Source organism: Campylobacter concisus (genome assembly GCF_902460715.1).
GTDB lineage: Bacteria > Campylobacterota > Campylobacteria > Campylobacterales > Campylobacteraceae > Campylobacter_A > Campylobacter_A concisus_AK.
Genome location: NZ_CABPUX010000001.1, coordinates 749,102 through 806,772, shown reverse-complemented (window position 1 = coordinate 806,772; position 57,671 = coordinate 749,102). Strand labels below are relative to the sequence as shown.

The window sequence follows — 57,671 nt, the reverse complement described above, 5'->3', positions numbered from 1 at the left end:
TTCTTAAAAAAGTTGGTTTTAAAAATATAACTTGTGGCGCGCATAAACATGGATCATATTGGATTAGGATTAAAAATGAGAAAGATTAGACTTTCGAAATCTTCAATTGGTGATATAGAAAAACAGGCCGTTTTAAAGGTGCTTGATGAAGAGTATCTTGGTATGGGCAAAAATGTTATGCAATTTGAAATTGCTATTAAAGAGTATTTAGCTACCGATATGGAAGTAGTATGTGTAAACACTGGAACCTCTGCTCTTCATTTGGCCCTTGCAGCGCTTGATTTTAACGAAAGCGATGAAATTTTAGTTCCAACTATTACTTATGTTGCGTCATTTCAGGCTGTTTCTGCCTTGGGGTTAAGACCTATTCCTTGTGATATAGATCCAGACACGATTTTTATCGATAAAGATGATATTAAAAGAAGAATTACTAAAAAAACTAGAGCCATTATGCCAGTGCATTATGCCAGCTCATCTAAGGGTATGGAAAGTATTTATGAAATTGCAAATGAGTTTGGGCTAAGGGTTATCGAAGATGCTGCTCAAGGATTTGGCTGTCTTAGGAATGGTAAGAAAGTTGGTAGCAGTGGAGATATAATTTGTTTTAGTTTTGATGGGGTAAAAAATATTACTTGCGGTGAAGGTGGAGCCATTTTATCTAGTGATTTAAAATTTATACAAAAAGTTAGAGATATGAGGCTTCTTGGGGTTGAAAAAGATAGTGAAAAAAGGTACTTAGGTCAAAGAAGCTGGGATTTTGATGTGAAGCTTCAAGGTTTTAGATATCACATGAGCAATATTATGGCTGCAATTGGAATAGCTCAACTTTCGAGAATTAATGGCTTCATATCCAAAAGAAAAGAGCTAGCCAGACTATATGTGGATTTGCTTAAAGATGTAGATGAAGTTGATTATTTAAAATTTGATTTTGATGATGTTACTCCATATGTTTTTGTTATAAAGGCAAAAAATAGAGATGGATTGCGAAATTTTTTACTAGAGAATGGCATAGAAACAGGTATTCACTATAAGCCAAATCATCTTCTAACAAAATTTAATACCAGTTATTCATTGCCAAAAAGCGAAAAAATATATAATGAAATTTTAACGCTTCCGTGTCATTTTGACTTGGAAATGGACGATATAAAATTTATTGTAAATAAGATAAGGACATTTTATGCAAGATAAACCACTAGTTTCGGTGATTATGAATTGTTTTAATAGTGATGAATTCTTAAGAGAAAGTATTGAGAGCGTAATAAACCAAACGTATAAAAATTGGGAATTAATTTTTTGGGATAATCAATCAACCGATAATAGTGCAAGTATTGCAAAATCATATAATGATAGTAGAATAAAATATTTCTATGCTCCAAAGTTTGCTCCACTTTATGGTGCTAGAAACTATGCTGTCAAAGAAGCCAAAGGTGATTTCATTGCATTTTTAGATTGTGATGACTTATGGAAAAATGATAAGTTGGAAAAGCAAATTTTATTAATGCATAATAGTGATTTTGGGCTTTGCTACACTAACTTTTATATTATGGGTCAAAATAAAAATAAGAAATTATTTGTTAAAACTCAGCCATCGGGATATATTTTTAAACACCAAATAGCTAATTATTCTATCGGAATTTTAACAGTTATGATTTCCAAGAAAGCATATGATAATATTGAAGATAAGTTTGACTCAAGCTTAAATTTTCCAGGAGATTATGATCTTTTTATTAGGCTTTTAAAAAACGAAAAGGCATGCTATATAGATGAGCCACTTGCATATTATAGGGCTTCTAATGCAAATAGTATCTCCAATACAAAACGCCTTGATAACATCAAAGAGGTGAAAGTTGTATTAAAAAAATTAAAGAATATGTATAGTGAGAAGGATATATTAAAAAGGCTAGATGAAGCAAAGGCCATAATGGATATAAAAGAAATTTTATTTTCTTTGAAGGATATGAATACAAGAGAAATTCTAAGAATTTTAAGAGATATGTCTTTTAAAGATGCTTTTTCTTTAACCGTTTTAAATAAAATTATCTCAAAAATTTTACGAACTTTGAGATGGTACTCTTAGATTTATTTTTAATATAAACGACGCACTAAATAAGCCATTTTTATATTTTGATGGGTTGTGTTCTGAGTTTTCATGCATTGTTCTAAATTTATAGCACTTAAATATTTTAGTATCCAGGCCAACCCTGTTTTGCAAGAAGTAAAGGCTGCCAGGAGACTGCTCGTCTATCTTTTTCTTTACGTAAAATTTAAGCACAAAAAGTATCACAAGAAGCAGTGAACAGCTTGCATAGTCGATCACGCGTTTTAAGGCGTATTCAAAGGCATTGTAAGGCTTGATATCGTTTAAAAAGTTTAAATTTTCGCCATTTTCTGGGATATAGCACTTTTGCAAGTAAATTTCTAAAAAGCTCTCCACATTTAGAAATTTGATCTTTTTATACTTCGTCTTAAACTGCAAAAGCGTGAGAAATCTCACCAGTTTGCTATCAACGGGCTTTTGGGTATTTAGCACGATCAGCCTTTGATCGCCTGATTTTATGAGATTTTCCAGTGCGCTTCTCAAAGCTTTAGCGTCGCTATTTTCGTGGGATAGAAAATTTACCTGGCCAAATTTCTTCCTAAGCTTCTCTAGCTCGAGTTTGGTGAAAGTATATTTTTCGCCAAGGATGATCATAGGCATATCCCTTTATCTTTATTTTAAATTTGCATTATAAAATTCGTCTAATTATACCCAAACGTGCTAATTGCATTTTTAAAAAAAGAGTTAAGGTTAAAATATGTCTCATAAATTTCTTGCTGTGCTTGTTTTGGCGCTGATCTGTGCCATTTCTTTTGCGCTCTCAAACACGGTCTTGGCTAAATTTCACACCAGCCCGCTCATCATCTCTATCATTTTAGGCGCCATTTTTGCAAATCTTTTCACCAAACAAACTCAAATTTTAAAAAGTAGTGGCGTCGTAGCGATCGCTGGGAAGCAAATTTTAAGGCTAGGCATCATACTTTTTGGCTTTAACATAAGCCTTAGCGAGATCGCAAGTGTCGGCACCATTGGCGTGATATACGCAGCTTTTATGGTCTTTGCGACCTTTTGTTTTGCGCTTTTTACCGCTAAAGCCTTGGGACTTAGCAAGGATAGCGCCGTGCTCATTGGCTCAGGGGCAAGTATATGCGGCGCAGCTGCTGTCATGGCTACTCAAAATGAGATAAAAGCAGACGCAAACAAGCTTGCTATCGCCATTTGCACGGTGGTGCTCTTTGGGACGATTGGCATGTTTATCTACCCATTTATCGCTAAATTTCTAGCTCTCACGCCACACCAAACTGGCTTTTTTATCGGCGGCTCACTTCACGAGGTAGCCCATGTAGTGGCAGCCTCAGCGGCATTTGATAGCACAGCTAGCAGCACCGCCGTCATCATAAAAATGCTTCGCGTCATCATGCTTGTGCCATTTTTGTTTTTGCTAAATTTCTTAAATTTAAGCCAAAATAGCGATGGCTCAAAACTAAAGAGCATACCATGGTTTGCGCTATTTTTCCTGGTGGCGATCTGCGTTAGGTCTTTACCATTTTTCCCTGAAAATTTGGTGCAAATTTTAAAGCTAGCCGCTAGCATTTGCCTTTGCGTTGCGATGTGTGCTTTGGGTTTTGGGATAGATAGGAGTATATTTAAAGCGACGGGCAAAAAGCCATTTTTGCTAGCATTTTTTATATTTTTATGGCTTATTTGCTCATCGCTTGTCTTTGTTAAGACTCTTTGCTAGTTTTTAGTTTTTGCAAAAACTCTTCGATGTTGTATTTTGCTCTGTAAGCTGGGCTTAAAAGGTGTATCAAAATGTCGCCAAGGTCCATCACGATCCAATCAGGCGAGCTCTCAGTGCCTATAAATTTCTCCCCAAGAGGCTTAAGCTCCTCTTTTAGATCCTCAGCCAGCGAGTAAGCGTGCCTCTCGCCAAGTGTAGTAGCGATAACTACGGCCTTTACGAAATAATCATCCCCGCTCATATCAAACACTTGTATCTCTTCAGCCTTTTTTGCGTCTAAAACCTTAACTATACTTTCGGTGCGCTCTTGCATCGATTTCTCTTGCATCTTTAATCCTTGGTAAAAATTTATAATTTCATCTTTTATCTCGCTAGGCAGCTCATCAAGCCCCTTTTGGTGCCTGATCTGCGACGAGCTAACATCCACGTGCACGTCCATTTTTTGTAAATTTCGCGGAATTTCTATGTGATTGCGCTTAGCGATCACAAACTGCACTAAATTTTTTAGCTCCTCATAGCCATGCCACTTATCAAGCGTGGCTAGGTGGTCCGCGCCTATTATGAGATAAAATTTCTCTATCTTGAATTTCTCATACAAATACTTAACCGTCTCTATGGTAGGCACTGGGCGGGCTAAATTTATCTCATAGTCTGAGATCTCGACCTTCTCTAGGCCGCCCCAAATTTCTCTTATCCACTTTAGGCGAAGCTCTGGCGGAGCTGAAAATTCGCTCTTAAAGGGACTTATAAAAGTTGGCATGATGATGAGCTTGTCGATGTCAAGGCTGCTTAGTGCCATTTTCACAATGCTATCGTGTCCTAAATGAACCGGGTCAAAGCTCCCGCCAAAAAGTGCTAACTTCATCTATTAAAGTGCCTTGTTTATATTTGTTTTAAAATTCTTTTTTGTAGAATTAGGCGTAATTATATCAAAAGGAGCTAAGATGTCAGTTAAAGTAGCAATAAACGGCTTTGGGCGTATCGGTAGGTGTGCTGCTCGTATTATTTTAGAGCGTGATGATGTTGAGCTTGTCGCTATTAACGACACCGCAACAAGGGATATGACGAGGTATTTGCTCAAATACGACAGCGTGCATGGCGAATTTAAGCAAGACGTTAAGGTGATAAGCGACGATTTTATAGAAGTAAATGGCAAAAAGATAAGAGTTTTTTCTACAAGAGATCTAAACGAGCTTAGCTACGCAGACTACGGCACAGACGTGGTTTTAGAGTGCACTGGCAAGTTTTTAACTACTGAAAAGTGTGAGCCATATCTTGCTCGTGGCGTCAGAAAAGTCGTCATGAGTGCTCCGGCAAAAGATGATACAGCGACATTTGTAGTTGGCGTAAATGACGATAAATACGCAGGCGAAGCGATCGTCTCAAACGCAAGCTGCACCACAAACGGCCTAGCTCCAGTGGCAAAGGTGCTAAATGATAAATTTGGCATTGTAAAAGGGCTCATGACTACGATCCACGCATATACAAATGGTCAGAGCCTAGTTGATGTAAAAGCTAAAGACTTCCGCCGCTCACGTGCAGCAGCGCTAAATATCGGACCTACGACCACCGGAGCTGCAAAAGCGATCGCTAAAGTGCTCCCCGAGCTAAGCGGCAAACTACACGGCCAAGCGGTCCGCGTGCCAGTGGCAAACGTATCAATGGTCGATCTAACAGCGGTTTTAAAAAGACCAGCTAGCAAAGAGGAGATAAACGAGGCATTTAGAGCGGCTGCGGAGTCAAATTTAAAGGGAATTTTATTTGTTGATGACGACTACAGAGTTAGCAGCGACTTTTGCACAAGCACCTTTAGCAGCATCGTAGCGAGCGACACTACGCAGGTCATCGCTGATGATATGGTGAAGGTTTTTGCATGGTACGACAACGAGTGGGGCTACTCAACAAGGCTTGTTGATCTTGCTAAGATCGTGGCTACAAAGTAAATTTAAAGGGTGAAAAATGAGTGATATTTTATCGATCAACGACCTTGAGCTTAATGGTGCAAAAGTCTTTATAAGGTGCGATTTTAACGTGCCTATGGATGAGTTTTTAAACATCACTGATGACCGCAGGATCCGCTCGGCGATACCAACTATCCGCTACTGCCTAGATAACGGCTGCAGCGTGGTTTTGGCTAGCCACTTAGGCCGTCCAAAAAATGGCTATGAAGAGAAATTTTCACTTCAAGGTGTTGCTAAGAGGCTATCAAGGCTGCTTGATAGAGAGGTGATATTTGCTGAAGATGTGATCGGAAATGACGCTAAGACAAAGGCTGCGGCTCTAAAGCCAGGCGAAATTTTGATGATAGAAAATTTACGCTTTGAAAAGGGCGAAACCAAAAACGATGAGACTTTGGCAAAAGAGCTTTCAGAATTTGGCGAATTTTACATCAATGATGCATTTGGCGTTTGCCACAGAGCTCACGCATCGGTTGAAGCGATCACTAAATTTTATGATGAGAAGCACAAGGCAGCTGGATTTTTACTACAAAAAGAGATAAATTTCGCTCAAAATTTGATAAAACATCCATCTCGTCCATTTGTCGCAGTCGTGGGTGGCTCAAAGGTAAGTGGCAAGCTTCAAGCCCTACATAACCTTCTGCCACGCGTCGATAAGCTCATAATTGGCGGCGGCATGGCATTTACATTTTTAAAATCACTTGGCGAAAACATCGGAAATTCGCTCCTTGAAGAAGAGCTCATCGAAGATGCAAGGCAAATTTTACAAAAAGGCAAAGAGCTAGGAGTGAAAATTTACCTGCCAGTGGATGTCGTCGCTGCTCAGACATTTTCAGCTGAAAGCGCCGTGAAATACGTCCCAGCTCAAGAGATCCCAAATGGCTGGATGGGGCTTGACATCGGACCTGCGTCGATTAGGCTATTTAAAGAGGTCATCGCTGATGCGCAAACCATCTGGTGGAACGGACCTATGGGCGTTTTTGAGATGGATAAATTTAGTAAAGGTAGCATCAAAATGAGCCACGCTATCATCGACACTCACGCAACAACCGTCGTTGGTGGTGGTGATACGGCTGACGTGGTCGAGCGCGCAGGAGACGCTGATGAGATGACATTTATCTCAACTGGCGGCGGTGCTAGCTTGGAGCTAATAGAAGGCAAAGAGTTGCCTGGCATAAAGCCGCTTAGAAAAGAGGAGTAGGTCTTGAAATTTCTAGCGAATTTAAAGTGCAACCACACGAGAGCAAGCTTTAGAGAGTACGCGAAAATTTTAGACGAAAATTTAAGCGCAAACGACGACGTGAGCGTATTTGCTCCAGCTAGTGCCTTTGATGAAAAAAGGCATATTTTTAGGCTTGGGGCGCAGAATTTCTACCCGTGCGAGAGTGGGGCATTTACTGGCGAGATCGGCAAGGCGATGCTTGATGAATTTGAGATCAAAGATGTGCTGATCGGCCACTCTGAAAGGCGTGAAATTTTAAATGAAAGCGAGGAGTTTTTGCGAGCGAAATTTGACTTTGCCGCAAAAAATGGTTGGAACGTGATCTACTGCATCGGCGAAAATTTAAGCACAAATGAAAGCGGAGCGACCAAAGAATTTTTAAGCCGCCAGCTTGAAAACATCGACCTTGGCTATAAAAATTTAGTCATCGCCTACGAGCCGATCTGGGCGATAGGAACGGGTAAAAGCGCTAGCATAGAGCAGATAGATGAGGTGCTAAGTTTTTTAAAGACAAAGGCAAACGTGCCACTACTTTACGGCGGAAGCGTCAATGCAGCAAATATCGCTGATATCGCAGGTATAAAAAGCTGTGATGGGGTTTTAGTAGGCACAGCCAGCTGGGATGCGAATAATTTTCTAGGGCTTATTAGCGCGGCATCTCGCTGATAAATTTAAACGATCTTGCAAATTTCACCCTGCGACAGGCTATTTGCCTAGTCTTGGGATGAAATTTACTGCGAAACATTTAAATTTACCTAGCGATATATCCGCTTGTTGGTTTGTGTTTAAAATTTAAATATCGCTTAAAAGTCAAACAAAATAAAAGGAGAAATGATGATTTTAAAAGGTAAAAAAGGTCTGATCGTCGGTGTTGCCAACGCCAAGTCAATAGCTTACGGCATTGCAAAAGCTTGTCACGATCAAGGTGCGCAGATGGCATTTACATACCTAAACGACGCTCTTAAAAAGCGCGTAGAGCCGATCGCTGATGAGTTTGGTAGCAAATTTGTCTACGAGCTTGACGTAAATAACCAAGCACATTTAGATGGGCTTGCTAGCCAAATCAAAAAAGACCTTGGTGAGATCGATTTTGTCGTGCATGCGGTGGCTTACGCGCCAAAAGAGGCACTTGAGGGCGAGTTTGTAAATACCACAAAAGAGGCATTTGACATAGCGATGGGCACTAGTGTTTATTCGCTGTTAAGCCTTACTCGCGCGATTTTGCCAGTGCTAAAAGAGGGTGGTTCGGTGCTAACTCTTACATACCTTGGCGGACCAAAATTTGTGCCACACTACAACGTCATGGGCGTTGCCAAAGCGGCACTTGAAAGCTCAGTTCGCTACCTAGCACACGACCTTGGCGCTAAAAATATCCGCGTAAATGCGATCAGTGCAGGCCCTATCAAGACGCTTGCCGCAAGCGGAATAGGCGACTTTAGGATGATTTTACGCTACAACGAAGTAAATAGCCCACTAAAACGCAACGTCACCACAGAAGACGTCGGCAATAGCGCTATGTACCTGCTCAGCGACCTAGCTAGCGGCGTAACAGGCGAAGTTCACTACGTAGACTGCGGCTACAACATCATGGGCATGGGCGACGTGGCTACCGATGCCGAGGGCAACACTATCCTAGCTTGGGACGCAAAATAATCTACCTATATAAATTTGGCGGGGCGACTCGCCAAATTCTTCTTTTAAATTTCACCAAATTTGATAAAAAGGACAGAAAATGAGAGCTTTAGATGAGCTTATAGACACAAATGAGCCAGGCTGGGCGCTGATCGAAGAGTGGCTAAAAGAGGCCAAAAACGACTTTGAAATTTTGCCTCGTGATGAGAGCAGGGCGCAAAGTGAGCTTTTAGGGCTTCAGGTCACCACTCGCTCGCCGATGGGAGCGCTTGTTTATGGGTGCGGCGGCATAGTGATAGATGGCGGTTGGCTGCGTCTTCTTGGCTCAGGATGTGAGCAGATGAAGCGTGGAATTTACAGCTTCAACCTTGGCAAAAGCTTTAGCGAAGCAGGGCAGATGCCTGGCTATTTGCTCGTGGCGGACGATGTTTTGGGCGGGTTTTTCGCGGTAAATGGCGGCGCTTTTGGCGGCAAAGAGGGCAATGTCTTTTACTACGCACCAGATAGCGGCAAATGGGAAGATACGCAGCTTGGCTACTCGCAGTTTTTATACTGGGCGCTAAGTGGCGATATATCTAAATTTTACGAGCTTTACCGCTGGGATGGCTGGCGCGAGGATGTTAGAAATTTTAGCCTTGATAAAGTTATGTTTGCGCTACCACCACTCCTTTGGCAAGACGCCGACGTAAAACTAAGGCTTAAAGATATGAAAAAAGATGGCGTTAATATCGATGAGTATTTTGCTTCTTTGTTTAAAGTGGAGAAATAGGATTGATTTTGTAAATTTCGGCTTTTGCAAATTTTAAAATCTTACTCACTCACCTTAGTAACTTACTAAATTTAGGCTGCACTTCGTTTAGCACTAAATTTAGAAGCGTGATATGCCAGCTCTAATTTTAAAATTTGTAAAAATCTGTGCGAAGCACAGCAACCTCTAACGTGCGAGGGGATTGGGGGATTTAAAAAGGGGAATAAGGGGACGGCCTCGTAACTCGAGTCCCCTTGTCTCTCTTTTGGATAAAAAGAAATTTACAAATTTAAATAAGCTGTCTTTGCAAATTTTGAAATTTCATTCACTCGCAAGAATTGACTACTAAAATTTGGCTTCGCTTACAGCTTAGCTCAAATTTTAGAGCCGAAATTACTCGCTCATGAAATTTTAAAATTTGCCTGATACCCACCTGATTTGACAAAATAAATTTACAAATTTTAAAATTTAAATTTCACCGAGCGGTAGGTCTGATCAAACCTAAATGTTAGTAGATTTTGCAGTATCCCAAAAAGTACCATGAAGGTGACGAAGCTGCTTCCACCGTAGCTAAAAAACGGCAGCGGCACGCCCACAACCGGCGCAAAGCCGATCGTCATCGAGACATTTACCCCCACGTAGACAAAGATGAGCGCGGCTATGCCAGTGGCGGTCACCTGCGTGAAATAATCATTCTTAAGCCCATAATTTAGGCTAAGTAAGTGCGTTATAAGCACGCCATAAAGCCCCAGCAAAAGCAGCGCACCGTAAAAGCCGAAACGCTCGATATTGTAGGCGAAGATGAAGTCACTTGTGGCGATTGGCAAAAATTTAAAGTGCGTTTGCGTAGCCTCGTCCTTTGGTTTGCCTTTTAGCCCACCACTACCTATGGCGATGATACTTTGTTTGACGTGATAGCTTGGCTCTTCGGCAATGAAGTCGTGGATCCTCTTTTTTTGATAATCATGCAAATTTTCATATAAAACCGGCGCCGAAAAACCTATGGCAAGGATGATGCAGATCCAAATTTTCTTATTTACGCCGATGACAAAAAGGATGGTGTAGCCAACTATCAAAAGTATGAGTGCGGTGCCAAGATCAGGCTCTTTCATGATGAGCGCAAATGGCAAAAGTATGTAAAAACTAAGCCTTAAAAAGTCTTTTAGCCCGTATCCATCGGCCTCTGGCGGGCGCTGCTTAATTAGATAGGCTAGCATCAGCAAAAAGGCTGGCTTCATGAGCTCTGAGGGCTGAAGCGTGAAGTGAACGAAAGGGATCTCCAGCCAGCGTTTGGCTCCTAGCTTACTAACGCCAAAGATATCGACGCTTAAAAGCAGCACGATGCAGACCCAGTAAAACATCGGAATTATCCAGTCGATGCGTCTAATGGGCAGCAAAAATGCGATGCAAAATGAGACAAATCCTATACCAAAATATACAAGCTGTTTGTTTGCCAAAATGTCGTTTGCTTCGGAGACTAGGATGTATGAGATGGCTATGATTGGGATGATCAAAAACGGCTGAATAAAATCAAAATGTGTTAAAATACGCCGATCTAGTTTTATCAAGAAGCAAACCTTAATTTTTGGGCTAGATTATATCACAAACAAGGCTTTGATTTTGGTTAAATTTAATGTTTTAAATAGCTCAAGACTCGACGTTGCAGTGGCCAAAGAGCTTCAAATTTCACGTAATCAAGCTTTAAATTTGATAAAAGACTCCCTTGTAAGCGTAAATTTAAAACCAGTTTCAAAACCAAGCTTTTTACTGAGCGAAAACGATGAAATTTGCGTAAATTTTGCCCCAAAAAAAGAGGTGCAAAACGAGTATGAAGTAAATTTTGACATCCCGATCATCTACGAGGACGACGATCTCATAGTGCTAAACAAGCCCCCGCAAATCGTCGTTCACCAAGCCCCAAGCGTCAAAGAGGCGACACTTGTTGAGTGGCTAAACAAAAAGGGCTTTATGCTCTCAAATTTAAACGGCGACGTAAGAGCTGGCATTGTCCACCGCCTAGATAAGGGCACGAGTGGCGCTATCGTCGTTGCTAAAAACAACTTCGCCCATGCAAAACTAAGCGAGCAACTAAGCGATAAGAGCATGGGACGAATTTATCTAGCGCTCATCGACCTACCGCTAAAAGAGGACGTCATCATCGACAAGCCAATCGGCAGAAATCCAAACAACCGCCTAAAAAAAGCGATCGTCGCGGACGCTAAATTTGCAAAAAGTGCCTTTGTAAATTTGCTAAGCGAGGGCGGAGTAAATTTGATAGCAGCAAAGCTTTTTACAGGTAGGACGCATCAGATAAGAGTGCATCTTGCTAGCATAAATCGCCACATTTTAGGCGATGATTTATACGGATTTAAGAGCCAAGGCGATAAAATAAGCAGGGTTATGCTTCACGCTTATATGCTCTATTTTATCCATCCACGAACTGGCAAAAGGGTAGAATTTACCGCAAAAACGTATGATGACTTTAACCAAATAATTTACAAAAAAATTCCCAAGGAGATTTTTGATGAAAAAATTTGCCCTACGCATATTGACACCATTTTTAGCAGCTTTCTTAGCGGGATGCGGCTCTAGCGTACCGACTCAGCAAAGCACGTCACTACCAACGATTACAAGCTTAAAAACTATCTCAGACATGACAGAAGTTGGCTTCGAGTGGAACCCAGTGAGCGATGAGAGCGTCGTTGGCTACTACCTTTACCGCTCAAATCCAAACGATGCAAACTCAAAAATGCAGCTAGTTGCAAACATAAAAGACCGCTTTGCTACGCACTACGTGGATCGCGACCTAGCTCCAGAGACCACCTACTCATATCAGATGAGAACCTACTCAAGCAACGCCATCTCTCAACCAGGTGCTATCGCAACTGCGACAACTAAGCCACTGCTTGACTCTGTGCCATTTGCGCAAGCTATCACCGGACTTCCAGGCCGCGTAAAAGTGATCTGGAGACCACATCCTGATAGCACAGTAGCAAGCTACATTATCCAAAGAAGCGATGCAGGAGCTAATAAATTTAGCCAGATCGCAGAGGTAAATGGCAGACTAAATGCCGAGTATATCGATACTGAGGTAAAACCTGGTAGGTCTTATGAGTATAGGATATTAGTTAAAACTTCTTCTGGCGTCATCTCAAAACCAAGCCAAAACATAAGCGCCACAACAAAGGAGTTACCCTAAATCAGTAACAAACGTCCAAGCGACCAAAAATGCGCCAAAAAAGATCATCTTAACGTGGGATTATGCGCCGGCTGAGGATTTTGCTTATTTTAAGGTTTATAGAACGACAAGTAAAATTTTGCCTTACACATACCTAGCAAAAACGACTAGCAACACCTATGAGGATCTCATAAATACAAACGCAGCGACAAGGTATTATAGAGTCACAGCTGTCGATAAAGACGGTCTTGAGAGCTTAAAGCAAGAAGAGCCGATCGTTGGTAACACACTTGGCGCACCAAAAACTCCAAGCATAAGCGCTAGCTACGATGGCAGCGGCGTAAATGTAAGCTGGAACGCAGTTGAAAGAGCTAGCTCATATACAGTTTATAGAAGCGGTGCTAGCGAGAAAGTCTTTAGCGGTATAAGTGATACTGGGCTTAGAGATGACAGCGTCCAAAAAGGAGCTAGCTACTCTTACAGCGTTGTAGCAGTCGATGAATACGGCATCGCTTCTGATAAGTCATCAAAAGCAGAAGTTAGCATAAAATAATGCCAAATTTCATCGCTTCGTCCTTAAAAGAGCTCTCGTTTCCATTTGGTAACGACAAGATCAAATTTCTTTGGCAGGCAAATGGCCGAAATGAGAGGCTCATCTACACAAAAAATGAAGATGAAGGCTTTTTTCTAGTCGTAAAGCCAGGTAAAAATGGCGTCGTCGTAAAGGGAGAAAAGCTTACAAAGCCTGCTAAAGTTGGACTTTTACAAGAGGCACTTGAGCTTTTTAAAGAGCAAAGTTGTAACGACATCATCAGTCAAGCATTTGCTGTAAAAAAGACAAATTTAACCAAAAAAGTTAGTGAAATTTTAAGCCTTGAAGAGTTTGTGCCAGCTTTTTGCGAACTAAAAGATAAATTTAAAGAGATTTTTATCGAGATCGGCTTTGGCTCTGGCAGGCACTTGCTCTATCAGGCTAAAAACAACCCAAATGCCCTAGTTATCGGCATAGAGGTCTATAAGCCAAGCATCGAGCAAGTAGCCAAGCTTGCTAAGGTAAATGCCCTAGAAAACGTGCGGCTGATAAATACCGACGCAAGGCTCTTACTCTCACTTGTTGGATCAAATTTGGTTGATAGAGTATTTTTACACTTTCCAGTGCCGTGGGACAAGGCTGAGCATAGACGCGTGGTCTCATCGGCGTTTGCGCTTGAGTGTGAGAGGATACTAAAAGTTGGCGGTAAATTTGAGCTACGGACTGATAGCAAGGAGTATTGCGACTTTAGTTTGAGTAAATTTTTAGAGCCTACAAACTCAAAGATCGAAGCTTTTAAAAATAGAAATTTAGAAGTAACTAGCAAGTATGAAGACCGCTGGAGATGCCAAGATAAGGATATTTACGATGTTATTTATACTTGTGAGGCAAAAAGCGATGAGAGCGTTTTGACTGGGGATTTTAGCTTTAAAGAAAAGACAAGCGTAAAAAATATCATTAAAAATTTTAAAAATTTCATCATAAAAAAAGAGGATCATTTTTTACATTTTGAAGAAATTTATACTATAAACGAGAGTGAAATTTTGCTAAAAGTCGCCTTTGGAGCGTTTAACAAACCAGAGCAGTGTTTCATCAAAATAAGCGATGAAAAAAGCGAATATTTTATAAAAAAACCGATCTTAATACGTGAAAATTTAGCAGCACACGAGCTTTTGAAGGAGTATTTGGCTGATGCAAGAGATAATTAGCGCAAGAAATTTAAGCCTAGCTTATGAGCGCAACGAGGTTGTGATCAATAGCGTAAATTTAGACATCTACGCAAATGACTTTGTCTTTATCACAGGCAAGAGTGGAAGCGGAAAAAGCACGCTTTTAAAGTCATTTTACGGAGAAATTTCGCCCCTTGCAGGTGAATTAAATGTCTGCATGACGCAAATGGACGACATCGATGACAAGAGACTTTGCGAGCTTAGGCAGCGAGTTGGCATTATATTTCAAAACTATCGCTTGATAAATGAGTGGAATGTCGAAAAAAACGTCATGCTACCCCTCATCATCAAAGGCGTCAATCAAAATGTGAGCAAAAAGCAGGTGGCTAAACTTTTAAAACATGTAAATATGCTTCACAAAGCCGATAAATACCCTCGCGAGCTAAGTGGCGGCGAACAGCAAAGAGTTGCCATGGCAAGAGCACTCGCGCACAATCCAAATTTGCTCTTATGCGACGAGCCAACGGGAAATTTAGACGAATACTCAAGTGACGTAATCTGGTCGCTTCTAAAATCAGCCAGAGAATTTCTAGGCACAAGCGTCGTCGTGGTGACGCATCACATCCCCTCAACGCTTCGCATCCCATACCGCCACTTCGTCATAGAAAATGGAGGCGTGCATGAGATCGCTTAAAAACCACCTTGGATTTATCTTGCCGCTAATCGCACTTTTATTTTCAGTGCAGTTTAGCCTTACAGCAGACAAGATCGTAAGAGAGTATGAGAGGCTTATGGGAAATGACTACAACATCGTGGTGGTCTCAAACAAAGAGCTAAGCGAGCCAGTGCTAAAGCCAGTGGTTAGCACGCTGGCAAGTGTCGAGCCACTAAGCCCACAAAAGATCATCGACCGCCTATCAAACGACATCTCGGCTAAAAATTTATCCATCCTTCAAAACGCCTTGCCTAAATTTTACTCGCTAAGACTAAGCGAATTTCCATCGCCAGAATATATGGAGGAGATAAAGCAAAAGCTTTTGAAATTTGATGGTATAAGCAAGGTCGAGACATTTTCAAAGACCCATGACAAGGTCTTTAAGATGCTAAATTTAGCCAAAAGCATATCTTATGCATTTATGGCGATACTTTGTGTTGTTGGGCTTATGCTTATGCTGAAACAGACTAAAATTTGGCTATTTGAACATAGAGAGCGCATCGAGATCATGACGCTTTTTGGCGCGCCATTTTGGCTAAAATCAGCCATGCTATATAAATCAGCCATGGTTGATAGCATAGTTGCGACCATTGTTGTTGGTGCTTTTTTCTTTTTCTTGCCAAATTTTGAAATATTTAGAGAAAATGCCGCAAGCATCGATGTAGTCTTGCCTAGCCTTGATCTTTCAAGAGATATATTTATCCTTTTTGGCGTGGCTGTGGTTTTAAGCATTTTTGCTGTTAGTTTAGTGATGAGTAAGGCTAGAAAAAGCACGATATGAAAAAAGGAATTTTTACACTTTTGCTAGCATTTGGCCTAGCTTTTGCATCAAATACTAAAGAGAAGATAAAAGACTCCAAAAACTCGCTAAGATCGAGCCAGGTGATGAGTGAGCAGCTTAGTAAAAAGCTTGATGACTTGGCTGGTGATATCGTAACTGGTGAGAAAAAACTTCGTGGCATAAGTGGTGATATCACAAATTTAAAGGGTCAAATTTCAGTTCTTGAGACAAATGCTTCAAAAGCGCTTCTTGAGCTTGATGATCTAACAAAGCAAAACAAAGAGCTAGAGCGCACGCAAAAAGAGCTAGAGCAAAATATGATAAGGATCATCGCAGAAGATTTATCATTTGATCTTATGATGTCAGCAAGCGATGGCAAACAAAGCGAAGAGAGCATCATCTCATCGCAAATTTTAACCAAACTAAACGCCATAGCAAAAGAGGACTTTAAAAGGCTTAGTGAGAACTACGAAGATACGATTGAGAAGATAAAAAATAAATCAAGTAAGATAAATGAGATAAACTCAAGTATAAAAAACTATAGGCGCAAGCAAAATGATCTACAAAGCCTAGAGAGCACGCAGAAAAATACAATAAACGGGCTAAAACGCGATAAAGAAATTTACAGCAAAAAGCTAGCCAAGCTTCAAGCCCAACAAGACGAGCTAAGAAAGACACTTGAGCAGCTTGCTATTATGCAAAAGCAAGAGGATGAAGCAGCGCGTGCAGCTAGAGAAAAGCAAGAAAGAGCAGCTAGCAAAGGCGGCAAAAAGGGCGAAAAGAGCCAGCCAATGGGTGGGGGCTATCAGACAAGCTCAGTTAAAAGATACTCAGGTGCAAGGACGATCGCTCCGCTTGATAGCTACTCTGTAAAGCAAAAATTTGGCAATTACGTAGATCCAATATATAACATCAAAATTTTCAACGAGTCAGTCATACTTCGCTCAAGCACGCCAGATGCGAAGGTTAAAAGCGTGCTAAATGGCAAGGTCGTCTTTGCAAAAGCTACTCCAATGCTTGAAAATGTCGTCATCATCGAAAACGAAAACGGCATCCACACGATCTACGCTCACCTAAGCCAGATCGCGCCAACTGTAAAAGTGGGCTCAGTCGTGCAAAAAGGCTACGTCATAGGCCGAGTTAGAAACGATCTAACCTTTGAGGTAACGCAAAGAAACTACCATATCGACCCGCTTGAAATGATCTCAAAATAGTCACTTTGTAAGCGTTATTAGCTAAATTTAAAGCCTTTTTGGCTAGAATGCGTGAATTTCAAGGAGCATGACAATGAGTAAGAGAAAACGCGTATTGGTCAAATTTTCAGGCGAGGCCTTGGCTGGAGAAAATGGTTTTGGTATAGACACAGCTGTGCTTAAATTTATAGCAAGCGAGATAAAAGAGCTTATAGAAAATGATATCGAAGTTGGCATCGTAATAGGCGGTGGTAATATAGTGCGCGGTGTGAGCGCTGCAAAAGATGGTATCATCAAGCGAACAAGTGGCGATCACATGGGTATGCTAGCAACTGTCATAAACTCTATCGCGATGCGTGAAGCATTGGAGCGAAGCGGGCTTGAAGTAAGAGTGCAAAGCGCGATCAAGATGGAGGCGATCTGTGAGACATTTATCGTAGGACGTGCGCAGCGCCATTTAGAAAAGGGCAGAGTTGTTATCTTTGCTGCAGGCACTGGTAATCCATTCTTCACAACAGATACAGCAGCTACGCTAAGAGCTATCGAGATCGGCTCAGATATGATCATAAAAGCGACAAAAGTTGATGGCGTTTATGACAAAGATCCTAAAAAATTCAAAGATGCAAAACTTTTAAAATCACTAAACTACGAAAAGGCGATGAGCGATGACATCAAGGTTATGGACGATACTGCCATAGCTTTAGCAAAAGACAACGCACTGCCGATCTTAGTTTGTAATATGTTTAAGGCTGGAAATTTATTAAAAATAATAAATGAAGAAGAAGCAGCCCTATACTCAGTTGTAAAATAAATTTCAAAAAGGATAAAAATGAGAACAGAACAAATCACAGCAAGAGCGCTAAAACAAGTAGGAGATGACAGATATAAGCTTTCACTTATCGTTGCAAAGCGTGCAGAAGCGCTAGCAAATGGCGCAATAGCTTTAGTTGATGCTGATACTTCAAAGATGAAATTTGCCGACATCGCACTACTTGAAGTGGCTGAGGGCAAAATAGGCTTAGAGGCAATAGTTGAAGGAAAATAGTCTTTTTTTAGAGCAGTTAATAGAGCAAATTTTAGCTTGCAAAAACGTTTCAGAAGCGATAAAACTGCTCTTTTCTCTTTGTGAGAGAAGTGAAATTTTAGACAAAGCGATAGACAGCTGCGTCACATCTCACGCTGGACAATACCGCAAAAGCGGCGAACCATACGCCATCCACCCCATCTTAGTAGCCTCTATCGTAGCAAATATGGGCGGCGATGAGAGCATGGTCATAGCTGCACTTCTTCATGACGTGGTCGAAGATACCGACGTAACGTTAGGTGAGCTTCAGGCTGAATTTGGCGATGAGGTTGCAAAGCTGGTTGAAGGGCTTACAAAGATAGTTGCCATTAGAGAAAATAAGCTCGCAAGCTCAGATAGCAACGAAAAACTAGCAAGCTCGGCGCTAACTTTTAGAAAGATGCTCTTAATCTCCATAGAAGATGTGAGAGTCCTTGTCGTAAAGCTTTGCGACAGACTTCACAACATGCTAACTCTCGAAGCGCTAAGGCCTGAAAAGCAAAAACGCATAGCCGAAGAGACGCTTATGGTCTATGCTCCGATCGCTCATAGGCTGGGAATTTCATCGATCAAAAATATGCTTGAAGATCTAAGCTTTAAGTATGCGATGCCAGAAGAGTACGCTAAAATCGATAGCTACCTAAACAAAAACAAGCAGCAACTTAGCCTAAAGCTAAATGCTTTTCACGAAAAGGTAAGTCAAATTTTACTTGAAAATGGCTTTATCGAGGGCACTTTTGAGATACAAAAACGCATAAAACACTACTACTCGATCTATCTAAAGATGCAAAGAAAGGGCATTTCTATCGAAGAGGTGCTTGACTTGCTTGCCATTAGGATCATCGTGCAAAAGCCGCTTGATTGCTACCTTGCACTTGGAAATTTGCATATAAATTTTAACCCTCTTATCTCAAGATTTAAAGACTATATCGCGCTTCCAAAGCAAAATGGCTATCAAACGATACACACAACCATTTTTGATAACAAAAGCATATTTGAGGCGCAAGTTCGCACTTATGACATGCATAAAACCGCTGAATACGGTGTTGCCGCTCACTGGAAATATAAAAACGGCGAGGGCAGCCTCTTAAATCCAAAGCTTGACTGGCTAAATGACATCAGCATGCAAAATAGCGAGAACGAGAGCAACGTTGAAGAGCTATATGAATATGCAAAAGATAGCCTTTATATCGAAGATATCGCAGTTTATTCTCCAAAGGGAGAGGTCTTTACTCTGCCACGTGGTGCGACGGCGCTTGATTATGCTTATGAGATTCACTCAGAGATCGGACTTTACGCAAAAGAGGCTTATATAAACCGCGTTAGGATGCCACTTTTAACAGAGCTAAAAAATGGCGACATCGTTAGGATAGTAACTGGCGAAGAGGCTAAATTTCGCTGTTCGTGGATAAATAGCGTGCGAACAGGCAAGGCAAAGGCGACGATAAGGTCATTTTGCAAGCAAAAGATCAAAGATATAAACTACAAAATGGCGATAGATATCTTAAAATCAGTATTTAACGTCTCAAAAGATAGAATTTTAGAGTGGGTAGAGAGCGAAAATTTAGGCAAAAAGGTATTTCGCGCGGCAACTGATAGTGAATATCTGCAAGAAGTGGCAAATATGCTTAAAAAATACATCAGAAAAGAGCGCCCTTTTATGATCTCTTTGGGCGACAAGTACCAGATCAAAAAGCAAAAATTTGAAAACATAGTGATCTACTCAAATCATAAAATTTCAAATGTCGAGTTTGATTATTGCTGCAATCCAAAAAGGGGCGATAGCATAGTTGGCTTTAAAAATGGTCACACCGTGACAGTGCATCACAAGCTTTGCGAGCGCGCTGGCAAGCTAATGGATAAAGGCGATGAGATCATCTTTGTCAAATGGACGAGAAATGCCCCGCATAGGTATAAAATTTTATTAAATTTAGAAAACAGAAAAGGTGCGTTGGCTGAATTTTTAACATATCTTGCTAGACTTGATATAAATTTAGCTACAATCTCGCTAAACGAAGCAAATGATCTTAGCGGAGATACGTTTGAAATAAGCGTAGAAATAGCAGAAAACATCGATGCAAACGAGATTAAAGAGAAGATCAAAGATAGATATAAGATTATTGATTTTGTTTCGCAAAGCGACCCATATCATAATTAGGAGAGAAAAATGGTTCAAAATATAGACGATATTTTACAAGAGATAAACCGCGGCGTTGCCGAGATGATCGATGCTGAGAGAGTTGAAAATTTAATTAAAAATTATTATGAAAAAGGCGAAAATTTCTACGTAAAAGCAGGCTTTGACCCAACAGCTCCAGACCTTCACCTAGGTCACACAGTCGTTTTAAACAAGATGGCTTTGCTTCAAAAACATGGCGCGATCGTGCAGTTTTTGATAGGTGATTTTACCGCTCAAATAGGCGATCCAACAGGCAAGTCAGCCACTAGAAAAAAGCTAGATCAAGAGACCGTTTTAAAAAATGCTAAAACCTACGAAGAGCAAGTTTTTAAAATTTTAGATCCTAAAAAAACTGTGATAATGTTTAACTCAAAATGGTCAAATGAGCTTGGCGCTGCTGGGATGATCGAGCTAACTAGCACATTTTCAGTAGCTAGAATGCTAGAGCGAGACGACTTTGAAAAGAGGATAAAAGCGGGCAACCCGATATCAATCTCTGAGTTTATGTACCCACTGCTTCAAGGCTATGATAGCGTGGCGATGAAGTGTGACATCGAAATGGGCGGCACGGATCAGAAATTTAACCTGCTAATGGGTAGAACATTGCAGCGAACATATAATATCGGCAAAGAGCAAGCCGTCATCATGATGCCACTTCTTGAGGGGCTTGATGGCGTAAATAAGATGAGCAAGAGCCTTGGCAACTACATAGGCGTTACTGAAAATGCAAATGATATGTTTGCAAAAACGCTTAGCATAAGTGACGAGCTTATGTGGCGCTGGTACGAGCTACTAAGCACAAAAACACTTGGCGAGATAGAAGAGCTGATGAATGACGTAAATAGTGGCAAATATCATCCAAAAAAGGCGAAAGAGGATCTTGCTTATGAGATAACAGCGAGGTATCATGGCGAGGAGGCTGCTAAGGCTGCTATGGCTGAATTTAACAGCGTTCACTCTCAAAATCAGCTCCCAACTGATATGAAAGAATTTAGCTTAAAAGCGCCGATTTGGATAGTTGAGGCCTTATCTCAGTGTGGGCTAAGTGAGTCAAATTCTCAAGCAAGGCGAGATATAAAAGCAAACGCAGTTAGCATCAATCAAGAAAAAATTAGTGATGAGCAGTTAAAATTAGGAGCAGGCGAGTATATCTTGCAGGTTGGTAAGCGTAAATTTGCGAAGATAAAGGTTGAATAAATGGAGTTAAAGCCATTAAAAATAGGTAAATACGAGATAAAATACCCGATATTTCAAGGCGGTATGGGGCTTGGCATCAGCTGGGACAAACTAGCTGGCAATGTGAGCTTAGAAGGCGGTCTTGGCATAATTAGTTCAGTCGGCACAGGCTACTATGAAAACCGCAAATTTATAGATAAAGAGCTAAATGCAAAGCCTTTTGGAAGCGAAAATTTTTACTCCACAAGAGGGCTTCGAGCAGTCATAGAAAATGCACGTAAAATTTGTGGTGACTTGCCACTTGGCGTAAATATAATGTATGCTGCAAATGACTACGCAAGGGTGGTTAAGGATGCTTGCGAGGCTGGTATAAATATCATCGTCTCAGGTGCAGGTCTGCCTACAAATTTACCCGAATTTACACAAAATTTTAAAGAGATAGCACTTGTGCCGATCGTCTCGAGCGCAAAAGCACTAAAGATCATCTGTAAGCGCTGGCTACAAAGATATGAGCGCTTGCCGGATGCTGTCGTGCTTGAAGGACCGCTAAGTGGCGGACATCAGGGCTTTACATACGAGCAGTGCCTTGATCCTGAGTTTTCACTATTTAACCTCATCCCGCAGGTAAAAGCTGAGATCAAAGAGTGGGGCGACTTTCCGCTCATCGCAGCTGGTGGAATTTGGGATAAAAACGACATCGAAAAGGCGATATCGCTAGGTGCAGACGGCGTTCAGATGGGCACACGCTTCATCGGCACTCACGAGTGCGACGCAGATATTGGCTTTAAAGAGGTTTTGCTAGCGGCTGAAGAGAAAGACATCGAGCTTATAAAGAGCCCAGTTGGCTATCCAGCTCGCGGAATAAGAACAAATTTGATAAATTTAGTCGATAAAAGAATGGGTCCAAAGATCCAGTGCATAAGCAACTGCGTGAGCCCTTGCCAAAGAGGCAAAGAGGCAAAGCAAGTTGGGTATTGCATCGCGGATAGGCTATTTGACGCATATAGCGGCAAAAAAGAGAGCGGGCTATTTTTCACAGGGGCAAATGGCTACAAACTAAAAGAGCTAATAAGCGTAAAAGAGCTAATGCATAAGCTGGTACATGGTGAATGAAACGGGTTTTAATATCTCTTTTTCTAGCATTTAGTTTTCTTTTTGCGGCGACAAATTCGGAGACTTTTGCCAAATTTGATAGAAATTTTATGGCTCTAAACAGAAGCGCAAAGATCAAGCTTCACAACGATATAAAAAATATCTATGTCGATGCGATCATCAAAAATGATAAAAACACGAAAAAACAAGCGCTATCAAGGCTCATAACAAGCTCAAAAGCGCTTGGTTTTGACTCAAGCGCATATATAAGAGATCTAAATTCGATAAATGGCGTAAAAGGTGCTAGCATGCCAGCAGCTTCGCCAGCTTTAACACTACTTAGTGCGACAAAGGTAAATGACACCTTGGTGCTTAAATTTAACACAAAGCTAGATACCGCAAGGCTAAAAACATCGTTTGCCAAACAGCAAAACAACTACAAAAACATAATGGATATCGAGGGCAGGCTAAATGGCAACCCTCTAACATATAAAAATTTTATCTCAGACTACATCCACATCTCGCAGTATGATAAAAACACCGTTAGGATCATCTTTTCTGACAAGGTGCAAAAGACGATAAAGGCAAATGCAACTGGGGACTTGCTAATAATAAGCGCTCAAAATTTCATCTCAAATGAAAACGTAAGAGCGCCACTTCATAAGCTTAAAAATAAAAATGAAAAGCCAGCACAAAGCGCAGTAGAGCCAAATTTAAAGTCTGAGCCAGCACAAAGTGAGCCAGTAGAAGAGCCTTTGCCTCCAGTTGCTACGGGTAAATTTTCACGCAACAAAACGATCGTCATCGATCCAGGACATGGCGGTACAGATCCTGGTGCGGTAAATGGCAGTTTAAAAGAAAAAACAGCCGTTTTAGGTGTAGCCAAAAAGCTTGGTGAGATACTAAAATCTCGTGGCTACAAGGTCTATTTCACCAGATCAACTGACGTTTTTATAAATTTAAGATCAAGAACAAAATTTGCAAATGACAAGATGGCTGACCTCTTTGTCTCCATCCACGCAAACGCCGCTCCAAACGCTACAAAAGCAAAGAGCATGCACGGCATCGAGACATTTTTCTTATCGCCTGCAAGAAGCGAGCGCAGTAAAAACGCAGCCGCGCTTGAAAATAAATCAGACATCGAAGAGATGAACTACTTTTCTCAGCAAACGTTTTTAAACGTGCTAAACCGCGAGAAGATCATCGCTTCAAACAAGCTTGGTATCGACATCCAAAAGGAAATTTTAGCAAGCGCTAGAAAGGTCTATGCAGCCAGCGACGGCAGCGTGAGAGAGGCGCCATTTTGGGTACTCGTGGGCGCTCTTATGCCAGCGGTTCTTGTAGAAATCGGCTACATCACACATCCAGTCGAGGGCGAAAAACTATTTAATGAAGCCTATCAAAAAGCCCTTGCAAACGGCATCGCAAACGGCATAGATGGATATTTCGCAAAAAATAGATGAAAAATGCAAATTTAAGTTTTAAAGGACAAATTCCATTTAACGAAGAGTTTGGCGACATTTACTTTAACACCGAAAAACCCTGGCTTGAGAGCGAATTTGTCTTTGCGAGTGCGCTTGATGAAATTTGGCAGAGCAAAGATAGCTTTATAGTCGCTGAGACCGGCTTTGGCGCTGGGCTAAATTTCTTCACACTTTGTAAGAAATTTAAAAATAGCCCCAAAAAACTTCACTTTGTTAGCATCGAAAAAAGTCCTATTAAAAAAGATGATCTTTTAAAAATTTATGAAAACTTAGGCATTTTTAAAGCTTATGCTAAAAAGCTAGTTTCGCTCTATCCACCGCTGATCTCAGGCATACACCGCATAAATTTCGCACCAAATATCACCCTTGATCTTTGCTACGGCGAGGCAGATCAAATTTTGCCCGAGCTTGAATTTAGCGCTGATATCTGGTTTTTAGACGGCTTTGCCCCAAGCAAAAATGGCTCGATCTGGAGCGAGGATGTCTTTAAACAGATCGCAAGGCTAAGCAAGGTTGGCACCATAGTTAGAACTTACTCGTGCGCAAAAATGGTAAAAGAGGGGCTAAAAAATGCTGGCTTTTTGCTGAGCCTAAAAGAGGGCTACGCTAGAAAACGCCAGATGAGTAGCGCCGTGCTAGAGAAAAAGGATGAAAATTTAAAGGACGCTTGGTTTGCTAGGTGTGAGCCAGTCGCCAGCGTAAAAGGCAAAACAGCACTTGTTATAGGAGCAGGAGTGGCTGGGCTTGCAACAGCCAGCGAGCTAGCTAAAAATGGCTTTAAAGTGGTGATCGCCGAGGCAAAGAGTGAAGTCGCGACAAATGGCTCGGGTAATCACTGCGGCGCCTTGATGCCATTAGTTACGAAGCATGGGGTAAATTTAGGTCGCATGCACATAAATGCGTTTTTGCAAGCAGTGAGATTTTACAAGGCAAATTTACCAAAAAGCCTCATCAAATTTAATGGCTGCATCGACTATGCATTTGATGATGAGCTTGTCAAGCGATACGCATCGTGGCAGGATCAAAGCGCGGAGGATGTTTTTAAATTTGATGAGAGTTTAAAGCCATACCCTGGGATATTTATAAAAGAGGCGGCTTATGCTAGACCAAGAGAAGTTTGTAAATTTCTATCAAGTAACTTTGAAATTTTATTTAACCACGAGTATGAGAGCAGGACGCACCTGCAAAATGGCAAGATAAGCGTTAAATTTAAAAATAAAAAAAGTTTGGAGGCTGATATCTTGGTCTTTTGCACAGGTAGTAAAAGTAGCGAGATATTTAAAGGTTACGACATGCAAATAAGTAGCGTCCGCGGTCAAGTCACGCACCTAAAACCAGTGCTAAAAAATGAGCTGCCACTAAGCGCAAAAGGCTACATCTGCCCAGCTGTAAAAGGTGTGCAAGTCATCGGTGCAACATACGCTAGAAATGAAATTTGTGACACGCCTAAAGACGAAGATAATGCTAAAAATTTAAGCGACGTGAGCGAGTTTTTTGACGCCACAAAAGCCACCATCATCGGCTCACGCGTGGGATATAGAAGCTACAGCGGAGATAGATTTCCGATAATTGGCACCTTACACGATGAGGAGTTTTACAAGCAAAACTACAAAGGGCTATTTTGGAGTAAAAATAAGGACAACAATCCAAAAGCAAGCTACGAAAAAAATGTCTTTGTAAATTTCGCTCACGGCTCGCGTGGCCTTGGCACGGCGATACTTGGAGCAAATTTGATAACGGATCTTGTGCTTGATCGCCCACTTTGCATAGAAAGATCGCTATTTCATGAGCTTCATCCTGCTAGATTTTTGATAAGAAAGCTAAAAAAAGGACTAAAATAGTCAAATTCCTTAACATATGTTAAGAATTGTTATCAAAACTTACATTATAATCCTTCACAAAAAAGGATAAAAAATGAGTCAAATTTATAATCTCGATAAAGACACAAAGATAGTTGAAAAAAGCGTCGTTAGCAAAAGGCTCTTTCAAAACAAAAACGCAAGCGTAGATATATACGCATTTGACGAGGGCGAAGAGCTTGATCATGAGATGCTTTTTATAGACAGTCTTGCATTCGTCATTGACGGCGAAGCGCAGCTTGAATATGGCGAAAAGCAGATGAGGCTTGGACGCGACGAAGCCTGCCTTATCGAGGCAAAAACCTGGCGAAAACTCAAATTTACAAAGAAGACAAAATATTTACTAATAGATTTTAAGGAGAATGTTATGATAGATCATTTAGACAAAGCGAGTGTCTTTAGCCTCGCAGATGCCGTTAGCTACGAGAGTGGCAAGATAGTTAGCAAGACGCTTGTCAAAAACGAAAATGGCTCGATGTCGCTACTTAGTTTTGACAAAGATCAAGAGCTCTCAACCCACGCTGCCCCTGGCGATGCGCTACTTATCGCGCTTGATGGCGAGCTTGATTTAAAGATAGCTGATGAGAGCTTTCATCTAGTAAAGGGCGATAGTATCGTGCTTCCAGGTAAGATCCCACACGGCCTAAAAGTGAAAGACAAATTCAAAATGCTTCTAATCGTCACAAAAGACAAAATGTAAAAATAAGCCCTATTTTATGGCTTTTCTCTTTTATAAATCACATTAAATTTACCCTTAATAACCCAAAAAGCAAAGTCATAATATAATCCCTTTAAAATTTAAAGAAGAGCTATGAAAAAAGAAAATTCCAAACTATTTTTACTACTATTTTTGGGCGCGCTTTCAGCATTTGGCCCATTTGTCACAGACCTTTACCTGCCAGCACTTCCAGCCATCACTGAGTGGTTTGGCACAAGCGTTTCAGCAACCCAGCTAACCCTTACGACCTCGATGGCAGGACTTGCGATCGGTCAGCTAATAGTTGGCCCAGTCAGCGATAAATTTGGGCGAAAAACGCCACTTACCATCTCGCTCATCATCTACACGATTAGCACGATTTTTATATTTTTTGCGCAAAATATCCAGTTTTTTATCTTTATGCGCATCATCCAAGGGCTTGCAAGTGCGGGTAGCTTAGTCATCTCAAGAGCCGTTGTGAGCGACCTTTATAAGGGTCACGAGATGACAAAATTTTTTAGTTTGATGATGGTTGTAAATGGTCTTGCTCCGATATTTTCGCCCATAGGCGGCAGCTTGCTACTTAAATTTACCGACTGGCGCGGCATCTTTATGGCACTAACGATCATCGGCATTTTGCTATTTATTGCAAATTTTTACTTCAAAGAGAGCCTAATCCCTGCTAACCGCCTAAAAGTGCCTTTGTTTCAGATCTACAGCGTCTTTGGCAAAATTTTAAGAAAAAAGAAATTTATGCTATTTATTGCGATCCAGACATTTACGATGGCTGCGATGTTTGCCTATATCGCGGCATCTTCTTTTATCTTGCAAGAGTTTTACCTGCTAAGCCCAGTAAGTTACAGCTTTTGCTTTGCGGCAAATGGCCTAGCCATCGTCATAGGTGCTAGGCTTGCAAGCTTGCTAAATGAACGAAAAGCGCTAAAAACTGGGCTTTTTGGCACCTTGCTTGCTAGCATTTTTATAGCGTTTGTGCTTTGCTTTAAATTTGAAGTGATCGGCGTTATCATAGCATTTTTCTTGCTTTTACTCTTTACTGGCTTTATCTTACCAACGGCCTCATCACTCGCGATGAATGAGGGCAGAGAGTACGCGGGCTCAGCCTCAGCGGTGCTTGGATTTTGCCCATTTTTCTTAGGCGGCATCATCTCGCCACTAGTTGGTCTTGGCGACATTTTTTACTCGACCTCAATAGCTATTTTAGCTTGCAGCGTGCTTGCTTTTATCTCATTTTTAGGGCTAAAAAGAGTTGCGTAAAATTTATCTTGTCTCAAACACAAAGACGGCTGATGAGAGCGTTGTAAATTTAAGCGTTAGCAAGATAGAGTTTTTGAAATTTGAGATAAATTTAAGCGAATTTGACGCGCTTGTGGCAACCTCTAAAAATGCCTTTAAGGCTTTAAAATTTAATGGTATTTTGCCTATAAATTTGCCAGTTTTTGCTATCGCAAATAGTTGCGCAGCGGCTGCAAGAGAGTTTGGTTTTAGTGAAATTTACACTGGACAAAATGCTCATGGAGATGACTTTGCGAGAGAAATTTTGCCACTTTTAAAGGGCAAAAAGGTTCTTTATCTAAAGGGCAAAGATAGCGCTTCAAATTTCTTAGAAATTTTGCGAGATAGTGGCGTAAATATAAAAGCGATCGTTGCTTACGAAAACGTCTTAAATCCTTGCAAAATGGAGCTAAAACCACCAAAAAATAGCATTTTGATATTTGCATCTCCGATAAATGTGAGAAATTTTCTAACTAATTTTGGCTGGGACGAGAGCTATCAGACGATAAGCATCGGAAAGGTCACTGCAAAAGAGCTAAATTTTACAAAGCCACTTGTTAGTCAAAATCAAGATATAAACGCTTGTATCGCACTTGCCAAAACGTTACTTTAAGCAAAGAATTTATATAATTTTATTGCCTGAGTGAAGCGAGTCAGCATTTTACGGGGTCCAACACTTTTTTGTTAGCGAAAAGGTATGGGTGCCTTGCGATGTGGCTTCGTTTGAGCCTTAAACAGCGAGAAGTTGCAACCTTTTGGTATCCATCTATTTGCAAGATTGGCTTTGTTTATGGGCCACTCTTCTATGCGACGCCCACTTGGGTTTTTAAATTTACGGAGATAATATGAACATTCTCATAATAGGAAGTGGCGGCCGCGAATACGCCATTGCTCTAAAACTAAAAAGCGAAAAAAATATAAATTTATACTTTGCGCCCGGGAATGGTGCGACCTCACGCCTTGGTGAGAATTTAAGCATAAAAGACTTTCATGAGCTAGCAAATTTTGCCAAAAAAAATAGTATCGAGCTAACTATCGTGGGACCTGAAGCGCCTCTTAGTGAAGGCGTAGTGGATATATTTAAAAAAGAGGGTTTGCTCATCTTTGGACCAAGCAAAGCAGCTGCTAGACTTGAGGCTAGCAAGGCCTATATGAAGGACTTTTTAGCTAGAAATGATATAAAAACTGCAAAATATTTAAACACAGACGACAAAGAAAAAGCATTTAAATTTATCGATACCCTAAGCGCTCCGATGGTCGTAAAAGCTGATGGACTTTGTGCTGGAAAAGGCGTGATCATCGCAAATTCCAAAGAAGAAGCCAAAGAGGCAGTTGGCGACATGCTAAGTGGAGCTAGCTTTGGTGATGCTGGTAAATTTGTAGTGGTTGAAGAGTTTTTGGACGGCTTTGAGCTAAGCTTTTTTGCCATTTGTGACGGCGAAAATTTCGTAAGCTTGCCAGTGGCGCAAGACCACAAACGCCTACTTGATAACGACGAGGGTCCAAATACTGGCGGTATGGGCGCTTATGCTCCAAGTCCGCTTGCTTCAAAAGAGCTAGTAAAAAGGGTCGAAGAAGAGGTTGTAAAACCTACGCTAAAAGGGATGAAAAACGAGGGCAATCCATTTTGTGGAGTGCTTTTCGTGGGGCTGATGATCGTGAAAGATGAGCCTTATGTGCTTGAGTTTAACGTGAGATTTGGCGATCCTGAGTGCGAGGTCTTGATGCCATTGATCGATGGAAATTTGAGTGAAATTTTACTAAACGCTGCAAAAGGCGAGCTAAAGCCTATCAGCTTAAAAGATGAATTTGCAGTAGGTGTCGTTATGTCTAGCAGGGACTATCCGTATAAAAGCAGCCCAAAGGCTAAAATTTCAGTTTTAAATGATGTAAAAGACGCCCATATAGCTTACGCAGGCGTGAGCAAAGAGGGTGATGAAATTTACGCAGATGGCGGTAGAGTGCTAGTCTGCGTGGCGACCGCAAAGAGTATAAAAGAGGCACGTGATAAGGCCTATGAGCTTTGCGAAAATGTCAAATTTGACGGAGCGCACTTTAGAAAAGATATCGCGTGGCAGGCTCTAAAATGAGTATGCAGATAGAAGAGAAGCTTCAAAACGAAGAAATTTCACTTGCTCCTTTTGCTAAGAGGATCATGGCGTTTTCTATCGATGAGACCATAGCTGCATTTCTTTTTATGATCATCTATTGGGAGTCACTTTCTACTAGCACTAACTTTGATGATGCTAGAAATTTAGTATTAAATTTATTTTGGCAGGTGGTCGCTTTAAAAGTCATCTATCACACATTTTTCGTTTGGTATTACGGCGCAAGCCTCGGGCAGATGATAACAAAGACGATGTGCATAAATGTAGAAATTTTAGACAAGCCAAATTTAACTCAAAGTCTTGTTAGGGCGATCTTTAGGATAGTTAGTGAAGCTTGTTTTTATCTTGGTTTTGCGTGGGCACTTTCAAACCCTGCAAGGCAGACGTGGCAAGACAAAATAGCAAAAACAGTGGTGATAAATGCGTAAAATTTTATTTTTAATTCCGGTTTGTGTTTTTAGTTTAAGTGCAGCAGTGCAAGATGTGCAGCTATTAGCTGATGATGTGAAGCAAGATAAGGGCATCGTAACGGCAAACAAAAACGTCGTTGTATATTCGCAAGAGTATCTTGTGACGGCTGATTGTGCTGTTTATGATCAAAACAACTCAGTCATTGAGCTCTTTGGCAATGTCAATATGATGAAGGGCAAAGATGAGGTCTCTCGCTCAAACTACGCTAAGCTAAATTTGAAAAACAACAACGCTGCCTTTGAGTCGCTCTTTATGATGAATAAAGACATGGAAGTGTGGATGAGAAGCGATGAGAGCAGCTCTGATAGCGAGTACTACAGAGTAAGAAAGGCGATGGTTTCAAGCTGCAACGTCCAAGATCCTGACTGGAGCATCACCTCAAGCTCAGCCATGCTAAACAAACAGAGTAAATTTCTACATCTTTTTAACCCAGTCTTTCGCATAGCAAACGTGCCAGTCTTTTACCTGCCATACTTTGGCTTCTCAACTGATACTACAAGAAGGACAGGCCTTTTGCCACCAGAGCTAGGATACGGCAAGTCAGAGGGCTTTTACTACAAACAACCAGTCTATTTTGCTCCTTATAACCAGTGGGATCTGGAGTTTGATCCGCAGATAAGGACAAACAGGGGCGCTGGAATTTACGGTGCTTTTAGATTTACTGATTCGCCTGATTCAAGGGGTGAGATCAGCTTTGGTTCATTTACTGATAAAAACAGCTACAGAGCCAAGCAAAAAAGCGAGACTTCAAACAGAGCTGAGCTAAAAAACAAAACTCACAAAGGTGTCGGGCTAAAATATGAAAGAGATAAGCTTATAAAATACCTTAGCGAGGCCGATCTGCAAGAGGGTATGTGGATAGATGCAACCAAGCTAAATGATATAGACTATCTAAATTTAAAGGGCAGAGACGATGACTACGACTCGCTTGTCACCTCTAAATTTAACTACTTCATAGCAAATGACGATCACTACTTTGGTGCCTATGCAAAATACTACATAGATACTGAAAAGATCGGTTCAAAAAATGAAAACAAAGATACGCTTCAAGAGCTTCCATCGCTTCAGTATCATAAATTTACAGACGATATAGTCTTGCCAAATATCTTATATTCAATCGATCTTCAATCACACAGATATGATAGAAAGATAGGCGTTAGAGCAACTCAGTATGAATTTACTCTACCAGCTTCAGTTCATGTGCCGCTATTTGATGATAGCCTAACGTTTTCATTTTATGAGTACCTTTACGCTTCAAGGATAAACTACGAAAACAAGATAAATTCATTTGATGACAAAAGAGAAGATAAGCACGCAAATTTTGTAAATAACTACCATAAATTTGCTCTTCACACAGACCTTGCAAAGGCGTATGAGAGCTTTTACCACACTTTAAATTTTGGTGCTGAGTATTTGCTACCAGGCTACAGAAAAGGAAATTTAGACGACGAGTTTATCTATGACAAAGATCTAAATGAATATGAAAATTTCTTAGCTCAAGATCAGAGCAAAGAAGAGGTTTCTGGCTATTTGACGCAGTATTTCTTTAACGGCAGTGGCAGAAAAGTCGTCAAACACAGCATCTCACAAGGTTACTACACAAAAGATGATGAGTATTCGAATTTAAAAAATGCCATCTATCTATATCCGTTTGAGAATTTTAGCCTTTATAACAAGCTAGAGTACTCACACAAAGATAGAGAGCTTAAAAAGGTGCAAAACGGACTTTACTATACGCACGATCTATTTTGGATAAATATGCTCCATACGATGCAAAAGAGCGATAGCAAGGCTAAAAATAGCGCAACAAAAGATAGCTACTTTACAAGTAGTGCAGGTGTAAAACTCCCGCATCAATATAGCTTAATTGGCGGCTGGCAATACGACCTTGAGAGAAGCTATACAAAGAGCTGGAGAGTTGGTGTGCTTCATCAAAGAAAGTGCTGGAACTACGGGCTAATTTATCAACACGATGTCGAGCCTACAACAACTACAAATGGCTCAGCCTCAACTAAGAAAAGCGGCATCTACTTTACTATAAATTTCTATCCGATGGGCGGCTTGCACTATGACTTTTCACAAAGCAGCACCACTTCATCAAGTAGCAAATAAGATGGCTAGATAAATGGCAAGCGTTAAATTTAAAGATCAACTAGATGCAGCTAACAAGCTCATCGAGATCTTGCCAAAAAAAGAGCTAAATGACGCTAAGACGATAGTTCTTTGCATGTCGCTTGAGTCAGTTATCCTGACTGATGTGGTTTGCAGGGGGCTAAATTTAAGCTATGAGATGCTCTTTAGCGAGCCAATCCCTGCGCCAAACAACAGCGAATGCGACGTAGCGATAGTTAGCGAGACCGAGGATATCGTGCTAAACGATCCTCTCATAAAAGCTTTTAACATAAGCTATGACTACATCTACGGCGAAGCGCATAGAAAATATGAAGAGAAAATTTTAAAAAATGTCTATAAATATAGAAAAGGAAATTTGATAGGAGAGCTAAAGGGCAAGAATATTTTACTGATCGATGAGGGGTGTGAGACTGGCATGACGGCACTCATCTGCATAAAGACGCTGCTTGATGTGAAGGTAAAATCCATCTCATATGCAACGCCGATGATAGCCACTGATGTCTTTGCAAATTTAAATGATATGGTCGATGAAATTTACACGATAAACAAGATCGTTGATTTTATCGATGTGGATTCGTATTACGAGAAAAAGATCGAGGCTACGAGCGAGCGCATCATGTCGATATTAGAAGAGAGCCCTCACTATTTACCGTTACAAAAACAACAAGGAGATAAAAATAATGCAATATAGTATAGAAGTCAATAATCAGGTCGAAATTTTTGACCTTAATAAAGTAGCTAAACAAGCTAGTGGGGCAGTGCTTTTAAGGGTGAAAAACACCGTAGTTTTAGCAACTGTGGCAAGAGAAGATGTGCAAGTTGAAGAGGACTTTTTGCCTCTAACCGTGCAATACATCGAAAAAGCTTACGCAGCTGGCAAAATACCAGGTGGTTACGTCAAGCGCGAGACCAAGCCAGGCGACTTTGAGACACTAACGGCTCGCATCATTGATAGATCACTTCGCCCACTTTTCCCAAAAGGCTACGCATACCCAACACAGATCGTTGTCATGGTACTTTCAGCTGATCCTGAAGTTGATTTGCAAGTTGTGAGCCTAAATGCGGCTTCAGTTGCACTTTACCTTAGTGACATCCCTGTAAATCGCCCAGTTTGTGGTGTAAGAGTTGGCTATATAGATGATAAATTTGTTATCAATCCAAGCAACTCTGAGCTAAAACAAAGCGCGATCGACCTATATGTTGCTGGTACAAAAGATGAACTTTTGATGATCGAGATGAGAAGCTTGCCTCAGCAAACTACGCAGCTCATACCGATGGTAGCGATCGAGCCGATGATAGATCCTAGCCTAAGCGATAGCATGGCGCAAAAACAAGTGATGAATGAATTTAGTGAAGATAAGATGGTTGAGGCGATCGACTTTGCTGGCAAAGCTATACTAAGAGCTAGCAGCGCTTATGAAGAGGCATTTAAAGAGCATAAAAAAGAGGATGCTGCACTTGAGCTAAAACCAGAGATAGAAAACGAAAATATCGCTATTTACATCGATAAATTTTATAAAGCAGAGGTTAAAAACGCGATCAATCAAATGGCAAAGAGTGAGCGTGCAAGCGAGCTTGGCAAGATCGCTAAACAAATTTCAAGCGATGAGGTAGCTCAAAAAGAGGGCTGGGACGAGGCTGTCATCTCAAATGTCCTTGGTAAATATAAAAAGAAAATAGTAAGAGAGCAGATCATAAACGAGGGCGTTAGAGCCGACGGACGCGGGCTTGAAGAGGTTAGGCCTATTAGCATCGAGACAAATGTCCTTCCAAACGCTCACGGCTCATGCCTCTTTACAAGAGGTCAAACTCAGGCGCTAGTTGTCGCTACTCTTGGCACAGATAGTGATGCTCAGATGTATGACATCCTAACTGAAAAAGCTCCTTTGGTTGAGAAATTTATGTTTAACTATAACTTCCCAGGCTTTAGCGTCGGCGAAGCAAGCCCGCTTAAAGCTCCAGGCAGACGTGAGCTTGGACATGGCAATTTAGCCAAACGTGCCCTTGCACCAAGCATCGATCTAGCTTCTCCATATACGATAAGGGTCGTTTCAGAAATTTTAGAGAGCAACGGCTCAAGCTCTATGGCTAGCGTTTGCGGTGGTTCGCTCGCACTTAGAGCTGCTGGGGTCAATACCCAAAAACTAGTCGCTGGTGTTGCTATGGGGCTTATATTTGAAGGCGATAAACACGCTGTTTTAACCGACATCATGGGGCTTGAAGACCACGACGGCGATATGGACTTTAAAGTTGCTGGCACAAGTGATGGCATCACAGCGCTTCAGATGGACATCAAGCTTGGAGGCATCAGCCTAGAAGTGCTAAAAGAGGCACTTTATCAGGCAAAACGCGGCAGAGAGCACATCCTTGCTCTAATGACACAAGCTGATAAAAACATAGAGATAAACGAATATGTATTGCCAAAACTTGAGCTATTTAACGTTGATCCAAGCAAGATCGTAGATATCATCGGTCAAGCTGGCAAGACTATAAAAGAGATCATCGAGAAATTTGAAGTTTCGATCGACCTTGATAGAGAAAAAGGCGAGGTCAAAATCGCAGGCGGCGCTAAGAAAAACGTCGATGCAGCAAAAGACTACATCATCTCTATCACTTCAAAAGAGAACTCTCGCTCATTTGGCAAAAAGCCGTTTAAACACGACAAAGAGCGTGTAAAACCGACATTTAATATCGGAGATGAGTTTGTTGGAAGCGTAAAAAGCGTGGTTGATTTTGGAGTATTTATCGAGCTAAAAGACGGTGTAGATGGTCTGCTTCATATCTCAAAGATAAAGAGCCCATTAAACGTAGGCGATCAGGTAAAAGTGTGTGTGAGCGAGCAAAAAGGAAACAAAATTTCGCTCTCTTTGGTTGAATAAATTTTTAAAGGATAGATGATGAAATACAAAAAGTTGCTTTTCCCAATAGGAGCAGGGGACGATATCGAGCCAAGAATTTACGGTGCTTTAAAGGTTGCACAATGGTTTAAAGCTCACATGGAGATCCTCACTTGCCAACTAGATCCAAGCGTGGTTTATAATATGAAAATGACGCTTCGTGGTGGAGTGCTTTTTGAGGAATTTTTAAAATCAGCCAAGTCAGAGCTTGCGGTTGAACACGAAGAGAACGAGAAGCTTTTTAATAAAATTTGTGCAGATCTTGGCATAAAGGTGAGCGATGAGATCATCGAAGATGTTTGCACTGCAAATTTCACGATCCACAGCGGAAAAAGAAGCGCTATAGTTGAGCAAGAGAGTAAATTTTGCGATCTAGTCGTAGCTGCAGTGCCACTTGATGGTAAGATCACAGGTACATTTGAGTCAGCTGTTTTAAAAAGCGGCAAAAATGCTATCGTTATCCCTAGAAAGATGCGTGAATTTAAGGCTGATAACATCCTTGTAAGCTGGACAGGAACGACTCAAAGCTCAAGAGCCCTAACTGGCGCGATCGATCTTTTAAAGAGCGCTAAAAAGGTTCAGTGCATCACTTCAAAAGCAAGCCTTGGCGATAACGCCGAGCTAAATCTTAAAAAGCTTGAAGAGTATTTTAAAATTCATGGTATCAGCGCGTCTTTTGAGATCATAGCAACTACAACGATACCTGGCGAGGCACTTTTAAAAGCTGCAAATGATAGAAATGCAGATCTCATCGTAGCCAGCAGATACGGCGAAAACGGACTAATGGAGATGGTCCTTGGCGGAACATCAAGATTTTTCTTAGAACATACAAATATCCCAGTTTATCTATAATGGATTGCGGCTTAGCCCGCGATCTAATTTAATAAATTCATCTTTTCGTTTTGCAAATTTTAAAATCTTACTCGCTCGCCTTAGCAGCTTACTAAATTTAGGTTTCGTAAAACTCGCCACTAAATTTAGAAGCGTGATATGCTCGCTCATAAATTTTTAAAATTTGCCTACACTTGCCTGACGATAAAACGCATGCAGTGCGTCAGCGCTATTGCATGCCACCTCTAACGTGCGAGGGGTTTGGGGGATTTAAAAAGGGAGATAAGGGGACGGCTTCGTAATTCAAGTCCCCCTTGTCTCCCTTTTTGATAAAAAGAAATTTACAAATTTAATCAAACTGTCTTTGCAAATTTTAAAACTCCATTCACTCGCAAGAATTGACTACTAAAATTTGGCTTCGTTTAGTGCTTAGCTCAAATTTTAGAGCCGAAATTACTCGCTCATGAAATTTTAAAATTTGCTCGAGTTTTTTAACTGCATGCGATTGTGCTAGCGTAGCGCATGCCGTTTAAAATTTTATAGAGGTTAAATTTGACAATGTGATTTGCCAGCTCTAATTTTAAAATTTCTCAAACGCTAAATAGGCAGCGTGACAGCTTAACCAAGCGCTTTGCTCTTGTCACAGACTGAAAAATCCCTAAATTTTAAAGCTCCCATTAAGCTTTCATCAAGCGCCTTATTAGCCAAAATTTTGTAAAATCCGCTCATTAAAAAGGATAAAAAATGAGTGAAAATTCTGGCTTTACACACCTACATTTACACACCGAATACTCCCTACTAGACGGAGCTAACAAGATAGAAGAGCTAGCTCACACGCTCCATGACAGAGGCGACACGGCAGCAGCGATCACGGATCACGGCAATATGTTTGGCGCGATTGATTTTTACAAAAAGATGAAAAAAAATGGGATAAAACCGCTAATTGGTATTGAAGCATACGTGCATAACGGCGAGCAGCTCGATGACAAGAGCACCAAACAGCGCTTTCACCTCATCCTAATCGCCAAAAACGAGACTGGCTACAAAAATTTGATGTATCTTAGCTCCATGAGCTACATCGAGGGCTTTTACTACTATCCTCGTATCAATAAAAAAATCTTAAAAGAGCATAGCGAGGGCCTAGTTTGCAGCTCTGCTTGCTTGCAGGGCGAGGTGAGCTGGCATCTAAATTTAAGCGAGCGTAACGTTAAATTTGGCGCTAAAGGCTACGAGCGGGCAAAAGAGGTCGCGCTTGAGTATAAAGAAATTTTTGGTGATGACTTTTACCTTGAGATCATGCGCCACGGCATCGGCGATCAAAGGCGTATAGACGACGACATCTTGCGCATCGCAAAAGAGACTGGCATCAAGGTCATCGCCACAAACGACACCCACTACACTTTTAAAGAAAGAGCCGCTGCGCACGAGGTTTTCATGTGCATCGCGATGAACAAAACCTTAGATGATCCAAACCGACTTCGTCACAGCGTCCATGAGTTTTTTGTCAAAAGCAAAGAGCAGATGAATGAGCTGTTTTTAGATATCCCCGAAGTGATAGAAAATACCCAGGAGATCGTGGATAAGTGCAACCTTGAGATCAAGCTTGGCAACCCAACTCCGCCAAATTTTAAATTTACTCTTGAGTGCGCTAAGGAGAGAAATTTGACCCTCCCAGAGCCAGAAAACAGATATAGCTTCAAAAATGACGCTGTATTTTTCGAGCATGAGTGCAGAAAGGGCCTTGAAGAGAGGCTGAAATTTGTACCTGAAAATTTACACGAAGAGTATAGAAAGCGCCTAGAAATAGAGATCGGCATCATCAATAAGATGAATTTCCCAGGATATATGATGATCGTTTGGGACTTCATCAACGAAGCCAAGCGCAGAGGCGTGCCAGTTGGCCCAGGACGTGGCTCTGCGGCTGGTAGTTTGGTCGCTTACTCGCTAAAGATTACCGACCTTGATCCTATCCCATACAACCTGCTTTTTGAGAGATTTCTAAACCCAGAGCGCGTTAGCATGCCAGATATCGACGTGGATTTTTGCCAAAGCAGACGTGGCGAGATCATCGACTACGTCACGCAAAAATACGGCAAATTTAACGTTGCTGGCGTTATTACATTTGGTAAATTGCTCGCAAAAGGTGTCATCAGAGATGTCGCTAGAGTCTGCGACATGCCTTATGCGGAGGCTGATGCGATGGCAAAACTAATACCAGATGAGCTAAACATCACGCTAAAAGACGCCTACGAGAAAGAGCCAAAGATAGCTGAGCTAATAAGCCAAAATCCAAAGGCGGCTAAAATTTGGAAATTCGCCCTTGATCTTGAGGGGCTAAACAGAAACGCCGGCCAGCACGCAGCAGGTGTCGTCATCTCAAACGAAGAGCTTTGGAACAAAACCCCGCTATTTCGCCAGCCAAACAGCCCAGAAGATCGCTTTGTGACGCAGTATAGCCTGAAGTACCTAGAAGACGTTGATTTAATAAAATTTGACTTTCTTGGCCTTAAGACGCTAACGGTTATCGATAATGCGATCAAGCTCGTTAAACAGCGCACTGACAAGGACATCATCTGGGAGCAGATCGATAAAAACGACTCTGGCGTTTATAAGATGATACAAAGTGGCCAAGCCATCGGCATCTTTCAGATAGAGGGCGAGGGCATGAGAAAGCTAGGAACTAGCCTGCGTCCAGACTGCTTTGAGGATATCGTCGCGATGCTAGCACTTTATCGCCCAGGACCGATGGAGAGTGGCATGCTTGATGACTTCGTCAAGAGAAAACATGGCGAGGCGGAGATAACATACGCGTTTAAGGAGCTTGAGCCGATCCTCGCGCCAACATACGGCGTCATCGTCTATCAAGAGCAAGTCATGCAGATCGTGCAAGCCATAGGTGGCTTTAGCTTAGGCGGTGCAGACCTTGTGCGCCGTGCGATGGGTAAAAAGATCAAAGAAGAGATGGACAGGCTAAAGGGTGAGTTTGTAAAAGGTGCTGAGGCTAAGGGGCTAAATGGACAAAAAGCGGACGATCTTTTCGAGTTGATCGTTAAATTTGCAGGATATGGCTTTAACAAGTCTCACTCCGCAGCCTACGCTTATGTCACATTTCAGACGGCTTATCTGAAGGCTTACTATCCGGCTGAATTTATGGCGGCACTTCTAACAAGCGAGGAGAGCAATGTCGATAAGATCGTTCGCTACATCGATGAGATAAAACGCATAAACATCGATACTTTGCCGCCATCTATCAACAAATCAACCAAAGAATTTAGCGTCGTTAAAAATGGCGAGCACGATGGCATTATCTTTGGGCTTGGAGCGATTAAAGGCGTTGGGGGAGCGGCAATTGAGAACATTATCGCTGAGCGTGACGCAAAGGGCGAGTTTAAGAGCATGGATGACTTTGTCTCAAGGATCGATCCATTTAAGGTCAATAAAAAGGTCTTTGAAAGCCTTATAAAAGCTGGCTGCTTCGATGAATTTGGCTTTAGCCGCAAGATGCTTTTACAAAATGTAGAAAATATCGTAGAAGCTTGCAAAAATGCAGCTCAGATACGTAAAAATGCGGCCGAGAGCCTATTTGGCGAAGATGATAGTATGAATGATGTGAAGATAAATTTCGTCACTATAGATGATGAATTTGACATCAAGCAGATCTTGAAATTTGAGCAAGAGAGCGTTGGCATCTACCTCTCAGGTCACCCGCTTGATGACTATAAGGACGAGATAAATAAGATCAAATACACGCTAAGCTCGGAGTTTGAAACCTTGCCACAAAGTGCTGAAATTTTGGTGGTTGGCAAGATCGAGGACTTTAGCACAAGGATCACAAAAAGTGGCAAAAAAATGGGCACTATAAATGTGCTGGACTTTCACGGCAACATCGAGATCGCCGTCTTTGAAAGGGAGCTTGGTAACATCGAAGATATCGTAAAAGACGAGGCAAAACGCGATCTGCCTTATGCATTTAGGATAAATATCTCGCGCGACGATCAGTTTGTTAGGACAAATTTAAATGAGGTTTATAGCCTAGAAGATGCGCAAAATTTAGACTTTAAGACAAGAAAGTTAAAACAAAACTCTAAATTTAGTAAAAATGAAGAGGCGAGCGCCCCTCAAAAAGCAAGAGAGTATGCCGAACTGGAGGTGCTTTTAAGCCTTAGCGAGCTTAGCAGGCAAAAGCTGGAGCAAATTTACTCGCTAGTTTTTAGCAAAAATGCTCCAAATAATCAAAAACGGCTAATCTTGAAGATAAAAAATGAAGCAACTGGCGAAATTTTCATCTATAAGACTGAGTTTATCATAAGCGACGATGTGGGCGAAGAGATAGAAAAGCTCGCTGCTTCAGCGTAAATTTAAGGACAAGAAATGTTTGATATTTTTAGAAAAAAGAGCCATTTTTTAGACGAGCTTGGCATAGATAAAAGTAACTGGAGCGAGTTTTTTAGCGCTTGTCTTGGCAGAGCGATGCTGCTTCAAAAACGGCTTTTTAAGCAAGTGGTTGAGGCTAGCAAGTGGCAGGCTGACTTTGAAAGTGGCAAAATTTGCTTTGACAAGCAGGAGTTTGATATGCAGTTTATCGGCTCTGAGAGCTTTTCGTCTAACACTTGGCTTTGGGGATATGAAAATATAAATGGTTTTGACGAGTGCTTACTTGGCCTTGCAAATAGAGCGCGTGAGTTTGGCGAGAAATTTGGGCTTGAAGCGTTTAGCACGGCGCAGTTTGAGCTAGATGAAAATGTAAACGGTCATACGCTCAGCATGGTTGCTTGCGTGGCGCTTGGCGAGGAGCTAAGCTACTATAAGATTGATTACGACGGAGGTGCTGCGTACGTGGCATTTAGGGCTGAGACTATCTTTAAAGAGCCAGTTTTAGCAAACGAAGTAGTAAGCGTAGTAAATGAGTGCATAAGCGCCTATGAGCTTGATCACAAGCTTTTTATAAAAGGGCTTTTGCTAGGTTGCGAGATAAAATTTAGCGAAAACAAAGATGAGATAGTAGCTAAGTTTAAAGATGAACTTAGCTTTAAATTTGATGATCTTAATAGGCTCGTAAATATTTCAGGTGCGATTTAGCAATAATTCAGCCATATTTTTAAGCCTAAATTCATAAAGCAAGTTTGAAATTTTATCTGCTGAGTTTAAATTTAGCCCAAGATCACTTGCTAACATTTTGTAATAAATTTGAGGATTTTGGCTTAGATCAATAGGCGGCGACTTGGAGCTTTTAGAAAGCTTTTTGGCTCCGTCTAAAAGTAGCTTGTGGTGGATAAATTTAGCATTTAAAAAGCCAAAATTTAGCCTTTTTGCAAGGTATTTTTGAGCTAGCGTGCAAGGCAGCAGGTCCTCGCCTCTAACGACCAAATTTACCCCCATATCTTCATCGTCTATGACGCTTGCAAAGTTATAAGCTGGGGTAAAATCCTTTTTATAAATGACAAAATCACCCATCTGCGCTGCCACTTGCCTGTCAAGCTCGTCATTTTCATCCACGCTTAGCCTGATAGCGGTTTTATCTTTTATAAATTTTAACTTTTTGTCTTTGCAAATTTTAGTGTAAATGCCGTTTTCATAGGCATCTTTGGTAGCTCTTGTGCACTCACAATTGTAAATTTCATCTAGCTTTTCAAGTGCGTTTTCATATCTTTTGGCTCTTGTTTTGAAGCTAAAATTTTGCTCAAAGTCATCTATACTTTTAGCACCTTTGTCATAGCAAAGCCCCAGAAATTCTAAAATGTCAAAGATATTTTGAACAAATTCGCGCCGGTATCTGCCAAGGTCATAATCATCAATCCTTAAGTGCAAAACGCCGCCCAGTGAGCGCGTCAAAAGGTAAGTTAAGATGAAGTTGTAGGCGTTGCCAGCGTGCAAGTAGCCGCTTGGCGTCGGAGCTATGCGCGAGACTATGCCACCAGATGGTGGCAAATAGTCATTAATCCCTTGGTCTAGCCTCATTTACTCTTAAAGTGCGTCCGCCAAGTTCTTTTTCATTTAGTGCGTCGATCGCCTTTTGGCCCTCGTTCGCGTCATCCATTTCAACAAAGCCAAAGCCCTTTGAGCGGTCTGTTTCTCTATCTTTTACGATCTTTGCGCGCCTTACTTCACCAAATTGTGCAAAAGCTTCCTTCAACTCTGCCTCTGTCGTTCTATACGACAAATTTCCTACATAAATGTTCACAGGATTATTCCTTAAAAAAATTATCGATCTGATCGATTAGAGAAATAATAGCTTATTTCCGTCAAAAAGATGTAAAAACCAAGAAAAATATTACAAATTTTTAAAAAATATCCTTAAATGCAACAAATCGCAACAATACGGCATTATAATATCTATCACTAAACAAAATTTATCCTTAAGTTTAAGTAGAATAATTAAATAAAAAATTACAATTTTTTTATAAACTATTTATAAAGTAAATTATTTTTTACTTTATAGTAAGCCTCTTCGCCAAGCAAATTTTTCACTATAAAAAGCGCAAATTCCATAGAAAAAGCTGGCCCCTTGCCAGTGATGATGTTTTGATCTTTTAGCACGTTTTTATCGCTCACGTAGCCTCTTTTGTCGCTTCTTACATTCTCTTCAAAGCCAGGATAGCAGACAAAATGCTCTTTAAGCACACGAGCTCGCTCAAGCACCATAGGAGCGGCACAAATGGCACAAATTAGCTTACCTTTTTTGTCAAATTCTTGCAAAATTTCTCTTAGCTTGGCGTCATTTGCAAGATTTTCTGCACCAGGCAGACCTCCTGGAAGCACGATCGCATCATAACCTAGCTCCTCCACCTCACGAAGTGTGACATCAGCTTTTACATTTATATTGTGAGCACCCCTGATCTGCGCGTCCTTCAAGCTAGCGATAGATGCTATAGCTCCAGCTCTACGCAAAACATCGACGGAGGTTAGCGCCTCGATCTCCTCAAAACCATCAGCTAGGATTACGGCTACCTTTTTCATAAAATCGTCCTTTCTCGTGTTATCTGTTTGTTAGGATAAATTTTATATAATCGAAGCTTATTTCACAAGAAAGGACAGAGCATGCAAGTAAAAATTATTTACTGCAACTCTTGAAACTATCGTCCGGTAGCTTCTCGTGTAGAAGATGAAATAAAAGCGAACTTTAGTGATGCAAGAGTCGAGTTGGTTGTAGGAGATGGTGGAAATTTCATCGTCGAGGTTGATGGAAACGTTATCTTTTCTAAAAAGGATCGCATCGGAAACGATGAGTCAAGGTTCCCACACGGCGAAGAGATCACAACTCTTATAAACAAATATCTCAAAGAAAAGTCGGCTTAATGCTAACTAGCGGGGCAGGCAACTGCCTCGTTTTTATTTTTTGCCTAAATTCCACTCTCTTTTCTTAGTAAATTTATCTCATCTATCACCATTTGTGGCTTTAGATCTTTCATGCAAGCATGCGTTTTTAGCGGGCAAACTCGCTTCATACAGGGCATGCACTCTAAGTTTAGATGTACTATTTTTGCAAATTCATTGCCCCATGGCGAGGTTTCGCTAAATTTTGTCGGTCCAAAAAGAGCGATCGTTGGCACATGAAAGGCGGCAGCTATGTGCATAGGGCCGCTATCGTTTGTGATGAAAACGCCATTTTTACTAAGCCCAGCTATGCGCTCACAAAGCTCTTTGATGCTTGTTTTGCCAGCTAAATTCTGGCAAGCTACGCCATTTTCTTTTAAAATTTGCTCTATTTTTTCGCAAATTTCTTGCTCGCCTTTGCCACCAAAGATAACGATCTCAAACTCATCTTTAAAATTTAAAGCCACCTGTGCAAAATACTCTGGATACCATCTTTTGGCACTTCCATAGCTCGCACCTGGATTTAGAGCTAGTGTTTTTTTAGCTGAAATTTGAGGTGTAAAATGTAGCTTTAGCTGAGTAGAAATTTCACCCAAATTAAGGGCATTTTTTACAAAATTTGCATATTTTAGCACCTGATGAAGGGTGGTTTTACTCTTTTTAAAGATGGCTTTTTTCTTAGCGTTTATAAAAAATAGCAAAAATTTACTAGCAAACGAGCTTCTAAAGCTAAGCGCTAGATCAAATTTACCAAGACTTTTTGCACTTTTAGCAAGGGATAAAAATCTAAATTTAGCCTTTTTGCTCTCATCAACGACCACTTTTTCGCAGTTTGGATGACTTTTATAAAGCTCGCAGGCTACAAATGAGCCAAAAAAAACGATTTGTAAATTCTTCTCATTTTGCACCAAATTTTCGATCGCAGCGCTTGCCATCACGCTATCACCAAGCCAGGTTGGAAGCTCGATAAAAACTCTCATTTTAAGACGTCTTTTATCACTTCAAGCGTAAGAGCAGCATTTTTTTCGATGCTAAAATTTAAAGAAAGCTCGTAAGACTTCTCTTGTAGGCTCGCTAAAAGCTCATGGTTTGTGAGAATTTCATCTATAAACTCTAGTGCACTCTCGTCGCTTGGACTTTGAAGTACAAATTTATCTTCTAAAATCTCGCTAGCTCCATTTTGAGCCGTTGTAAAGACCACGTTTTTAAAGCTAAGCGCCTCTAGCACGACATTTGAAAAAGGTTCATAGTGCGTTGGAAAGATAAAAATATCACTCGCCTCGTAAAATTTCGCTGTGCTCTTTTGCTCGCCAACAAAGTAGGCGTTTAGCCCAAGTTTTTTAGCTAGGCGTTTGTAGCTTGAGATGTTTTTGTCTTTGCCGACAATGAGCGTATTTACTGGCGTTTTTAGCTTTGAAGCAAGGAGTAAAAACTCTTTTAGCCCCTTTCTTTTAAAGCCATTTCCCACAAAAAGCAGAGTTGCTAGCTCAAATTTAAGTCCAAATTCCTCACAAAGTGCTAGCTTTGCCTCAGCTTTTTGCACCCTTTGGGGTAAATTTACGCCGTTATAAATGGTCGTGATCTTTTCAGACTCTATGCCGTAAGTCGCGATGATCTGCTCTTTGATGAAATTTGAGTTTGTGATGATCTTTTGGGAGTTTTTAAAGCATCTTTTCTCTAAGTATGGATAGACGAAATTTAGGGGGTTTAGCCACCAAAAGCTCTTTGTCGCCCTATAAACCTTGTGCACGCCGTCTCCTGCCCTGTAAATATCGGCGCAGCTTACTCGCTCTAGGCTAAAGTAAAACTCGTCCTCTTTTTTTTGGCGTTTTACTTGGCGGTTAAAATTTAGAGCTTTTTTCCAAGAAGAGACACCGGTGTCTCCAAGATATGAGCGAATTTCTGTTTGGATACCAAGCTCATTTAGGGCCTTAACAAGCCTTCTTAAGTATCTTTCAGCACCTCCAACTGCGTTTGGATTAGTTCTTAAAAATACTATTTTTTTCATCTATAACTCCTAAAGCCAGTGCCCAAAACAAGAGCATCAAAAGTGCGTTTTCATGGTGAAATGTCGTGTTTACAAGTGAAATTACGTTTTGAAAAACAAGCATCAAAAGCGCTAGAAAAACTATACTGTTTTGCCTGAAATTTTTAATAAATTTAATAAAAAGTGATAGTTGAAATACTAAATATGCAAGCAGAGCGATGATACCTTTTTCGGTTAAGAATGTTAAAAAGGTGTTGTGCGCGTGAGATACATGTGCTTTTGCACTTTGTGGAAAAAAGTGCGTCAAATCTATACTCTTAAAATTTCCACTACCTATGCCAAAAAAGATATTGTCTTGCCATGTTTTAAATGCACTTTCAAATATGAGAAATCTAAATTCACCGCCTTGCACCCCTTTTGACATTTGATCATATATTCTTTCATCTGCAGTAAAGGCTACGGTTATATATAAGTATGTAAAAAATACTACGCAAAATAAAATGTATAGTGTTAGTGAGAGCTTAAAACTAACCTCTTTTTTATATATCAAATATGAAAAAATTAAAACACTAACCAATGGAATCATATAAGCAGTCGATCTTGAACCAGCGATAGCAAGAGCTAAAATACAAATTATAGATATGGAAATATTTATTGATCTGTTTTTATTTTTATTTGATATAAATAATAGTGCTGTTAGAAAAATTAAAAATATGTAAATAGCACTATGATTTACATGTCCAATTGATTTTAATATTAAAAAAGCCTCTGGATCTGGATCACTAAATTTTTCTATGCAAGCTGGTATAAAAGCGACAATAAAACCAGCAAATAGTGCATAAAACATAAATTTAAAATTTATTTTTTCTGTTCCAACAGTTCTAGCTACAAAGAAAAACAACATGCATCTTAATGGATCAAGCACTCTTGAAGGCGAAACCCCATTTACAAGGCAGCTTATAAAAGTGGCCAAAAAAAAGATAAAGAAGGAGACATTTGTAACATCAAATTTAAATTGCCTTTTTTCTTTAACACAGATATAAATTCCAACCAAGACAAAAAGCGTTAATGAAATTTGTTTTAATCCTTCGGTAACTGGTAGTGTAAACAGCATCACAAGCAAAAAAAAGTTGTAGAGTTTTGACGCTATCTCATTTTTCATGCATATCCTTTAAAATTTAAGTTTGCATTTTATCATTGATGAACTAAAAATAATATACAATTAAACAAAAAGTTAAAAGGAAGTATTGTGTCTGGCGTGAAAATAAGCTTTATAGTGCCTGTTTTTAACAAAGAGGAGCATGTTAGAAATTGTTTAAATTCGCTAATATCCCAAGATTTTACTGACATTGAGATAATAGTTGTAGACGATGGAAGTAGTGATAATACACCACAAATTTTAAAAGAGTATGAAGATAAAATAATATTAAAAACAAAGATCAATGCAGGCGTAAGTGCTGCCAGAAATGACGGTATATTGCTAGCTAAGGGAAAATACACTATTTGTATTGATGCTGATGATTACGTAGAAAAGGATTACGCTTCAAGCGTATATGATGTTGCAGAGAGGTTTGAGGCAGATATAGTAATAACAGATGCATTTAAAATTTATGGTAATAAAAAAGTATATTTAAAAGACTTTGAGACAAAAGATGAATGCACTATAGATAAAGATGAGTATTTAAGGAGATTGCTTGCTTCAAGACATAATAAAGTCTTGCATAATACATGGAATAAAGCTATTAAAACAGAAATTTTAAAAGAAAATTTGTTTCCAGTTGGGATTACACAGGCTGAAGATTTTCATGCCTTAGTAAGAAATGTTATCGCTTCAAAGACTCTTGTGAAGCTAAATAGAGCGTTTTATAACTACAATATCGGAGAAAATAACACTAGTGGCTTTGAAAAACTAAAAGCTGTGGTGGATCATAAATTTGTCTATGAGGATATAATCTCAATTTTAAAAAATAAAAATTTAGCTCTTGAGATGGTGTCAGATCTAGAGTTTAGAAAGATCAAAAGTGTCTATATGCCAGCTATCTCATCAAGGCCAAATTTAAAAAATAGCAGCTACTTAAAGGCGCTTGATCTTTTTTATGATGATATTGATAGCATTATAAGTTCAGCTGGTTTTTCAAAGCTTAGACTAAAACATAGAATTTTGATAAAAATGCTAAAAAATGTAAAATCATACGAAAATGTATCAAAAATTTTAAAAATATTTAATACAATAAATGGCTTTTTATCAAATAAAAAAATGAAAGAATTTAAAGAGTAAAAAATGATAAATATACTTGAGCTTGAAAGCTCTCTTGGATTTGGCGGGCAAGAGCACCGCACGCAGCGTGTGATAAACGGACTAGATAAGAGCAAATTTAAGGTTTTTTATGGGTTAAATCCTGGCTCAAAGAGCTTTGAAAAGCAAATAGAGTGCGAATTTGTCGAGTTTAACCTTAAAAAATCTTTTAATATCTTTGAAATTTTAAAAATTTGCAAATTTGTAAAGCAAAATAATATAAAAATCATCTCAACTCACTCAGGCAAAGACGGCACCATAGGCGCAATCGTAGGCAAAATTTGTGGAGTTAGCGTGGTTCGCACTAGACATTTGCAGCTGCCTATAAGCTCTCCCATACCTTACAACCTAAGCACAAAAGTGGTTGGCGTTTGCAACTCGGTTTGCGCTGATCTTATCAAAAGAGGTGTGAAAAAAGAGAAGGTGCTAAAAATCTACACAGGCATCGACACGCAAAAATACACGCCAGAATTTAAGATAAATATGAAAAAAGAATTTGACCTAAGTGAGGATGTGGTGGGCGTTTGCATCGTTGCAGTGCTAAGAGCTGCTAAAAATCACAAGCTCTTAATCGATGCATTTAGCGAATTAAATTTAGAAAAATCAGCCCTTTTTATCGTGGGCGACGGTCCTCAAAATAAAAATTTACACGAGTATATAAAAGATAAAAAAAATATCTTCATGCTTGGCAACAGAACCGACGTGAGCGACTTTTTGGGCTCGCTTGATATCTGCGTGCTACCTTCAGACATGGAGGCAATCGGCGGAGCGCTACTTGAGGCATCTTCATGCAAGCTAGCTACCATCGGAAGTGATGTGGGCGGTCTTGGCGAGGCAGTGAGTAATGGCAAAAGCGGATTTTTATTTGAAAATGGCAACAAAGAGGAGCTAAAAAAGGTGCTTGAAAGGCTCATTTTGGATGAAAATTTAAGAAAGCAGATGGGCGAGTTTGGTAGAGAGTACGTCAAAGAGACATTTAGCATCGAAAAAATGATAGAAAACACACAAAATTTATATATGGAGCTTGTAAAATGAGCGTACCAGTTTTGATGTATCACCACGTGCTTGAAAAGAGCGGATTTATCGCTAGTAGCGTGGATGAGTTTAGATCGCATATGAAATTTCTGGCTGAAAATGGCTATAAAACGCTAAGTATAAATGAATTTATCGCGTACAAAAAGGGTGAGCTTGAAGTGCCTAAAAAGAGTGTTTGCATAACATTTGACGATGGCTGGATGGACAACTACATCTATGCCTATCCTATCGTGAAAGAATTTGGACTAAAAGCAAATATATTTATAATAACTGGCTGGATAGAGGCAGCGCAAAAGGCCCATGAGTTGAGGCCTGCTAGCTTTTTAAACGTTGATCACAACGAGTGCAAGAGACTTGCTCCAAGTAGGCCGCAAGATGTGATCTTAAATTTAGAGCAGATTGAGAAGATGAAGGACTGCTTTTATTTCCACTCGCATACGCACGGGCATTTTGACGGATATTTTGGACAGCTTAGCTTGGATGAGGAATTTGGTCTTTGCCGTGAGTTTATGAAGAAAAATTTTGGCTTTGAGGATGACGCACTTTGCTGGCCAAGAGGCAAATATAATGACGAGTATCTAAGTGCTGCTAAAAAGCATGGCTACAAGGCGTTTTTCACGACAAAGCGTGGCATAAACAAGGCCGATGGCAACTTAGAGGAGATAAAACGCATAGTGACAAAGCGCGATGAAAAATGGCTTAAAAAGACTATGTTTATCTACCAAAATGACTTTCTAGGATCGATCTACGCAGCGATAAGGTCCTAGCGGGCTAAACTATTTAGTAAAAATTTTCTCATTCTTTGTTAGATGCTTTTCGTAAGATCTAGGGAATTACTTGTGTTTAAATATTTCGTTTTATTTGTGATTTAAATTCTAATTTAAATTTATATTCAAGGCCTACTAGATCAAGCTCTTTTTTATCTATATGCTTTTGAGTGTTGCCTGGGTCTTCACTGGAGTTTCTCTTGTAAATTCCAGCAATTCTATCCTCTTCATTCATGCTTAAAATACATAGTATATCGCATTTGCTGATGCGCGAAAGAGGATTGGCGCTTGCGTAGATCACAACCTTTACAAATGGCATGATAAATTTAAAAAATGGCCTTAGCTCGTCTCTTTGATCGCTCTTGATTTTTACCCTTGGGCGGATAAAAAAGAGATTTATGCTCATCACACCATCGTCTATGACAGCGATCTGATATGGTTTAAAGTCGCCAAAGCCTTTGCGTCTTAGCTCTTTACCAAGTGTGCTTTTGCCACTACCATGAAGTCCAGTAAGAGCGATAAGCACTCGTTTTTTTACTTTTAATATCTCTTTGCAAGCTGAATTTAGCGCTTCTAGCATTATTTATAGCCTCTATTCCTAAAATTTGAATATAAATTTCCTATTATTGGCATCGAATAGATAAAAAGCTTCTTTTTAACCCTAAAAACGTAGTCATCATCGTTTTTTGAGCTACTAGAGATATCTATACGTCTTATCTTAAATTTATCATCCCCAACGCAAAATCCACCATCTATCACGCTAAAAGCAAAGTCATAATACTCTTTAACTATCCTTTGCGAAAGCTCATTAAAATGCCCTTTTGGAAAGCAAAAGCCAAATTCTTTTTTTTCTGGAAATAGCTCTTTTATCTTGGCAAGTGAGCTAGAAAACTCCTCTCTTAACCTTGTCTCATCGTCACTTCTGCAAGAAAAGTGGCTCACTGTGTGACTATCAAACTCAAAAATACCGCTCTCTTGCATCTGCCTGATCTCATCTAAATTTAAAAAATACTCTATATCTTTATCGTAGTCGATATCTTTGTGTTTTTTAAACGTAAAATCGTAATCCTGCCTTTTAAAATCCTTGATCTTATCTGTTATCAAAAAGCAAACGGCTGGGATATTTAGCTCTTTTAAGATAGGAAATGCAAATTTATAATTGTCAAAATATCCATCATCAAAAGTTAGCAAAATGCTCTTTTTGCGAGCCTTTGCTCTGCCAGCCACGATATCTTTAAACTGGCCATAATTTATAAATTTATAACCCTCGTCAAGTGCCATAAGAAGCGCTTTTTTTAAAAGCTCTGGGCTTATAGCAAAGTCGTTTTTGTTATTGTTGCAGTGGTGAACTGTTAGTATGCAGACTGGACTATTCATAGGCTCTCCAATAATCTCTTGATATATCTTTTTAGAATTTGTGTGTCGTAATTCTCTTTGACAAAGATGCTGGCGTTTTCTGCGCATTGTTTGGCTAGATCGTCATCTTGTATGTACGCATTTATTTTCTTCGCCATATCTTGCGCGTCTAAAAATTTAGCACATTGACCCCTGTTATTTGCAAGCAAGTTATTCATAGGTGCAATATCAAAAGCGACTATTGGGCGAGATAGAGCCATAGCTTCTAGTAAAGCGGTAGGAAGGCCCTCTGTGTGAGAAGGAAACGCGTAATAATCTATACCTTTTACCACGTTTGCTATATCACTTCTAAAGTCAGTAAAGACTAATTTTTCTCGCATATCATCATCAAATATGCTTAAAATTTGTTCTTTTGTGTTTTTGTTGATATTTCCACCAAAAATGCCATATATATCGCTATTTTCTTGTATGAGAATTTTTAGTGCATTTGCAAATTCAAAGACCCCTTTTTGGCGGCTTAGCGAGGAAAACATACCTACTGTTATAGCTTGTTTTGGGATGCTAAATTCTTCTTTAAATGTTGATCGCGCCGCATTTAGAGCATCATAATCCACAAAGGTAGGCATGAAAAATATTTTTTCATCTTTTACGCCTATTTTTTGTAAAACTTTTGTTACGTTAGGACTTACGCTTATGATCTTATCAAATAGCATGGTGTGTAAAAATTTACTCAAAAAGCCTTTTATTGGGAATTCATTGTGCCTTTCTCGTATAAATTTAACACCTTTTTTCCTAGTAAAAATTTTTGATATAGCAGCTACCCAGCTGTCTGTGGAGCCATTTGATATGACCACATCTATATTTTCTTGCCATAAAATTTTACAAAGTATCGGCACAGTTTTGTGAAAATTTTTTTTGTTCATCTCACATTCAATAACCTTAAAATTTTCTTCTCGAGCACGTTTTAAAATTTCAGAATTTGGGTTGCAAAATAATATTACATTGTGACCCAGCTCTTGCGCTGATTGCATTTCGTTTATCACTTTATTTTGTTGTCCGCCCCAGTTATAAAGCGTCTCTGTATAAAGTATATTCATTATTGTGATCCTAACTTTTCTTTTATCTTTTCTTTTATCTTTGGCATTTCGTCGCTAAAATCCATCAGCGTTTTTTCTACATTATACTTCGTGATACCTTCTTTATCGCAAGGCACAAAGTCCCAGTCCTTTTGATAGACAATGTGCTTGCCCATACTTTGGATGCCATTTTGCGCTGTGTAGCCGTTTTGCATCAAGCCATTGTCCCACGGCCCCCATTCAAAAGCATTGCTTGGGCCAAAAAAGGCGATCACTGGCACGTCATTTGCAGCGGCTATATGCATGATAGCAGTATCGACGCCGATAAAGAGACTTGAGCGCTTTGAGAGGGCGATCGTTTGTTTTAAACTTAGCTTGCCACCTAAATTTATAGGCTCGCTTTTGCAAATTTTTAGCACGCTTGCAAGCTTATTTAGCTCATTTTCTTTGTTGTCGCTTGTTAGCACGACTTTTACGCCAAGCTCATTTTCGCAGTAGTCGATGAGCTCCGCCATACTCTCGTCGTTTGCGCATTTAAACATCCAGCGGCTTGTTAGATGCACATGCACAAAGCGTTTTGGTAAATTTAGATACTCCACGCTCTCGTCTGAAAAAACGCTCACTTTTTTACTAACCGGCTCAAATCCTAACGCTCTTAGTGCGTTTAAATTTAGATCAACCGTGTGAGAGAAATTTTCGTAGTATTTTGCCTTTACGCTTAAAAGCTTGTTTATCGCCTTATGCTTGCCTAAAAAGCCAACTATCTTTTTGATCTTGGCGTATTTTGAGATGATGACACCGCGGTCTCCAGTGGTCGTTTGCACCGCCATATCGTACTTCTCTTTTTTGATCGCTCTTATAAATTTTAGCTCGGTAATTAGCTTTTTAAAAAAGCCAGAATTTGCACTTTGCCTATCGTAAATGTGGATTTTGTTTATATAAGGATTGCCTTCTATCATCGCTTCTGTGCCTTTATTTAGGGCAAAGTCGATGGTTGCATCTGGATAGTAGTGGTGCAAATTTTCAATGAGCGGCGTTGTCAAAAGCACGTCGCCGATATTTCTAAATTTAATCACAAGTATTTTCATTTTATGTATTTCCAAAATGTGTACTGGGCGTAAAGTCTAGCGATAACGTAGCCAGCAAAGCCCTCTTTGAAGCCACCTTTTAGCACATAAAGCTTAAAAAATGTCCAAGTTGGGCTTGTAAGCGCCTTTAGCAAATTTCTTTTTGCGCCCATGCTTGAGTAACGATTTTGCTTGGCGATAAACTGCTCGATGCTCTCATACGCGTAGTGCAAGAAGTGATTTTTAAGCGCGCCAAGCCTTTGTGAGCCGTCATTTAAAACGACCTTTTCATGCACAGCTCTGCCATCAAATTTGGCAAAATTTTTGTTAAAAAGCCTCACCGTGTAGTCTGGATATAGCCCCATATTTTTTATCGCTTTGCCAAAGAAAAAATTTAACCTAGCAACATTGTAAGCCATAAATTTAGGCTCTTTTAGCGTGCTAATGATCTCATTTTTAAGCTCGTCTGTTATCACCTCGTCGCTATCAAGCACAAAGACCCACTCGTTTTTGGCTAGATCCACGCCCTTTTGCTTTTGCGCGCCAAATCCAAGCCAAGCTTGCTCGTGAAATTTCACGTTGCTAAAGCCATCACAAATTTGCCTTGTGTCATCTTTTGAGCCGCTATCAACCACGATGATCTCATCAGCAAATTTAGCGCTCTCTAGCACCTCTTTTAGGTATTTTTCGCTGTTAAAAGTCAAAATGACAACGCTTAGCATTTGTACTCATTTTCGTAAAATCTCTTAAACCTTTGGTGAAACCAAAAGTACTCTTCTGGTCTTGCTCTAACCATCTCTTCGCACGCACTGCACTGCATCTGCGTCGCTTTTTGCACGGCATATTCTTTATCAAACGTGCTTATGTCTATTGGCTGCTCAAAGCAAATTTCATTTAAATTTTCACCTTTTTGGTAGATAAATGCATTTATGATAATGGCATTTGTCTTTTGAGCTAGCACGCTTGCAGCTGGCGTATGAAGCACATCTTTGCCAAAAAACTGCACCTTTATGCCATCTTTTGGCGCTGTATTTTGATCGACTAAAATTCCTACTATTCGCCTAGCTTTTAGTGCTTTTAAGATATCTTTTGCGCCGCCATCTTTGTCGATGAGCTCCACGTCAAACTGCGCTCTGTTTGCTCTTAAAATTTTATCCATGACGCTGCTATCAAGCTTTCTGCCAAGCGCTGAAGAAGCTCCAAAGCGAGCTGCAACTGCTAGGCCAAATATCTCCCACTGCCCAAAATGCGCCGTTGTGACGATGATAGGCCTGCCAGACTTCATCGCATCAAGCAAAAAGTGCTCATTTTTAAAGACGACCTTTTCAAGTATCTTTTGCTTTGTCGTGTTTTGATTGAGGATGAAATTTATACCAAGATATTTTGCAAAGTTGTAGTAGCATTTTTTGGCGATCTCTAGCTTCTCTTCTTTAGTTTTTGTCTCGCCAAATGCAAGGTCTAAATTTGTCATTACTATGTGAAATCTCTTTTTTTTAAGCTTCATAAACGCAAATGCTAAAAATTTAGCAAGCAGGTTTTGAAGCGAGCTTGGCAATATAAATATAAGAAATTTCAAGGTATAAAAGCCAGCTAGATAGAGCCTATCCATTTAGCAGCCTTTTTGCGAAATTTGCAACCGTTTCAGGGTAAATTTCTCTTATGCAAAAGTCGTTTTTATCGATACTTCTAGCATCTATCTCCTTGCCCATATCAACAACTAAGTTTTTGTCTGTGATGTAAGCATTGCGGTGGCTTGGTCGGTTGCCAAAAAGCGTGATAGAAGGCCTATTTACAGCCCATGCAAGGTGCGTTAGACCGCTATCATTGCCAATTACTAGATCGCAGCTTGCGATGTAATCTATCATATCTTTTATGCTTAGTTTTTCAAGCAGTTTTGCAGATGTGCCCGAAATGATCGCCTCAGCCCTTGTTTTTTCGCTCTCACTCCCGTAGCAAAGGTAAATTTCACAATCATTAAGAAGTCTGATCACATCTTTAAATTTGTCATAAATTTTGCTCTCTTCGCTTGCAAAAGCAGCAATCAATACGCGTTTTTTGCCGCTTTCATTTTTAAATTTTTTGCAAATTTCAAAGCAGGGCGATTTTTTTAAAATTTCATCTCTGTTAAAGCCAAAATTTAGAGCATATCCAACAAGGCTTAGGTTTCTAACTATGATATTTTCGTTGTAGTCGATCTTAAATTTATGCCTATAAAGCCTGGCTGCAATCTTTTCTTTGACACTTTCTCTGCTAAAGCCGTAAATTTCTTTGCCAAGTAGTTTTGCGACGACGGCTGATTTAAAAAGCCCTTGCAAGTCGATGATTTTGTCAAATTTACCAAGCGTTTTTATGATCTTGTAGCTCTTTTTAAAGCTCTCTTTAAGCGGCAAAACGACTAGCTCGTTGATTAGGGGATGATCTTTTAAAAGGCTTGCAAAACGGGCATCAACGAGCCATGTGATGTGAGCATTTGGGCAGTGCTTTTTGATAAACTGAAGCACAATGGCTGCGTGCACGATGTCCCCAAGAGCGGAGAGCTTGACGATGGCTATTTTTAGCTGATTTTTATCTTGCATTGGCTACTTTAAATATAAATTTTTGGTATGATTTTAAAAAAAAATGCTTAAAAAAGGGCTAAAATGGCGAAAAGTTACATCTGCGTCTTTGACTGCGAGACGATACCTGATGCAAATTTGATAAGAAAAATTTACGGCATTGACGGAAGCGACGAAGATGTGAGCGTGCAGGCGATGGCATTGCAAAAAGAGGCCAGTGGTAGTGACTTTTTGCCTGTGATGTTTCATAGAGTGGTCGCGATCTCTGCGGTGATGGCCGATGAATATGGCAAATTTTTAAAAGTCAGCACGATGGAGGGCAAGGACGAGCGCGAGATCATCGCTAAATTTTTAAAATTTATAAATGATTACAACCCAAGGCTTGTTAGCTTTAATGGCCGCGGCTTTGACCTGCCGATGCTAATGGTACGTGCGATGCGCTACAACCTAAATGCAGCGGCTTATTACGAGAGCGAAAACAAAGAGCTAAACAAAAATAAATGGGAAAATTATAGAGCTAGATATTCGCCTAAATTTCACCTTGATCTGCTTGATTTTATAAGCGATTTTGGAAGTGTTAGAGGGCTAAAACTCGATACTCTTTGTGCTAGCTTAAATTTACCTGGCAAATACGACGTGCACGGCGATCAGGTGCTTGAGCTATACTATGCTGGCGAGCTTGATAAGATAAACGAATACTGCGAAAGTGACGTGCTTAACACCTACTGGCTATTTTTGAAATTTGAGCTTTTGCAGGCAAATATCTTGCAAGATGACTACATAAATCACCTAAATGTGATGAGTGAATTTCTAGCCAAAAACTGCGCTCACAGGGGATACACTGAGGTCTTTTGCTCTGCGATAAGCGACGAGCTAGAAAGAATTTCTGGCAAGCTAGACTACGAGATAAAGGTAGATAAAGAGGCTTTGGAATTTAGTGAATTTGATGAGGTAAGGCCGATTAGTAAAGAGGAGCTAAACCGCGATATGCTGGGCGGTCTACTTAAAAAAGCAAGCGATCTAAAGCCAAAAGAGCCAAAGAGCAAGACACTTTTTGAAGAGAAAGTGCCTGAGATAAATTTAGACGACGAATAAGCCAAAATGAAAGGAAAAATATGAAAATTTTAGTAACTGGAACAGCTGGATTTATAGGATTTCACCTTGCAAATGCCCTTGTGGCACGCGGAGATGAGGTTGTTGGATATGACGTGATAAATGACTATTACGACGTAAATTTAAAGCTTGCACGCCTAAAAACGGCTGGTTTTGACGTGAGCGAGATAGACTACGGCAAACTTATCACCTCAAAAACGCATCCAAATTTAAAATTTATAAAAGCAGACCTTGCTGATGAAAAGACGATGAAAGAGCTTTTTACTAAAGAGAAATTTGACGTAGTGGTAAATTTAGCCGCACAAGCTGGCGTTCGCTACTCGCTCATAAACCCAAAAGCCTACATCGATAGCAACATCATAGGCTTTATGAATATCCTCGAGTGCTGCCGCCACAATGAGATCAAAAACCTAGTCTATGCAAGCTCTAGCTCGGTTTATGGCTTAAATGAAAACATGCCATTTTCTACGCACGAAGCGGTCAATCACCCTATAAGCCTCTACGCAGCGACCAAAAAGAGCAACGAGATGATGGCGCACACTTATAGCCACCTATTTAACGTGCCAACGACTGGACTTCGCTTTTTTACGGTTTATGGACCGTGGGGACGCCCTGATATGGCGCTATTTTTGTTTGTTGATGCCGCGCTTAAAGATAAAACCATTGACGTCTTTAACTATGGCAAGATGAAGCGCGACTTTACATACGTGGACGACATCGTAAAGGGCATCATTAAATGCATAGATAACCCTGCTAAGTCAAATCCAAACTGGGACGCAAAGCACCCAGACCCTGCCACTTCAAAAGCGCCGTTTAAGGTCTATAATATCGGTAACAACAGCCCAGTTGAGCTCATGGACTACATCAAGGCAGTTGAGATAAAGATCGGCCGCGAGATCAAGAAAAATTTTCTCC

General features: G+C 40.3%; 56 protein-coding genes (2 of these 56 running past the window's edge). 40 read left to right on the top strand and 16 right to left on the bottom strand.

Going from position 1 to position 57,671, the window contains the following annotated elements; all coding sequences use genetic code 11:
* The 3 genes in view from F3G91_RS03965 to F3G91_RS03955 are tightly spaced (each overlapping or abutting the next) and all read left to right on the top strand, a layout consistent with a single transcriptional unit that may run on beyond the window.
* On the top strand, positions 1-89 hold the 3' end of the coding sequence (locus F3G91_RS03965; RefSeq protein ID WP_149700768.1) for a hypothetical protein. Its footprint begins 628 nt before the window's first position; the window shows 89 of its 717 coding nt (coding positions 629-717); its start codon lies beyond the left edge, outside the window; its stop codon occupies positions 87-89.
* Positions 76-1,188: a DegT/DnrJ/EryC1/StrS family aminotransferase gene (locus F3G91_RS03960; protein WP_149700767.1), complete on the top strand. Its 1,113-nt coding sequence runs from the start codon at positions 76-78 to the stop codon at positions 1,186-1,188. The genes F3G91_RS03965 and F3G91_RS03960 overlap by 14 nt, the downstream gene beginning before the upstream one ends.
* Entirely contained in the window at positions 1,178-2,077 is a 900-nt protein-coding gene (locus tag F3G91_RS03955) for a glycosyltransferase family 2 protein (protein ID WP_149700766.1), read from the top strand. The genes F3G91_RS03960 and F3G91_RS03955 overlap by 11 nt, the downstream gene beginning before the upstream one ends.
* Here the strand turns inward: F3G91_RS03955 and F3G91_RS03950 are convergent.
* The gene (locus tag F3G91_RS03950) at positions 2,051-2,698 is read right to left on the bottom strand and encodes a sugar transferase (RefSeq protein WP_223227809.1); all 648 of its coding nucleotides are present in this window, start codon (positions 2,696-2,698) and stop codon (positions 2,051-2,053) included. The two genes, F3G91_RS03955 and F3G91_RS03950, sit on opposite strands and share 27 nt — an antisense overlap.
* 97 nt (positions 2,699-2,795) lie before the next feature.
* Between F3G91_RS03950 and F3G91_RS03945 the strand changes: the two genes are divergently transcribed.
* Positions 2,796-3,779, top strand: a complete 984-nt coding sequence (locus F3G91_RS03945) for a YeiH family protein (RefSeq protein WP_149700765.1) — start codon at positions 2,796-2,798, stop codon at positions 3,777-3,779.
* On the opposite strand, the gene nadD is transcribed toward F3G91_RS03945, so the two are convergent.
* Positions 3,763-4,644: a nicotinate (nicotinamide) nucleotide adenylyltransferase gene (gene nadD / locus F3G91_RS03940; RefSeq protein WP_149700764.1), complete on the bottom strand. Its 882-nt coding sequence runs from the start codon at positions 4,642-4,644 to the stop codon at positions 3,763-3,765. The genes F3G91_RS03945 and nadD overlap by 17 nt on opposite strands.
* A 79-nt stretch (positions 4,645-4,723) precedes the next feature.
* Here nadD and gap point away from each other — a divergent pair, with 79 nt between their 5' ends.
* From gap to F3G91_RS03915, 5 genes are all read left to right on the top strand, one after another.
* On the top strand, positions 4,724-5,722 hold the full coding sequence (gene gap / locus F3G91_RS03935; protein WP_149700763.1) for a type I glyceraldehyde-3-phosphate dehydrogenase: 999 nt from the start codon (positions 4,724-4,726) through the stop codon (positions 5,720-5,722).
* Between the two features lie 16 nt (positions 5,723-5,738).
* The gene (locus F3G91_RS03930) at positions 5,739-6,938 is read left to right on the top strand and encodes a phosphoglycerate kinase (RefSeq protein ID WP_149700762.1); all 1,200 of its coding nucleotides are present in this window, start codon (positions 5,739-5,741) and stop codon (positions 6,936-6,938) included.
* Positions 6,939-6,941: 3 nt separating this feature from the next.
* Positions 6,942-7,625 carry a triose-phosphate isomerase gene (locus F3G91_RS03925; protein ID WP_149700761.1) on the top strand — a complete coding sequence of 228 codons (684 nt, stop codon included), beginning with the start codon at positions 6,942-6,944 and terminating at the stop codon, positions 7,623-7,625.
* Between the two features lie 168 nt (positions 7,626-7,793).
* Complete coding sequence (gene fabI, locus F3G91_RS03920) at positions 7,794-8,612, top strand: enoyl-ACP reductase FabI (RefSeq protein WP_149700991.1); 819 nt, start codon at positions 7,794-7,796, stop codon at positions 8,610-8,612.
* 79 nt (positions 8,613-8,691) lie between these two features.
* Positions 8,692-9,360, top strand: coding sequence for a DUF2625 family protein (locus F3G91_RS03915; protein WP_149700760.1), 669 nt, complete (start codon positions 8,692-8,694; stop codon positions 9,358-9,360).
* A gap of 440 nt (positions 9,361-9,800) precedes the next feature.
* Here the strand turns inward: F3G91_RS03915 and F3G91_RS03910 are convergent, their stop codons facing one another.
* Entirely contained in the window at positions 9,801-10,907 is a 1,107-nt protein-coding gene (locus F3G91_RS03910; RefSeq protein ID WP_149700759.1) for an FtsW/RodA/SpoVE family cell cycle protein, read from the bottom strand.
* 52 nt (positions 10,908-10,959) lie between these two features.
* On the opposite strand from F3G91_RS03910, the gene F3G91_RS03905 reads away from it, so the two are divergent.
* The 25 genes from F3G91_RS03905 to F3G91_RS03780 all read left to right on the top strand — a co-directional run bounded on the left by F3G91_RS03905 (position 10,960) and on the right by F3G91_RS03780 (position 41,269).
* Positions 10,960-11,931 carry an RluA family pseudouridine synthase gene (locus F3G91_RS03905; RefSeq protein WP_149700758.1) on the top strand — a complete coding sequence of 324 codons (972 nt, stop codon included), beginning with the start codon at positions 10,960-10,962 and terminating at the stop codon, positions 11,929-11,931.
* A complete protein-coding gene (locus F3G91_RS03900; RefSeq protein WP_188116791.1) occupies positions 11,864-12,538 on the top strand; it encodes a fibronectin type III domain-containing protein in 675 nt (224 codons plus the stop codon). Before F3G91_RS03905 ends, F3G91_RS03900 begins: the two co-directional genes overlap by 68 nt.
* Positions 12,539-12,656: 118 nt before the next feature.
* A complete protein-coding gene (locus F3G91_RS03895; protein WP_149700757.1) occupies positions 12,657-13,070 on the top strand; it encodes a fibronectin type III domain-containing protein in 414 nt (137 codons plus the stop codon).
* Positions 13,070-14,257 (top strand): tRNA (guanosine(46)-N7)-methyltransferase TrmB, encoded by a 1,188-nt coding sequence (gene trmB, locus F3G91_RS03890; RefSeq protein ID WP_149700756.1) that lies wholly within the window; start codon positions 13,070-13,072, stop codon positions 14,255-14,257. The genes F3G91_RS03895 and trmB overlap by 1 nt, the downstream gene beginning before the upstream one ends.
* Positions 14,241-14,912, top strand: a complete 672-nt coding sequence (locus F3G91_RS03885; RefSeq protein ID WP_004317228.1) for a cell division ATP-binding protein FtsE — start codon at positions 14,241-14,243, stop codon at positions 14,910-14,912. The genes trmB and F3G91_RS03885 overlap by 17 nt, the downstream gene beginning before the upstream one ends.
* Entirely contained in the window at positions 14,899-15,714 is an 816-nt protein-coding gene (locus F3G91_RS03880; RefSeq protein ID WP_103611093.1) for a cell division protein FtsX, read from the top strand. Before F3G91_RS03885 ends, F3G91_RS03880 begins: the two co-directional genes overlap by 14 nt.
* Positions 15,711-16,928, top strand: a complete 1,218-nt coding sequence (locus F3G91_RS03875; protein WP_149700755.1) for a murein hydrolase activator EnvC family protein — start codon at positions 15,711-15,713, stop codon at positions 16,926-16,928. Before F3G91_RS03880 ends, F3G91_RS03875 begins: the two co-directional genes overlap by 4 nt.
* A gap of 73 nt (positions 16,929-17,001) precedes the next feature.
* Positions 17,002-17,718: a UMP kinase gene (pyrH, locus tag F3G91_RS03870; protein WP_009294284.1), complete on the top strand. Its 717-nt coding sequence runs from the start codon at positions 17,002-17,004 to the stop codon at positions 17,716-17,718.
* An 18-nt stretch (positions 17,719-17,736) separates the two neighbouring features.
* Positions 17,737-17,952, top strand: coding sequence for a DNA-directed RNA polymerase subunit omega (locus tag F3G91_RS03865; protein WP_004317259.1), 216 nt, complete (start codon positions 17,737-17,739; stop codon positions 17,950-17,952).
* A complete protein-coding gene (locus F3G91_RS03860) occupies positions 17,939-20,128 on the top strand; it encodes a RelA/SpoT family protein (protein ID WP_149700754.1) in 2,190 nt (729 codons plus the stop codon). The genes F3G91_RS03865 and F3G91_RS03860 overlap by 14 nt, the downstream gene beginning before the upstream one ends.
* Before the next feature lie 9 nt (positions 20,129-20,137).
* Entirely contained in the window at positions 20,138-21,346 is a 1,209-nt protein-coding gene (tyrS, locus tag F3G91_RS03855; RefSeq protein WP_149700753.1) for a tyrosine--tRNA ligase, read from the top strand.
* Complete coding sequence (locus F3G91_RS03850) at positions 21,347-22,438, top strand: nitronate monooxygenase (protein WP_021092139.1); 1,092 nt, start codon at positions 21,347-21,349, stop codon at positions 22,436-22,438.
* Entirely contained in the window at positions 22,435-23,880 is a 1,446-nt protein-coding gene (locus tag F3G91_RS03845) for an N-acetylmuramoyl-L-alanine amidase family protein (protein ID WP_149700752.1), read from the top strand. Before F3G91_RS03850 ends, F3G91_RS03845 begins: the two co-directional genes overlap by 4 nt.
* Positions 23,877-25,742 (top strand): bifunctional tRNA (5-methylaminomethyl-2-thiouridine)(34)-methyltransferase MnmC2/FAD-dependent 5-carboxymethylaminomethyl-2-thiouridine(34) oxidoreductase MnmC1, encoded by a 1,866-nt coding sequence (gene mnmC / locus F3G91_RS03840; RefSeq protein WP_149700751.1) that lies wholly within the window; start codon positions 23,877-23,879, stop codon positions 25,740-25,742. Before F3G91_RS03845 ends, mnmC begins: the two co-directional genes overlap by 4 nt.
* Positions 25,743-25,815: 73 nt before the next feature.
* A complete protein-coding gene (locus F3G91_RS03835) occupies positions 25,816-26,460 on the top strand; it encodes a cupin domain-containing protein (protein WP_103567674.1) in 645 nt (214 codons plus the stop codon).
* 111 nt (positions 26,461-26,571) lie between these two features.
* Positions 26,572-27,732 (top strand): multidrug effflux MFS transporter, encoded by a 1,161-nt coding sequence (locus F3G91_RS03830; RefSeq protein ID WP_149700750.1) that lies wholly within the window; start codon positions 26,572-26,574, stop codon positions 27,730-27,732.
* The gene (locus tag F3G91_RS03825) at positions 27,725-28,363 is read left to right on the top strand and encodes a uroporphyrinogen-III synthase (protein WP_149700749.1); all 639 of its coding nucleotides are present in this window, start codon (positions 27,725-27,727) and stop codon (positions 28,361-28,363) included. Before F3G91_RS03830 ends, F3G91_RS03825 begins: the two co-directional genes overlap by 8 nt.
* A 232-nt stretch (positions 28,364-28,595) precedes the next feature.
* Positions 28,596-29,840, top strand: a complete 1,245-nt coding sequence (purD, locus tag F3G91_RS03820; protein WP_149700748.1) for a phosphoribosylamine--glycine ligase — start codon at positions 28,596-28,598, stop codon at positions 29,838-29,840.
* Complete coding sequence (locus F3G91_RS03815) at positions 29,822-30,286, top strand: RDD family protein (protein WP_223227808.1); 465 nt, start codon at positions 29,822-29,824, stop codon at positions 30,284-30,286. The genes purD and F3G91_RS03815 overlap by 19 nt, the downstream gene beginning before the upstream one ends.
* A complete protein-coding gene (locus F3G91_RS03810; RefSeq protein ID WP_149700747.1) occupies positions 30,279-32,441 on the top strand; it encodes an LPS-assembly protein LptD in 2,163 nt (720 codons plus the stop codon). Before F3G91_RS03815 ends, F3G91_RS03810 begins: the two co-directional genes overlap by 8 nt.
* Positions 32,442-32,454: 13 nt before the next feature.
* The gene (locus F3G91_RS03805; protein ID WP_002941705.1) at positions 32,455-33,153 is read left to right on the top strand and encodes a sodium:proton antiporter; all 699 of its coding nucleotides are present in this window, start codon (positions 32,455-32,457) and stop codon (positions 33,151-33,153) included.
* Positions 33,143-35,341 (top strand): polyribonucleotide nucleotidyltransferase, encoded by a 2,199-nt coding sequence (locus tag F3G91_RS03800; protein ID WP_149700746.1) that lies wholly within the window; start codon positions 33,143-33,145, stop codon positions 35,339-35,341. Before F3G91_RS03805 ends, F3G91_RS03800 begins: the two co-directional genes overlap by 11 nt.
* 18 nt (positions 35,342-35,359) lie before the next feature.
* Positions 35,360-36,211, top strand: coding sequence for a universal stress protein (locus F3G91_RS03795; RefSeq protein WP_149700745.1), 852 nt, complete (start codon positions 35,360-35,362; stop codon positions 36,209-36,211).
* Between the two features lie 723 nt (positions 36,212-36,934).
* A complete protein-coding gene (gene dnaE, locus F3G91_RS03785) occupies positions 36,935-40,546 on the top strand; it encodes a DNA polymerase III subunit alpha (protein WP_149700743.1) in 3,612 nt (1,203 codons plus the stop codon).
* 15 nt (positions 40,547-40,561) lie between these two features.
* Positions 40,562-41,269 (top strand): DUF6882 domain-containing protein, encoded by a 708-nt coding sequence (locus F3G91_RS03780; protein WP_149700742.1) that lies wholly within the window; start codon positions 40,562-40,564, stop codon positions 41,267-41,269.
* Here F3G91_RS03780 and F3G91_RS03775 read toward each other — a convergent pair.
* The 3 genes from F3G91_RS03775 to F3G91_RS03765 all read right to left on the bottom strand — a co-directional run bounded on the left by F3G91_RS03775 (position 41,255) and on the right by F3G91_RS03765 (position 43,147).
* Positions 41,255-42,148, bottom strand: a complete 894-nt coding sequence (locus F3G91_RS03775; protein ID WP_149700741.1) for a glutamate--tRNA ligase family protein — start codon at positions 42,146-42,148, stop codon at positions 41,255-41,257. The genes F3G91_RS03780 and F3G91_RS03775 overlap by 15 nt on opposite strands.
* Entirely contained in the window at positions 42,126-42,371 is a 246-nt protein-coding gene (rbp, locus tag F3G91_RS03770; RefSeq protein WP_009294719.1) for an RNA-binding regulator, read from the bottom strand. The genes F3G91_RS03775 and rbp overlap by 23 nt, the downstream gene beginning before the upstream one ends.
* A gap of 224 nt (positions 42,372-42,595) precedes the next feature.
* The gene (locus F3G91_RS03765; RefSeq protein WP_149700740.1) at positions 42,596-43,147 is read right to left on the bottom strand and encodes a DJ-1 family glyoxalase III; all 552 of its coding nucleotides are present in this window, start codon (positions 43,145-43,147) and stop codon (positions 42,596-42,598) included.
* Between the two features lie 81 nt (positions 43,148-43,228).
* On the opposite strand from F3G91_RS03765, the gene F3G91_RS03760 reads away from it, so the two are divergent.
* Positions 43,229-43,486, top strand: coding sequence for a SelT/SelW/SelH family (seleno)protein (locus tag F3G91_RS03760; protein ID WP_257639680.1), 258 nt, complete (start codon positions 43,229-43,231; stop codon positions 43,484-43,486).
* Between the two features lie 44 nt (positions 43,487-43,530).
* Here F3G91_RS03760 and waaF read toward each other — a convergent pair whose 3' ends face one another.
* Genes waaF through F3G91_RS03745 form a run of 3 tightly spaced genes read right to left on the bottom strand, consistent with a single transcriptional unit; the run spans position 43,531 to position 46,653 of the window.
* The gene (gene waaF / locus F3G91_RS03755) at positions 43,531-44,484 is read right to left on the bottom strand and encodes a lipopolysaccharide heptosyltransferase II (protein ID WP_149700739.1); all 954 of its coding nucleotides are present in this window, start codon (positions 44,482-44,484) and stop codon (positions 43,531-43,533) included.
* Positions 44,481-45,512, bottom strand: coding sequence for a glycosyltransferase family 4 protein (locus F3G91_RS03750; protein WP_149700738.1), 1,032 nt, complete (start codon positions 45,510-45,512; stop codon positions 44,481-44,483). The genes waaF and F3G91_RS03750 overlap by 4 nt, the downstream gene beginning before the upstream one ends.
* Entirely contained in the window at positions 45,484-46,653 is a 1,170-nt protein-coding gene (locus F3G91_RS03745; RefSeq protein ID WP_149700737.1) for an O-antigen ligase family protein, read from the bottom strand. The genes F3G91_RS03750 and F3G91_RS03745 overlap by 29 nt, the downstream gene beginning before the upstream one ends.
* 96 nt (positions 46,654-46,749) lie before the next feature.
* On the opposite strand from F3G91_RS03745, the gene F3G91_RS03740 reads away from it, so the two are divergent.
* Genes F3G91_RS03740 through F3G91_RS03730 form a run of 3 tightly spaced genes read left to right on the top strand, consistent with a single transcriptional unit; the run spans position 46,750 to position 49,589 of the window.
* Positions 46,750-47,769, top strand: a complete 1,020-nt coding sequence (locus tag F3G91_RS03740; RefSeq protein ID WP_188116790.1) for a glycosyltransferase family 2 protein — start codon at positions 46,750-46,752, stop codon at positions 47,767-47,769.
* Positions 47,770-47,772: 3 nt separating this feature from the next.
* The gene (locus tag F3G91_RS03735) at positions 47,773-48,822 is read left to right on the top strand and encodes a glycosyltransferase family 4 protein (protein ID WP_149700735.1); all 1,050 of its coding nucleotides are present in this window, start codon (positions 47,773-47,775) and stop codon (positions 48,820-48,822) included.
* On the top strand, positions 48,819-49,589 hold the full coding sequence (locus tag F3G91_RS03730) for a polysaccharide deacetylase family protein (RefSeq protein WP_103594167.1): 771 nt from the start codon (positions 48,819-48,821) through the stop codon (positions 49,587-49,589). Before F3G91_RS03735 ends, F3G91_RS03730 begins: the two co-directional genes overlap by 4 nt.
* 76 nt (positions 49,590-49,665) lie before the next feature.
* On the opposite strand, the gene F3G91_RS03725 is transcribed toward F3G91_RS03730, so the two are convergent.
* From F3G91_RS03725 to waaC, 7 genes are read right to left on the bottom strand one after another with little or no spacing between them, the layout of a single operon-like run.
* Complete coding sequence (locus F3G91_RS03725) at positions 49,666-50,169, bottom strand: hypothetical protein (protein ID WP_149700734.1); 504 nt, start codon at positions 50,167-50,169, stop codon at positions 49,666-49,668.
* Positions 50,169-50,966 (bottom strand): polysaccharide deacetylase family protein, encoded by a 798-nt coding sequence (locus F3G91_RS03720; protein ID WP_149700733.1) that lies wholly within the window; start codon positions 50,964-50,966, stop codon positions 50,169-50,171. The genes F3G91_RS03725 and F3G91_RS03720 overlap by 1 nt, the downstream gene beginning before the upstream one ends.
* Complete coding sequence (locus tag F3G91_RS03715) at positions 50,963-52,042, bottom strand: glycosyltransferase family 4 protein (protein ID WP_149700732.1); 1,080 nt, start codon at positions 52,040-52,042, stop codon at positions 50,963-50,965. The genes F3G91_RS03720 and F3G91_RS03715 overlap by 4 nt, the downstream gene beginning before the upstream one ends.
* Positions 52,042-53,109: a putative lipopolysaccharide heptosyltransferase III gene (gene rfaQ / locus F3G91_RS03710; RefSeq protein WP_149700731.1), complete on the bottom strand. Its 1,068-nt coding sequence runs from the start codon at positions 53,107-53,109 to the stop codon at positions 52,042-52,044. Before rfaQ ends, F3G91_RS03715 begins: the two co-directional genes overlap by 1 nt.
* Entirely contained in the window at positions 53,106-53,810 is a 705-nt protein-coding gene (locus F3G91_RS03705) for a glycosyltransferase family 2 protein (RefSeq protein WP_149700730.1), read from the bottom strand. Before F3G91_RS03705 ends, rfaQ begins: the two co-directional genes overlap by 4 nt.
* On the bottom strand, positions 53,804-54,697 hold the full coding sequence (locus F3G91_RS03700; RefSeq protein ID WP_149700729.1) for a lipid A biosynthesis lauroyl acyltransferase: 894 nt from the start codon (positions 54,695-54,697) through the stop codon (positions 53,804-53,806). Before F3G91_RS03700 ends, F3G91_RS03705 begins: the two co-directional genes overlap by 7 nt.
* Complete coding sequence (gene waaC, locus F3G91_RS03695) at positions 54,690-55,664, bottom strand: lipopolysaccharide heptosyltransferase I (protein ID WP_149700728.1); 975 nt, start codon at positions 55,662-55,664, stop codon at positions 54,690-54,692. The genes F3G91_RS03700 and waaC overlap by 8 nt, the downstream gene beginning before the upstream one ends.
* 63 nt (positions 55,665-55,727) lie before the next feature.
* Here waaC and F3G91_RS03690 point away from each other — a divergent pair, with 63 nt between their 5' ends.
* On the top strand, positions 55,728-56,738 hold the full coding sequence (locus F3G91_RS03690) for a 3'-5' exonuclease (RefSeq protein WP_149700727.1): 1,011 nt from the start codon (positions 55,728-55,730) through the stop codon (positions 56,736-56,738).
* Positions 56,739-56,758: 20 nt separating this feature from the next.
* Positions 56,759-57,671, top strand: partial view of an NAD-dependent epimerase gene (locus tag F3G91_RS03685; protein ID WP_149700726.1) — the 5' portion only. It continues 146 nt past the right edge of the window; 913 of the gene's 1,059 nt are visible here — the first part of the coding sequence; the start codon lies at positions 56,759-56,761; the stop codon falls past the right edge of the window.

What these genes read in the sequence shown, in the direction of transcription:
- F3G91_RS03775 (WP_149700741.1), bottom strand. Translation starts at nt 42,148, where the DNA reads ATGAGGCTAGACCAAGGGATTAATGACTATTTGCCACCATCTGGTGGC.
- F3G91_RS03835 (WP_103567674.1), top strand. Translation starts at nt 25,816, where the DNA reads ATGAGTCAAATTTATAATCTCGATAAAGACACAAAGATAGTTGAAAAA.
- pyrH (WP_009294284.1), top strand. Translation starts at nt 17,002, where the DNA reads ATGAGTAAGAGAAAACGCGTATTGGTCAAATTTTCAGGCGAGGCCTTG.
- F3G91_RS03745 (WP_149700737.1), bottom strand. Translation starts at nt 46,653, where the DNA reads ATGAAAAATGAGATAGCGTCAAAACTCTACAACTTTTTTTTGCTTGTG.
- F3G91_RS03780 (WP_149700742.1), top strand. Translation starts at nt 40,562, where the DNA reads ATGTTTGATATTTTTAGAAAAAAGAGCCATTTTTTAGACGAGCTTGGC.
- F3G91_RS03945 (WP_149700765.1), top strand. Translation starts at nt 2,796, where the DNA reads ATGTCTCATAAATTTCTTGCTGTGCTTGTTTTGGCGCTGATCTGTGCC.
- trmB (WP_149700756.1), top strand. Translation starts at nt 13,070, where the DNA reads ATGCCAAATTTCATCGCTTCGTCCTTAAAAGAGCTCTCGTTTCCATTT.
- F3G91_RS03930 (WP_149700762.1), top strand. Translation starts at nt 5,739, where the DNA reads ATGAGTGATATTTTATCGATCAACGACCTTGAGCTTAATGGTGCAAAA.
- F3G91_RS03730 (WP_103594167.1), top strand. Translation starts at nt 48,819, where the DNA reads ATGAGCGTACCAGTTTTGATGTATCACCACGTGCTTGAAAAGAGCGGA.
- F3G91_RS03735 (WP_149700735.1), top strand. Translation starts at nt 47,773, where the DNA reads ATGATAAATATACTTGAGCTTGAAAGCTCTCTTGGATTTGGCGGGCAA.
- F3G91_RS03795 (WP_149700745.1), top strand. Translation starts at nt 35,360, where the DNA reads ATGAAATACAAAAAGTTGCTTTTCCCAATAGGAGCAGGGGACGATATC.
- F3G91_RS03885 (WP_004317228.1), top strand. Translation starts at nt 14,241, where the DNA reads ATGCAAGAGATAATTAGCGCAAGAAATTTAAGCCTAGCTTATGAGCGC.
- F3G91_RS03765 (WP_149700740.1), bottom strand. Translation starts at nt 43,147, where the DNA reads ATGAAAAAGGTAGCCGTAATCCTAGCTGATGGTTTTGAGGAGATCGAG.
- F3G91_RS03865 (WP_004317259.1), top strand. Translation starts at nt 17,737, where the DNA reads ATGAGAACAGAACAAATCACAGCAAGAGCGCTAAAACAAGTAGGAGAT.
- F3G91_RS03915 (WP_149700760.1), top strand. Translation starts at nt 8,692, where the DNA reads ATGAGAGCTTTAGATGAGCTTATAGACACAAATGAGCCAGGCTGGGCG.
- F3G91_RS03900 (WP_188116791.1), top strand. Translation starts at nt 11,864, where the DNA reads ATGAAAAAATTTGCCCTACGCATATTGACACCATTTTTAGCAGCTTTC.
- gap (WP_149700763.1), top strand. Translation starts at nt 4,724, where the DNA reads ATGTCAGTTAAAGTAGCAATAAACGGCTTTGGGCGTATCGGTAGGTGT.
- dnaE (WP_149700743.1), top strand. Translation starts at nt 36,935, where the DNA reads ATGAGTGAAAATTCTGGCTTTACACACCTACATTTACACACCGAATAC.
- F3G91_RS03880 (WP_103611093.1), top strand. Translation starts at nt 14,899, where the DNA reads ATGAGATCGCTTAAAAACCACCTTGGATTTATCTTGCCGCTAATCGCA.
- F3G91_RS03720 (WP_149700733.1), bottom strand. Translation starts at nt 50,966, where the DNA reads ATGAATAGTCCAGTCTGCATACTAACAGTTCACCACTGCAACAATAAC.
- F3G91_RS03845 (WP_149700752.1), top strand. Translation starts at nt 22,435, where the DNA reads ATGAAACGGGTTTTAATATCTCTTTTTCTAGCATTTAGTTTTCTTTTT.
- rfaQ (WP_149700731.1), bottom strand. Translation starts at nt 53,109, where the DNA reads ATGAAAATACTTGTGATTAAATTTAGAAATATCGGCGACGTGCTTTTG.
- purD (WP_149700748.1), top strand. Translation starts at nt 28,596, where the DNA reads ATGAACATTCTCATAATAGGAAGTGGCGGCCGCGAATACGCCATTGCT.
- F3G91_RS03950 (WP_223227809.1), bottom strand. Translation starts at nt 2,698, where the DNA reads ATGCCTATGATCATCCTTGGCGAAAAATATACTTTCACCAAACTCGAG.
- F3G91_RS03955 (WP_149700766.1), top strand. Translation starts at nt 1,178, where the DNA reads ATGCAAGATAAACCACTAGTTTCGGTGATTATGAATTGTTTTAATAGT.
- F3G91_RS03705 (WP_149700730.1), bottom strand. Translation starts at nt 53,810, where the DNA reads ATGCTAAGCGTTGTCATTTTGACTTTTAACAGCGAAAAATACCTAAAA.
- F3G91_RS03725 (WP_149700734.1), bottom strand. Translation starts at nt 50,169, where the DNA reads ATGCTAGAAGCGCTAAATTCAGCTTGCAAAGAGATATTAAAAGTAAAA.
- fabI (WP_149700991.1), top strand. Translation starts at nt 7,794, where the DNA reads ATGATTTTAAAAGGTAAAAAAGGTCTGATCGTCGGTGTTGCCAACGCC.
- F3G91_RS03700 (WP_149700729.1), bottom strand. Translation starts at nt 54,697, where the DNA reads ATGGATAGGCTCTATCTAGCTGGCTTTTATACCTTGAAATTTCTTATA.
- F3G91_RS03715 (WP_149700732.1), bottom strand. Translation starts at nt 52,042, where the DNA reads ATGAATATACTTTATACAGAGACGCTTTATAACTGGGGCGGACAACAA.
- F3G91_RS03830 (WP_149700750.1), top strand. Translation starts at nt 26,572, where the DNA reads ATGAAAAAAGAAAATTCCAAACTATTTTTACTACTATTTTTGGGCGCG.
- nadD (WP_149700764.1), bottom strand. Translation starts at nt 4,644, where the DNA reads ATGAAGTTAGCACTTTTTGGCGGGAGCTTTGACCCGGTTCATTTAGGA.
- F3G91_RS03850 (WP_021092139.1), top strand. Translation starts at nt 21,347, where the DNA reads ATGGAGTTAAAGCCATTAAAAATAGGTAAATACGAGATAAAATACCCG.
- F3G91_RS03960 (WP_149700767.1), top strand. Translation starts at nt 76, where the DNA reads ATGAGAAAGATTAGACTTTCGAAATCTTCAATTGGTGATATAGAAAAA.
- F3G91_RS03750 (WP_149700738.1), bottom strand. Translation starts at nt 45,512, where the DNA reads ATGAAAAAAATAGTATTTTTAAGAACTAATCCAAACGCAGTTGGAGGT.
- waaF (WP_149700739.1), bottom strand. Translation starts at nt 44,484, where the DNA reads ATGAGAGTTTTTATCGAGCTTCCAACCTGGCTTGGTGATAGCGTGATG.
- F3G91_RS03875 (WP_149700755.1), top strand. Translation starts at nt 15,711, where the DNA reads ATGAAAAAAGGAATTTTTACACTTTTGCTAGCATTTGGCCTAGCTTTT.
- F3G91_RS03810 (WP_149700747.1), top strand. Translation starts at nt 30,279, where the DNA reads ATGCGTAAAATTTTATTTTTAATTCCGGTTTGTGTTTTTAGTTTAAGT.
- F3G91_RS03690 (WP_149700727.1), top strand. Translation starts at nt 55,728, where the DNA reads ATGGCGAAAAGTTACATCTGCGTCTTTGACTGCGAGACGATACCTGAT.
- tyrS (WP_149700753.1), top strand. Translation starts at nt 20,138, where the DNA reads ATGGTTCAAAATATAGACGATATTTTACAAGAGATAAACCGCGGCGTT.
- waaC (WP_149700728.1), bottom strand. Translation starts at nt 55,664, where the DNA reads ATGCAAGATAAAAATCAGCTAAAAATAGCCATCGTCAAGCTCTCCGCT.
- mnmC (WP_149700751.1), top strand. Translation starts at nt 23,877, where the DNA reads ATGAAAAATGCAAATTTAAGTTTTAAAGGACAAATTCCATTTAACGAA.
- F3G91_RS03805 (WP_002941705.1), top strand. Translation starts at nt 32,455, where the DNA reads ATGGCAAGCGTTAAATTTAAAGATCAACTAGATGCAGCTAACAAGCTC.
- F3G91_RS03800 (WP_149700746.1), top strand. Translation starts at nt 33,143, where the DNA reads ATGCAATATAGTATAGAAGTCAATAATCAGGTCGAAATTTTTGACCTT.